The sequence below is a fragment of the Ruegeria sp. YKSF131 genome (genome assembly GCF_059612645.1).
On record NZ_JBXWQZ010000002.1, the window covers coordinates 1 to 56910 of the forward strand.

Genomic DNA, 56910 nt, shown 5'->3' on the forward strand with positions numbered 1-56910 from the left:
CTCAAAGAACTTCAGCAATTGTCTGCGGCGGATCGAACGATTGAAGACAACCGTACCGTCATCAGCGATTCCGTGGACCTGAAAGACGTCTTTACCGAGATCCAATCCTATCGTCGTGACTTCCATGGTGGGGCTCCTTTCCTTGCAGAAGATGTCTTCTGCAGTTTGCCGCAAAGCGCGACGGTTGGCTGCAGACGCCATCCACCCCATCCGCAACTCGGACATAGAGCCTATTTTGCTGAACATCCGGTCTTACGGTGAAAGCAGACATCGAAAAACGTCGACCTGATTTTTTGACTTAAAAGTCTGCTTATGCCGAAAGCGGCCATTCCGGAAAACTACCGGAAGTTCCGCTATGCGGAGATGCCGTTGAAAAACTCGGCTTGAGAGCTTCGCCGACTGCTGATTCACTTCTCCTGAGGCAAGGGAGAGGTGGCGATGTTAGGGCCGAAGCAGGTGGCGCAGGGCGCTTTGTTCTATGACTTCTCAATCGAGGACTTTGTGCCGTCGAACCACCTGTTGCGATGTATTGATCGGTTCGTGGATCTTTCCAGCATCCGCCCGCACCTCGCCCCCTCTTACAGCTCCACCGGGAGACCGTCGGTTGATCCTGAGCCGATGATCCGAATGCTGATCGTCGGTTATGCCTTTGGCATCCGATCCGAGCGGCGGCTGTGCGAGGAGGTGCATCTGAACCTTGCGTACCGCTGGTTCTGTCGCCTCGATCTGACTGACGTCGTCCCCGACCATTCGACCTTCTCGAAGAACCAGCATGGTCGGTTCCGCGAGAGCGGCCTGTTCCGGCATCTGTTCGAGGAGGTGCTGGCACGCTGCATTGCCGAAGGACTTGTCGGAGGCGAGCGCTTCGGGGCGGATGCCTCGCTCATCAAGGCCGACGCCAGCCGCTACACCAAGGTCGACTTCTCGGAATGGTCAGCGACTGATGTGGCCAGCGGGGCCACACGGGAGTATCTCGATACGCTCGATGACGCGGCCTTCGGCGCTGCGACGCCTGTGAAGCCGAAGGCGATCTCGCCCGCCGATCCTGCCGCCCGGCTGACGGGAGCCAATGGCGACAGGCCCTTCTTTGCCTACAGCACCAATTACCTGGTCGATCTGGATCACGCCGTCATTGTGGATGTTCAGGCCTCCGCACCGATCCGGCAGGCCGAGGTCGGCGCCGTGCGGAACATGCTGGTCAGAACGCGGGACCGTTTCAACCTGCACCCGGGCGTCCTGGCAGCGGACACGGCCTACGGCACCGCCGATATGCTCGGCTGGCTCGTCGAAGAGCAAACCATCGAACCGCACATCCCGGTCTTCGACAAATCCGAGCGCAAGGACGGGGCGTTCCCGGCTCGCGACTTCACCTACGATCCCGATGCCGATGTCTATCGATGCCCTGGCGGTCGGCTGCTGAAGCCGTACTGGCGGAACATCTCGAAGGGCCGGCCGGAGTTCGGCAAGGACGGCTTCAAGAAGTACTTCGCCCGGAAGCAGGATTGCGCTGCCTGTGCTTTGAAGCCCCGGTGCACACCCAACCAGGCCACCCGGAAGATCGCCCGATCGAGGCATGAGAATGCGCGACAGCGCGCCCGCGACCTTGCCACGACAGACGCCTATGTCGCGTCAAGCTATGCAAGGAAGAAGGTCGAAATGCTGTTTGCGCACCTAAAACGCATCATTGGTCTCGACCGCCTCCGTCTCAGAGGTCCAAACGGCGCAAAGGACGAGTTCCACCTCGCCGCAACGGTCCAGAACCTCCGCAAACTCGCCAAGCTCAGGGCAACGCCGACGTGAACCTCCGCGCCCAGAACGTTCGACCGTCTTCCCAACGAGAGCAACCGCCCGACTTTTTCAACGGTATCCGGACAACGCAGACGTTTTGGCTCATAGGATAAAAATGCGGCATCCGTCCCGAAGCAGGATTTGTGGTCGTTGACAGACGCCGCAGTGTAGCTTCTTCAAACCGGACACTCATTCAGTTTTCCACATTTGGAACCTTTAGACGGTTTTGCAGGCCAACTCGCGGCTCGACTTCTGCATTTTTGTTGCCCGTCTAATTGCCTGGCCGTGCTTCAGCCGCGAACCTGACATACTGAACCACGTCTTCCCGGTCTTCGGCGACCACAGTATTCTCCGAGAGTGCTATCGAAAGGATGTCCGCCTGGGACCAGACACCTCTTGTCCCAAACTGGCGAGCGACTGCGCCGGAAAGCCCGGGATCGACCCAGATTGCACTTTCAATCGCTTCCGAGACAGAGTCGCCAAGAGAAGAGTCTTGCCTTTGCCCGTGCAGAGCAAGCGCCTCAACCAACAATTCACGCGTGTAGCGCGGAAGCGAAGGGTCCGTGAGGTAACTGGCAGCGATATGTTCGACGGCCTCTGCACCGCGCAATTCCACCAAGGCCGTCGCATAGGCCCCTATATATTGCCCCTGAGACTGCACGCTGTCGTGTAGTCCTTTTTCGACCCAGGGTTCAACGCCAAGATCGCCACTCAGGCCAAGAAGCAATATGCGAATAGGCTTCAGGTCCGTTTCGTTTATGTCTTGAATCCTTTCGGACAACCGCACGACGTCCAACTCGATCTGCAAACTGCGCAGCAGATCATAACTCGCCATGTCCAGTTCCCGCAGCGCCAACCCGTGAATGACCGGGTCCGGATGATTGAGGATGGACGCAAAGTAGGCAAATCGATCAATGTCCTCACCCAACTCCCACGCGCTCAGCCGCGACATCACCGTCCTCAGAATCGGTTCGAAGGCGGTGTCCACGAAAGCGATGCGCTGCCAGGGCCCGTATGCACCGTCACGCGCAAAGAGGACCGTTGCTGAAGGATCCAAAGCAAATCGACGACGCGTAGTACTGTCAACGAGTTGCGGTATTTCCACGTAATCGAGTGTCCCTTCGAGCGCCTCAACGGCCTCGTAACTGAATGGATTTTCGGATTTCGGCCGCGCGAGCACGATGTCGTCGCTGCCCAGCAACCTGTCAACGAACGTTGGCTGAGGTGCGTAGTTGTGAAACCCGCAGGAACTGGCAGATGTCGCAACCATAAAGCCACCCAAGACCGCTGCCGCGAAAATCCTCTTCATTTCCACGCTACTGACCCCTCTGTTCTTGAAGTAGCAGAAGTCCACCTTTCGGTACGGTCCCGACGCACGTTTAGCTTTTCACGGCTCATAGGGTTCGACCGACAGTGCATTCATAACATAGCTTGTCTCGATGTCTGCAACGCCATCAATGTAACTGAGCGACTGTGTGCGACTTTGCGCACGGATTTCTCCGCTTATCCAGACCGGCTTGTATAGCCCGTCCATCTTGAAGCCCTCGTCAAACCGCACGTAGACCATCTGGTTGGCCGGAGGTGGTGGCGTGTGGATGCAGGCACCCACGGTCGGAACGAGCAGAAACTCGACCGCTTTTTCCTGGTCCATTTCCAATGGCAGCATGTACCCCGGCATTCGGATCGTCTTTCCCAGAACGTCGGGATTGGCTTCTGTTGCGGCAAGTCGACGCTGATTCATCACGATCTCTCGCTGCTTGAAGAGCCACTCCGGGTCGAGACCCTGGGCGAGCAGCTGTTCCCTCAGACTGGCGGCCTCTGCTTTGGTCTCCGCATTGGTCTGCTCGGGTTGCAGATGTTCCAACCGGTAAAGTTTGGAAAGGGCCCTGATGTGCTCATAGTCCATGTCGCGGAAAGGATCGTGGTAAGGCCGTTCTTCGGGAAGCAGGTCTTGCCACCCGATCGACATCGGATCCGAAGCAATTCCGTGCTGCGGCAAAAATGCAAATGAGATGACCGCAACCATCCGGGAAAGAGCATGTGTCACTTCGGGTCCTCCTGATCAGAAACGCATCGACAAACCGTCCGCCAGAGTCATGCGATAGACACGAATTGCCGGCATAAGGCTGGCAAGCAAACCAGAGCAGAAAATCAGCATGATGAGAAGAGCCTCACGATATGTGGGCTGAACGAAGCCGACCCTGATCCCGAGGCGTTCTGCAAGAATTGGATCGGCAAGATGGCTCATTGTTAGGAGCGCCAGGTATCCGAATATAGCGCCGGCCGCCAACAAGATGCCGGCTTCCAGCAAGATGAGACCGAAGATCTTTTGCGGAGTGGCGCCGACCGAGCGCAGTATCGCAAACTCGCGCCGACGAACATCGAGCGCGGCAGAGAGCATAACCACCATGCCAATCATTCCTGCGACGGCAACGGCAGTCGCCATCAGCCGTAGCGCCGTTTCGGCGGTGCCCGTCAGGGACCATAGCTGCAACAAAGCGATGTTGGGCAGCACTGCCGTCAGTGCTTCCGCCCGATACTCCGCAAGTTGGCGCTGGACCGAAAGAACCGACGTCTTGTCAGTCAATCCGACGTAGATTGCATTGATCGTTCCAGGCTCGTGCGTATGCGCGTCGTGCTCGTGATCCTCATGCTGCGCGTGCTCCGGGCTCTCACGTTCTTCGTGATCGTCCTCGTGCTCGTGCGCGTCCTGAAAACTGCCGTGTTCGGCGTCGTGGTCCGCCTGGTTGCGCGCGTCCCTGACGTGCGCCGACTGGCGGTTTCCATTCGAGACAGCAGCGTCAGGCGCCGGAGTTTCGAAGGGGTCTGCTGCCTCAGTAGCATCGGTCGCGTGAAGCCTGTCGAACCCTTCGAGCGAGACGAATACCATTCGATCCGTTGCTGTTCCGGTCCGCGCGAGCACACCCGTCACCGTGAAAGGTGCCTCATCGTGCAGATCGAAAGCGACTTCGCCCGAACCATGTGCATTGACGATCCGGCTTCCCGGCGCATAGGCGAATGCTTCGGCAACATCAGCCCCCACAACCGCACCGTCGGGCTCCTCGAACGCATCGCCCATGTCGAAAACCAGTGTTTCACCGCCACTGTGACGAAACCGTTCGAAATAGGCAGCCGATGTACCGATGACCGGGTATCCCCGGTGATTGTCTCCCATCATGATGGGCACAGCCCAGCTGACCTGCGGAAGCGCTTCAACCATTTCGAAGCTCTCCCATCCTATGCCGGTCCCCGTCGAGCCCACACCAAAGACCGTCGCCATCAGGATTTGCACGTCATTTCCGCGCGGTGCGACGATCAGGTCTATGCCGGAGGCGGAATTGGCGAAACCTTCCCGGGCCTCCGTTCTCAGCCGTTCCACGCCAAGGATCAATGCGACGCTCAAGGCGATGCTGAAGACCGTCAATAATGCGACGAACCTTCTGTTCAGGAGGCTCTTCAGGCTCAACTTCATCATCAATTGTCACCACCATTCAAATCGCGAAGATCTTCGGTGCGATCAAAATGACGCGCCAGCGTACGGTCGTGGCTCACAAACAGAAGGCTTGCACCCGCATGGGTACACTCCCGGAGCAACAGGTGGATGAAACCCTCCTTCGCGTCCTCGTCCAACGCCGAGGTGGGTTCGTCCGCAAGCACGACCTCGGGTGATCCGATCAGCGCGCGGGCCGCAGCTACGCGCTGCTGTTGTCCGACGCTGAGCGCACTCGCCGGCCCATGCAGAAGTGCGCCGGCATGCAGTCCCAGTTCAGCAAGCAGCCGTTCCGCGGTTTTGACCGGGTCCGCGCCCGCCTTTTGCCGCCTTGCTTCGGAAAACCGGCAGGGCAAAAGGACATTTTCCACTGGGCTGAGCCAGGGCAACAGATTGAAGACCTGAAAGATGATGCCGAGATGATCCACGCGGAACCTGTCCCGCTTGCCACCAGACAAGGCGCCCACGTCCTGTCCCGCGACCCGGATCGTTTCGCGCGGTATATCAGCCACGCCGGCAATTGCGGCAAGTAACGTCGACTTGCCGCTGCCACTCGGCCCGGAAAGGAACACGCTTTCGCCGGGGGCCAGGTCGAAAACGTTGATATTCAGCACCGGTTCAGTGGTTCCGGGCCAACTGTAGCGTAGTGATTTTATGGCAATGGAAGACATTGGCAGATTGTGTCTCCAGTCCTTGCACTGATGTCCAGTGGACAAATGACCACATCGAAGTCATTCGACTTAACCCGTGGCAAGGTTGGAGTCTGAACCCGTCCGGACACAAAGCGGTGTTGCCTCGAACCAAGAGCGGGTGAACTTCAACGAAAGGTGGATGTCCACTTTCAGTTTCCAGTTCGAATACATTCTCAGATGCGGACAGGGGCACCAATACGACAGAGGCAGCGACTGCTTTGTGTGCCGCCAGCTAGCAAAATGGGCTCGTTGCCGTCATCTGAGTAGAACGGTCAGATAACCGTTTTGCGCTGCAAACCGGTCTTTCGCCGACCGGGGCGCGCCGCTCTGGCCGGTGAGAAGTTGAGATCTAGTCCGGCAGCTTTGCATCGATGATCTGGAGGATGCGGCGGAGTTGCCCGATGTCCTCGTCGATCTGATTGATCAGCCTTGCGTCATCCGCTTCGGCCCGCATGGCTTTCAGATGCCGGAGCTCGTCCGCGAACATCTCACGCCGTTCGACGAACCAGTCGTACTCGGCCTTTTCCTCCTTTGTAGCGGGCCCCACGACGATGGCTGTTCCCTCAATCAAATCGATCTTGACATGGTCGGGGTGAGGCAGCGGGTCCGGCAGGTCGGTGATGCCAAGCTGTTCCCGGCGGCGCAGTTCCTTTTCCCACTCCACCTTGTAGGTGATCGCGGTGTCGAGCCACTGGTCGTGGAGGATCTTGCGGGAGCTTTCCACCTCTGCCAGGAGCTCCGAGAAGAGCCGCTGCGACCGGTGCTGGCCTTTGGCCGCGTTCACAGCCAGAGAGCGCATGACTGCTTGCGCCATGGGGATTGTCACGCTGCGGTGCCCTTCCCGGATCGTGATGTCGCGGTAAGCCTCATCTAGGATGAGGTCCTTCATCCGTTCCTCATGCATGCCCGGACGTTTATTCTTTGATCCCTTCGGCCGACCCTTTGGATTGCCCGACTGGCCCGTTTTGAACCGGGTGTCTTTAGGCGGCTTGCCATAGCCTACGTCGTAGCCGGGACGGGCCACGAGCGCGCGCTTGTTCCTGTCACCGCTCATTCCGCCGCCTCCATCGTCTGGGCTGATACTGGCGGCATCCATCCACAAAGGATCTGCTCCGCCTCGTCCTTGGCGAAGGCTTCCCAGCGGGCGATGATACGATCGCAGTAGATCTCGTCAAACTCGCAGAGACAGGCGCGCCGGCCGGTCTTATCTGCCGCGATCAAGGTCGAACCTGACCCGCCAAAGACATCCAGCACAATGTCGCCGCGTCCCGAGACATCCCGGATCGCGTCTGAGATCATCTGCACCGGCTTGACCGTCGGATGCAGCGCCAGTTCCTCCATGCGCCCTGCCCGCATAGTGTTTACCCCGCGATATTCCCAGACATTGGTCCGGTAACGCCCATGCTGGCCTAACTCGAAGGTGTTGATATGCGGCGCGTCCCCTTTTTTGAACGCGAAGATCAATTCATGGCGAGACCGGTAGAAGGTGCCCATGCCGCCATTATCCTTGGCCCAGACAATCAGGTTCTTGAGATCGTCATAGACACCCTGCCCCGCTTGCAGCATCTCACCCATATGACGCCAGTCCATGCAGATGAAGTGAATCGACCCGTCGACGCTGTGATCGACAAGGTTGCGGAATGCGCGCTGCAGAAAGCGCGTGAACTCCGATACCGACATCTCGCCTGATGCCATGGCAAACTCACGATGCTGCGTCTTTCCGGAGTTGCCAACATGACCGTCGATCGGGACATTGTACGGCGGGTCCGTAAAAACCATCGTGGCGGTCCGGCCGTCCATCAAAGACCTGATGGTCTGTGCATCCAGCGCATCGCCGCAGATCAGCCGGTGCCGGCCGAGCTGCCAGATGTCGCCCGGGCGTACGCGGGCGGGCGCCTCGTCCGGCACCGCTTCATCTGCCGGATCGCCCTCGTCTTCCGGAGCCACGGCATCTATCAGGGTATCGATTTCGGCAATTGAGAAGCCAGTGAGCCCAACGTCAAACTCGAGGTCGTCTGACATCAGCGCCCCAAGTTCCGCCGCCAGCAGGTCCTCGTCCCAGCCCGCGTTCAGCGCCAGCTTGTTGTCCGCCAGCACATAAGCCCGTTTCTCCGCCTCGGTCATATGATCAAAGCGCAGACAGGGTATGTCTTGAATACCCAACAGCTTCGCAGCCTCCACCCGGCCGTGCCCCGCAATAATAGTGCCGCTTTCATCGATCAGCACTGGGTTCGTAAACCCGAACTGCGCGATGCTGTCCGCAATCTGACGCACCTGTTTCTTTGAGTGTGTCCGGGCGTTGCGCGCCCAGGGTTTGAGATCGCAGATCGCGATATGTTCAATGCTTGTCGTGGCCATCCTTGGCTCCTGTACTGCTTACGGGCGGAATCACCCCACCTGCCTTCGCCGTTCGATATATCTTACGATTTGACATCCGTCAACTTCAGGCGCATCCTTCCGTTCGGCAAATCAGACAGGAGGTTTTCATGAACATCGGGGAGAAGCTGTTCAGCCTGCGCCAGAAGAGCGGCGAGTCTTTGCAACAGGTTGCCGACAAAGTCGGCGTGTCCAAAGCGCATGTCTGGGAGCTGGAAAAGGGTCGCAGCAAAAACCCCTCTTTCGAATTAGTGCGCAAATTGGCGGCCCATTACAGTGTCAGCATTGATGTGCTGACGGGCGAGGCGGCGGAACCGAACGAAGGCGACCTTCAGATTGAACGGATACATCGCGGGCTGGACACTTTGACTGATCGCGACAGACAGATCGTCGAGCAGATGATCAAGAATATGCAACAGACATCCTCAGCCACCGACTGAACTGCGTGCAGCTGAACCGTATTGAACTTGCCGACATGCATCACCCTGCCCTGCTTGCGCGGACGGTCCACAAGCTGCTGGACAAACGGGAGGGCGCTGTCCCGGTTGTCGACATTGCAAAGGCACTGGATATTGCAGAGGTGCGGCTCGATCGCTTCGACGGATTCGAAGGCATGCTGCTCACCGACACAGTCCGCAGCACCGGCCGCATTCTCGCCAACACCGCAAAAGGGCGCCGGCGCGCCCGGTTCACGATCGCGCATGAGCTGGGACATTTCCTGATGGAACGGCACGAGCTGTCCGGGGCGATTGGTTTCACCTGCTCTGCTCAGGATATGCGGGAAACGCGGGACGGACGACGACATTTACGCCAGGAGACGCAGGCCAACCAGTTTGCGATCGAACTACTGGCGCCGGATTACCTAGTGGAGCCATTTTACTCAGGCGACCCGGATCTGCGCGACGCGCAACGTCTCAGGGACCATATTGAAGTGAGCCTCGAAGCCTGCGTGCGACGCATGGTGGAGCGGCGTGCCGAAGCACTGGCGGCAGTCTGGTCGTACAACGGAACCGTACGCTATTTCGCAAAGAGCGCAGATTTCCCATTCGTCGCCCTCGGTAAAGGCGACAGGATCCCGCAAACGTCAGCTGCGCATCGCGCGATCGCAAATGCGAGCCCCGGCTTCACGCAGTTTGTCGAGGCGGACCCCCACCCCTGGATGGGTACGTCGAAACTTGAACTCTACGAGCAAACGCGGGTCGCAAACAAAGGCCATGCAGTCACGCTGCTCTGGGCCGAACTGCCAGAAAACGAGGAAGACGGCGGTGGCCCCAAGGAGTTGGGCATGCCGGGCTTCCGTTGAACGCAACGGCCGTATTTGTCACGGGCTTTGGCGCGATCCCTGTTCCGCGCGATCACCTTCCCTGTTCACAAAAACGCGTTCCCTGTTCCTGCACACTAAATTCCCTGTTCCTGCGGAAACAGGGAATTGCTGCGTAAGCCCTTGTTAAACGGCATTAAATCAGAGCAGAAATCGCCAGAATTGGCGTTTCCGAGGCCAAAACCGCAGATTTTCCCTGTAAATTCCCTCTAAACAGGGAAATCCGGGGCAGAGACCGGTTCGCTCAAGACTGAGGCCACCACCATCTTTCCAATGTATTTCGAAGATGGTCAGGACGTGTAGTCCGCACTGCTCTGTAATCTGACAGCTGCGTTATTGCTTTTGGTCTGCCACCATTCTCAGATGCGACAGACCTGATCAGTTTTGCAGATCTTAACCCGGGGCTAACGCGACTGGATCGTGGACGAAGGGTTCCGCGTGGTCTTCGCCACCGCATGTCATGACGTTCAGATCAACACGCCGGTCGATTGCCCACCTATTCCGCAGCCGGGCGCATCTGAGCTATGCGGTTGAACCAACGCACGATTTCGTCCAAGTCCGCAGGCAACTCCTCGGCCGCGCCTTCGGCGAAGGCGTTGAACTTTTCGGCGTTCAGCCCGTTCACGCCGACCAGCACCGGAATTTCCAGCGCCAGCGCTTCGCCGATCACCGGGCGGAACCCCCGCCCATCAGACTCATGTTTACCGAATTTGTTGATAATCAGCAGGTCCGGCGCGTTCGCAAGCGAGGCGGTCACATACCCAACCGCCTGTTCCAGCGCTGCGGGGTCCAGACGGCAGCCGCGGGACTGGGTGCCCAGTGATTGCGAGATACGGATGGTTTCGCCATTAGGCAGCACGCGCACGTCCATATCGCATTTGCTGCTGTCGGCGCATTCCGTGTTTGTTTGCACGACACCGGCCAGTTTCGCGCCGGACGCCAGCAGACGTTCAGCAACAGCACTGAGCAGGCGATCCGTCGCGCCGCGGTCGGTGGTGGTGACATAGGCCAGATGCATCTTGGACCTCTTGTAATTCGATTGTGACGTTTCAAATAGCACGCAAGGCGCTGCCCGACCACTCCCCCAGTCAAGGAAGCGGCGACAGACCAATCACAGGTGCGTGCAGGTGAAGAAGAACCGCATAAGCGGCCAGTGCGGTCAGCCAGACCCAGGGGCGTGGCCAGGGTCGCGGTGAGCGGAGTGAGAACCGCGACGTATTTCGGGACAACCGGACCCATTCAAAGCCCATCTCACGCGATTTACGCCTGTCGATCAGGTCCATGCCCATAACAGAAAATCCGGCAAACAGGCCGAACAGAATCACATGTGACAGGCTTCCATTGGTCAGAAGATGCGCCAAGGACCACAACAGCAGCGCGGCAAGGATCGGGTGGCGGGTGGTGCGCAGAATACCGGGGTGTTCGGGGTCAAAGGACCTGTTGCCCATCCCTCCGAAAGAAAGCGGGTTCTGGATCGCAAGCCCGGTCACAGCCAGCCAGCACACCACGGGCATGATCAGTATCGGCAACCAGCGCAAGACTGCGAACGGCGGAATGACCTCGACATAGGGGGCGTTTGCAGCGGCAACAATCAGCCAGGCCAGCACGGCCAAAGACAGAAGTGAATAGGCCGCGAAATACCCCCGGCGGCCGAGCGTGCCGATCAGCCAGCCCCGCACGGTGGGCCGTACAGGAATTGCATGGCTGAGCAGGAAAACGATGAGTGCTGCAAGAAAAAGGCCCCAACCGGTCATGATATTCTCCAAACGTGTTGGGGTCGGTCTAGACTGGGAGGACAGCGACTTCCTTGCCCGAAATCAAGTTGGGTCACAGGGGCGGACGCACCGTCCCTGCCCTGTATTACAGCCCAAGCGCCGCGCGGCGTTCTTCGGCAAAGCCCTGCACGATGCGGTCTGCGATCAGTGCCAGAATCGCCATCGCGGCCCCGGCAGATATGCCCAATCCTACATCCGCCTGACCCAGCGCCAGATAGATCGACTGGCCCAGACCGGTGGTCCCGATCAGTGCCGCGATGACCAGCATGGCGAAGGCGTAAAGGATGGTCTGGTTCAGCCCCAGAAGGATGGTCGGGGCCGCATAAGGCGCCCGCACATCGCGCATGATCTGCCACTCGGTCGCACCGCTTGAAATTGCGGCCTCCATCATCTCATCCGGTGTATTGACCAGCCCGTGCCGCGTGTAGCGGATCATCGGGACAATCGCATAGGCACAGATCGCCAGAAAGGCCGAGAACTCACCAATCTGGAACACCATCAGCACCGGGATCAGGAACACGAACAGGGGGATCGTCTGCAACATGTCGCAGATCGGGCGAACCACGTTCCACACAGGCTGCCATACCGCGCTGGCAAGACCGATCAGTCCCCCTGCCAAAGCGCAGGTAAACACCGCTGCACCACTAAGATAGAGCGACAGCAGCGCCCTTTCCCACAGGCCCGAGACGAGGATGGTGCAGAGCAGCCCCACGCAGAGCGCGGCCAGACGCCAGCCCCCGGCGACCCAGCCCAGCGCGGCAGCGCCGGTCAGGACAAAGGGCCACGGCAGGTTCGCGATGCCGGTTTCCAGCATTCCGATCAAGATCAGAACGACCAGCCCGCCAGTCAGCCGCCCGCGCCACGCCATCAAAAGCGCAATTCCGGCACCGGCCGCGAACAGGCCATAGCTCATGCTCGACGTCCACTGGAAACCCCATGTGAAGGGCAGCACCGCCTGATCCAACCCGATCCGAAGCGGTAGCAGTACATAGAACAATGAGTTGTTCTTGAGGGCGTCCAGCCACTGGCCGTTGGCCTGCGTGAACGCGGTCAGGCCGCTGTCCACGACCTCGGCCATCGGGTCCAGCAGGGTCAATTCCGCAGGATTTGGCAACCACGCCCAGAAGGCGGCGGTGAAGACAACAGCAAAACCCAGCATCGCCCAGACAACGCGGCTGTCATAGCGTTTACGCTCGGTCGCCAAAGTACCGCTCATCCGGTCGATCACCACGGCAAAGACCACGATAACCAGACCCGCCATCAGCGATTCGCCGAACTGCGCCTTGCGCATGGTCAGCAGAACCTCCCAGCCGATATCGTTGAACCCACCGATGACGGCGGCGATGATAACCATCGACAATGCGGCCATCAGACATTGGTTCACACCGACCATAATCTGAGTGGTGGCGGCAGGGATTTCGACCTGGAACAGCTGCTGGAACCGAGTGCCGCCAGACATGATGGCCGCCTCTTTGATTTCGGGCTCTACCCGTTCCAATCCCAGCATGACATTGCGCGCCATTGGCGGTGCGGCATAGATGGCCGAAGCAATCAGACCAACAACAGGACCAAATCCAAACAGCAGCAGCAGCGGTGTCAGATAGGCAAAGGTTGGCACCGTCTGCATGATGTCCAGCACGGCCTGCACAAAGGATTTCACCTTTGGCACTTCGTTGGCGAGGATGCCGATGCCGCCCCCAATGACCAGCGCCACAGGGACAGACACGGCGACAAGCGCCAGCGTATTCATGCTTTCGGCCCAATAGCCCGAGGCCAAAACAAAGCTGAGGCCCAGAAAGCCAAGTGCGGCCATGGACAAGCCGCCCAGATACCAGCCCAACGCGGTCACGATCCCGATCAGAATGGGCCATGGCGTTTTGCCCAGCACGAAATTCGCCCAGTTCATTGGGTGGGTCATCAGGTCCGAAAACAGCCGCATTGCCGGTTTGATCAGGTTCAGAAACCAGTCCAGAAACGCGCCAACCCATTGGGTTGCAGGCAGTTCCCACGCGGCGGGCCACTTGACCAGCCACGGGGCGATACCCTCGAGCGCAAGGCAAACTGCACCGACGATAACAGTTATCAGGGCGGCCTTCGCACCTGCCGTCAACTGCGCACTGCGCCGTGTCGGGAGGTCGGTTATGGCGGTCATGTCTCGTCCACCTGAAGAGCTGCGGCCAGATCGGACGGATGCACCGTGCCAACGACATTGCCCGCCTCATCCCGCACGGGCACGGGTTCATACAGCTCCATGCAATGCGCAAGGGCTGCGTCCAGCGTCATCGAGGTGGTGAGGCCGGGATCATCCGGGCCACATTCCGCCTCGCTCCGCATGACCGAGGCGACCTTGGCGTGCTGACCTTTGGCGACATCCTTCGAGAATTCGCGCACGTAATCATCCACCGGGCGCAACACGATATCAGTGGGCGTTCCGATCTGAACAATCTTGCCGTCGCGCATGATGGCAATGCGGTCGGCCAGCTTCAGCGCCTCTTGAATGTCATGGGTGATAAAGACGATAGATTTCTTCAGCGTCGCCTGAATGCGAAGGAATTCATCCTGCAACTGGCGGCGGATCAATGGGTCGAGGGCCGAGAACGGTTCATCCAGAAACCAGATATCGGGATTTACGGCGAGGCTGCGGGCAATGCCCACCCGCTGGCGCTGGCCACCTGAAAGCTGGCGCGGAAAGCTGTCTTCGCGCCCTTCCAGACCGACCAGGGAGATCACCTCCTGCGCGCGCGCCAGCCGTTCCTTCTTGCCCACACCCTGCACGCGCAGCGGATAGGCCACGTTTTCAGAAACGGTCATATGCGGGAACAGGCCGAAATGCTGGAACACCATGCCCAGTTTTTTGCGGCGCAACTCGGTCAGGGCCTTCTTCGAGGCTCCGATGACGTTTTCGCCATCCACCCGAATCTCGCCGCCCGTACCGGGCAGCAGCTGCGAGATGCAGCGGATCAGCGTGGATTTGCCCGAGCCCGACAGACCCATGATGACAAAAAGCTCGCCCTCCTGAACCTCGAAATTGGCATCCTGAACAGCGGGGATCAGCCCCTGTTCCCGAAGGGCGGCGGCAGCCTTGTCGGCGTCATTCCCTGACCGAGACAGCGCGTCGGTCAGGGCTTTGTCAGCGCCGGGGCCAAACACCTGCCAGAGATTCCGGCAGGCGATGGCTGGCATGGTCGTGTCCGTCACTTACGCGGGCTCACTGGGTTGCCGCGTCAACAACCGGACGCCACTTGCCTTCGTTTTCGGCCATCCATGCGGCGACAACTTCTTCGACCTTTCCACCGTCAACGTCGATCGCGCCCATCATCGGTTGCTGGTCTTCAACCGCCAGCTGATAGTTGGTCAGGATTTCAAAGGCTGCTGGCCATTTCTCCTCCATACCGCTCCAGCCGGCCTTGAAGATGCGCGAGGGCGAGAAGTCGCAGTCATTGACAGCATTCGGGTTCGGGCCCCAGGCCGGATCACTGAAGCACGCCTCTTCACCGGCGGGCAGTTCGACGAACTGAACGTCATAGGCCGACATCGCCCAATGCGGCTGCCAGAAAGTGATCAGCAGCGGCGATTTGCGTTCGGTCGAGGCGCGCAATTCCGCGATCAGCGCCCCTTCGGACCCTGCTGGTACGGCTTTGAACGGCAATTCCAGACCGGTCATGCGATCGGCGCCCGGAGTACCCCAATCGGCCGGGTAGTCGACCAGACGACCACCGGGCAGAGTTTCCGCCGTCGCAAAGACCTGAGCGCAATCTTTCAGCGCTTCCCATGCGGGCAGGCCCGGGCACAGATCGGCCACATGCGCCGGGTATGCGATGCCTTCCTTGGCATCCAGACCCAGATCACCGATTTCAACCACAGTGCCTTCACCGATTTTCTTGGCGTATTCATCGGAAACGTTGGAAGACCAGATTTCCAGTGTCGCGTCGATGTCGCCATCGGCCAGCGCCTGGAACTGGTTCATCATGCCCGCGGTCACATATTCGACGTTGTACCCGGCAGCCTTGAGCATCTCTCCCGCCACATGCGTGGTGACATGCTGGCCGGTCCATTCGTTGATCGCCAATTTGATCGGTTCATCCACGGCACCCATATCCGCCGCCTGCGCTGCGCCTGCAACGCTCAGAGCCATTAGGCTTACACTTAGTTTTTTCATGGACTTAACTCCCTGTCATATTTGTTTTGCCCATCCCGGCAAGGATTTTCCCGCCGGTCTTTCTGTCTGATGACAATGCCATGCCGCAGCATGCACAAATTTGGCTGGAAAAGAACAGTGATCCGTTTCCAAATTGTGGAAAAGATCTTTCTGCCAGATTGTTCCCCCCTCCCGGCTCCCTTTACGCATCCAACCCGGCTTACCCTTGTTCCATTTCGCTAAGACGGGACGTTGACTGACGAGTCAATCAGAAAACATTTTGCCACCTTTTGTCGAGAACTTCTTTCGAAAATCCGCATTTTTCTGCGAATCCGGTTATTCGTTGGGCTGCCTCAAATCTGGACACGGTCAGATTTTTCATTGCCAAACAAGAACAAAAGATAAACATTTATAGTCGGGCAACATCAAGGTTAGACAGATGCGAACGTTTGACGAAATCTTTGAAATCGCAGCCGCGCGCCACGGCGGTCCAGAAGCACTGGGCGCAAAACTGAGCAAACCGAAAACCCCTGCGGAACTGGCAGCGATGCCCGAGGATCGCTGGCTGTCGGTCATCACGAAATGCATCTTTCAGGCTGGCTTCAACTGGAAAGTCATCGAAAACAAATGGGACGGGTTCGAATCAGCCTTTAACGGGTTCGACGTGGGGCGATGCGCGTTCATGGATGATGAGAAGTTTGACACCCTTTTGCAGGATACGCGCATAGTAAGGAATGGAACCAAGATCGCGGCTGTACGGGATAACGCTGCATTCTTGCTTGAACTGCGTGAGGAAGGCGGCGCGGGTAAAGTGTTAGGCGGCTGGCCATCTGATGACTACGTCAACCTTCTGGCAATGCTGGCAAAACGCGGGGCCCGACTGGGCGGCGCTTCGGCGCAATACGCAATGCGGTTTGCCGGGCGGGACAGTTTCATTCTGTCTCAGGATGTCACCGCCCGGCTGATTGCTGAAGGTGTGATCGACAAGCCTGCCACCTCGAAGAAAGCGATGGAGGCGGTTCAGAACGCCTTTAATACATGGATGGGTCAGTCCGGGCGATCACTTACGGAAATCAGCCGGGTTCTGGCCATGAGTCTGTGAAAACGGTTTGCGGAATACCCGCAGCGGAATAAGATTCAACTTATGGTTCTGCGTGTATTCATTGCTTCACTTTTGTTGCTGGCCGCCTGCGGTCGTGAGTTGACTGAGCAGGAGCGCGATTTTGCGGAAACCATTCAAGGGGAAACCCTGGAACTGGATCACATCCGTCTGGTCGAAGGTGCCCCGGTTACCAACGTGACGTATTTCCGCGAAGAACGCCCGCGACTGGCCTGCCGCGAGCGCATTCTGCCCCCGGTGGACCCCGGGCCGGTGACGGGCAAACCTGCCGCCGTGGCCCTTTTCAACAAAGTCTACTTTGCCCGCGACTGGTATCTGGAGGACTATATGTCGGAATTTCCGGATCAGATGAACCTGCTGGCCGCGATGCTTTTGGCCCATGAGCTGACGCATGTCTGGCAATGGCAGAATCGCCGGACCACGGGTTACCACCCCCTGCGCGCTGCGGCGGAACATGGAGGCCGGAGGGATCCGTATCTGTTCGACCTCGAAACCTCTCCGGATTTTCTGACCTACGGGTTCGAACAGCAGGGCGCGATCGTCGAGGAATACGTGTGCTGTCGCGCATTGGCCCCCCAGGCCAAGCGTACCAAAAGACTGCACGACATGCTGGGCACCCATTTTGATCTGTCGCCCCTGCCGGAACAAGGGCGCGAGCGCCCGGTCCTGATCCCATGGAGCGAAGCCAGGATCGAAGGGATTTGCAGTTAGTTCCGTGCGCGCTGCACGGTTTCCAGATATGCCACCAGATCAACGATCGGCTGGCTGGTCAGGATCGGCTGACCTTCCGGTGTTTTCATGGATGTGTCCTGCCCGTCGAAATAAGGGCCATAGACCGGCATCGGGCTGCCATGGCTGACCAGCGGGTCCCTACCGTCGATGCGGGCGACAACGCGGGCGGTCGGGAACACCCCGCTTTCGCCGGACAATGCGGTCAGATCGGACGGCTGAACAACCAGCACGCTGGCCATCGGCCCCTGCCCGGTTGCGTCAATCCCGTGACAGGTCGCGCAGTAATGCAAATAGAGTTCCTCTCCGGTCGCGGCATCCTGCGCCCAGGCAGCTTGTGCGGCAGCAGCCGAAACCCCGAGAACCAGCATACCGATCGTTGCCTTGAACATCGTATCCTCCTGTCACGATTGACATTTGCAGGGTTGCCCGACAGGCATATGGACGCAATGATCCAGATCAACGAAATAGGTGCAGAGGGTTCGGGCAATGACACAATACGCAGCCATCATGCTGGCCGCCGGATTTGGAATTCCGATACTGGCCGCTCTTAACGCGGCCCTTGGCAAGGTCATCGGATCACCGACAACGGCAGCTGTGGTGCTGTTTGCAATTGCCCTGGCCGCCTCGGTGCTGACCATGCTGTTGTTTCCCGGTTTTGCAGCCTTGTCCAAGGTTGCGCAGGCCCCGAAACACCTGTTGTTCGCTGGCATCCTGATTGCATTTTATGTGTTGTCGATCACCCATGTCGCCCCACATTTCGGCGTTGGAAACGCCGTGTTCTTTGTTCTGTTGGGGCAATTGATCAGTGCGGCGGCAATCGATCACTTCGGCCTGTTCGGCGCGCAGGTGGCACCCCTCACCCTGATGCGGGCGGGTGGTATCGCCGTCATGGCCATCGGTGTTGCGATCACTCAACTGGCCTGAGCACGCCGCCCTCAAGCCGGACCATGCGGTCCATGCGCGCCGCCAGTTCGAGGTTGTGGGTTGCGATCAACGCCGACAATCCCTCGTCCCGCACCAGTGTCATCAGGGCATCGAACACCTGATCCGAAGTATCAGGGTCCAGATTGCCTGTCGGTTCGTCCGCCAGCAAAACACGCGGCGCGTTGGCAAGCGCCCGGCAAAAGGCCACGCGTTGCTGTTCCCCGCCCGACAGCGCCGCAGGGCGGTGACTGGCGCGCGGGGCGACGCCCACACGGTCCAGCAAATCCAATGCCCGTGCCTGAGCAGCTTTTTCGGACGCGCCATTGGCCAGTTGCGGCAATGTGATGTTTTCCAGTGCCGTAAACTCGGGCAGCAGGTGATGGAATTGGTATACGAACCCGATATCCTGCCGACGCAACGCCGTTCTGGTTCGGTCGCCCTTGCCGTTCACATTCTGCCCTCCGATTTCGACGGTTCCGTCGTCAGGCCGATCCAGCAGACCGGCAATGTGCAGAAGCGTCGATTTGCCTGCCCCTGACGGCGCAACCATGGCCACAGCTTCACCTGCGCGCAGTTCGAGGTCGACCCCACGCAGAACCTGCACCTCGCCCGGTGTGCCTTTGAGGTAGGTCTTGGTCAGACCGTTCAGACGCAAGGTGACTTCATTCATAGCGCAGCGCCTCGACCGGGTTCAGCCGCGCCGCGCGGCGGGCGGGGAAATAGGTGACGATGAAAGACAGGCCAAGCGACAGGCACGTCGCCTTGAGCACATCGCTCAGATGCAGTTCGGCCGGCAGAGCGTAGATGCCGCGGATCGACGGATCCCACACGCCACCGCCCATCACGTAGTTCACGAATGAGAAGATCGGATCAATGTAGATTGCAAAGAGGCATCCCAGGATGACCCCCATTGCAGTGCCGATCAGGCCGGTGAACGCACCGCAGATGAAAAAGACACGCAGAACCGATCCTTCGCTCAGGCCGATCGTGCGCAAGATACCGATATCGCGCCCCTTGTTCTTGACCAGCATGATCAGGCCCGAAACGATGTTCATCGCAGCAATCAGAACGAGGATCGACAGGATGATGAACATCACATTATCCTCAACCTCGAGCGCGCGCAGGAAGCCGCCGGATGCGTCCTGCCATGTCCAGATCTGACTGCGCTCGCCCGACGCCTCAAGAATGGGAATCAGGATCGGGCCAAGATCTTCGGGCTTGTCCACCATCACTTCGATCTCATCCGCCACACCTTCACGGTTGAAAAAGCCCTGCGCCTGCGAAAACGGCATGTAGACGCGGGTGCGGTCAATGTCATAGCGACCGGCCGAAAACACATAGACAACGCGATAGGCATTCACGCGCGGCGACGTGCCAAAGGCGGTTTTGACCCCGTTGGGCGAGGTCAGTTTGACCACATCCCCGACAGTGACCCCAATACTGCGGGCCACACCCGATCCAATGGCGATGACATCCTCACCTGTCTGGAAGTCCGACAGGTCCCCCGCCGCCTGGTCCGCCTGCGCGATACCCGGCAGGTCGAACAGATCGTCTGGTCGGATGCCAAACACCTCGACCCCGCTGCTGCTGTCGCGGTTGGTGATCAGCACCTGCCCCTTCACCAGCGGTGCGGCACGTTCAACACCGGGCACCAGCGCAATGCGGTCAGTGCGTTCGTTGTAGTCGGCAATTGTCCGATCCACCCGGCCCTGCGCGTCAAATTCACCCGAGGAATAGACTGTCACATGCGCATTGGCGCCCAGAATGGTGCCGACGAATTCAGACCGAAAACCCGAACGGACGGCCAGCGTTGCAATCAGCGCGAACACGGCAAGCGTGATCCCGATCAGTGAGATCCATGTCATCACGCTGACGCCGCCTTCGGCCCTGCGCGCGCGCAGATATCGCCAGGCGATTTTCCATTCAAAAGGGGCAAAGGGCGGGGGTGTCTTGGCCATGCCTGCTCCGGGTTTTCTTGTTTGCGGCGACCCTTTCGGCATTTCGCCCAATGGTCAAGCCGGTTGTCACCCTGAACCGGTTCCTCAGCCTGAATGAGCCGAATCGTTTCGGGACATGACCAAAATACATGTGCAAAACAGGTGTCTTTCAATTCGGGCGCTACACCATGAGTTGTGAAGCGCATCACAGACAGAAGGTGATTGTTTCAGGTATGACGTTAATCATCGCGCATCGTGAGCCACTGAATCGTAAAGGCAACAATAAGTGCGAAATTTTATTACTCTTTTTGATTATTTTCAGAAACTTTGCCACCCTGACCATGGGGGAACACATTTAAAGAGCGGGGGTCGCTCAATGAATTTACAAATTTCAACCAATGGTGCGGGTGCAATTTCGACCCGTCAGGCTTCAACAGAATTAGATTGTGAAACCGCAGCCTTGCTGCGCGCGGCCATTCGGCCAATCTTTGTCACCGCGGCAAGCTGGGGCAATTTGGCAGACATCCTGAAAGACAAAGGATATCGTCTGGTTTTCCGGCAAGGCCGTTTGTGTATCACGGATCGGGCAACTGATGCGCGGATTTGCGGATTGCGCTTTCTGGATATCGAGTTTCGCGAACTGATCAGCCGCCTTGGCCGTCCGATTGTTGTGGCGACAGGTGACGGAGCCAACGGAGACGTCCTGGCCGAGCGCCCGACGTCGGATCAAAACTGAGAACCGACCGACTGACGCGGTCGGTATTCAGGTAGCTTGGGAAGGGCCGCCAGGTCTGAGCCTCCGGCACCCCATCCAGATCACAGGGTGAGTTTCAACACCACCTCGCAGCAGCAACTGATGGTCGCTTATGCGATCCGCTGGTAAATCTCAGCAACTTTGGTAACGGCCGCCTCGGGGCTCAGTTCCTCGTTTTCGCCAGTGCGGCGACAGGTCAGTTCAACCACACCATTCTTCAGACCACGCGGGCCAACCGTGATGCGCCAGGGCAAACCGATCAGGTCCATCGTGGCGAATTTGCCGCCAGCACGTTCATTGCGGTCGTCATAGAGCGGTTCCAGACCCAAAGCCGTCAGCGCCGTGTAGATCTTGTCACAAGCTGCATCGGCTTCGTCATCGCCCTGCTTGAGGTTGACGATACCGCAATGGAACGGGGTCACGCCCTCGGGCCAGATGATGCCTTTATCGTCATGGCTGGCCTCGATGATGGCTCCTACAAGGCGGCTGACACCGATACCATGGCTGCCCATGTGAACCGGAACCGGTTTGCCATCCGGGCCTTGGACAGTTGCGCCCAAGGGATCGGAGTATTTGGTGCCAAAGTAGAAGATTTGGCCCACCTCAATGCCGCGAGCCACGCGGCGGCGTTCTTCGGGGATCTGGTTGAACAGCGCCTCGTCATGGGTTTCATCAGTGCGGGCGTATTTCGAAGTGAACTCTTCCAGAATGGCCTGACACTGTTCGCGGTTGTCATAATCGATTTCACGATCGCCAAAGGTCAGGTCGGTGACGGCGCTGTCATAGAAAACCTCGGATTCACCGGTATCGGCCAGAACCAGAAACTCATGCGTGTCATCGCCACCGATGGGGCCTGAATCGGCGCGCATCGGAATCGCCTGAAGTCCCATCCGTTCATAAGTGCGCAGATAGCTGACCAGATGGCGGTTATAGGCGTGCAGCGCATCTTCCTTGGTCAGGTCGAAGTTGTATCCGTCCTTCATATAGAACTCGCGCCCCCGCATCACGCCAAAACGCGGGCGGATTTCATCGCGGAACTTCCACTGGATCTGGTAGAGCGTCAGCGGCAGGTCCTTGTAGCTGCTGACGTGGCCGCGGAAAATATCGGTCACCAGTTCTTCGGCTGTGGGCGTGAACAGCATGTCGCGGTCATGACGGTCCTTCATCCGCAGCATCTCTTGACCGTAGTCATCATAGCGCCCGGATTCACGCCACAGATCCGCCGACTGGATTATAGGCATCTGAATCGCGATGTGACCGGCCCGCGCCTGTTCTTCGTGGACGATGTTTTCCAGCTTGCGCAGCACTTTGAAGCCCAGCGGCAACCAGGAATATATCCCGGCAGAGGCCTGCTTGATCATCCCTGCACGCAGCATCAGCCGGTGGCTGACGATCTGAGCCTCGGACGGGGTTTCCTTGAGAACGGGCAGAAAGTAACGGCTCAGGCGCATGGAAGGACCTTCAAAGGTAAGAATTCGACTGAACAGGTGATTATGCCAAAGCCCCGCCGGGGGCAATCGCGCATTGGTGTTGTCCGACCTTGTGGCAGTCGGTTTTTTGATTGACCCTCCAATCGGGACTGACAAGGTAGCGGAAACGCAAATCTCATGAGGCGCTGATGCAAACCATTCAGGAACCCGCACGCCAAATCCCCGTCATTCATCAAACCGATGTTCTGGTCGTCGGTTCCGGCCCCACCGGGTTGGCCGCAGCGCTTGCAGCGGCACGTGCGGGGGCCGAGGTATCTTTGGTTGATCGGTTCGGCTGCATGGGCGGCAATATCACTGCCGTCGGCGTCGAAGGATTTGCCTGGTACCGGCACGAGCAAACCGTCGAGGCAGGTGGCATCGGGATGGAGTTTGAAACCCGCGCCAAGGAGATGGGAGCCGCCGTTCCGGAAAGCCAGTCCCTGAGCTATGAGCTGGACAGCGAAGGCTTCAAACTGGTGGCCGACAAGCTGGTCGAAGAAGCGGGCGTGCATCCGATGTTGCATCGGCAATTCGTGTCCCCGATCCTGGAAGGCGACCGGATCACCGGTGTCATCACAGAATCCAAGGCCGGGCGCGAAGCGATTTTGGCCAAGGTCGTCATCGATGCCACCGGCGACGCGGATGTGGCCCATCGCGCGGGTGCGCCGACCCACAAAACTCCGCGCGAGGACATGATGGCGGCCTCGGTCATGTTTCACCTGGCGGGCGTCGACAAGCGGGCCTTTATGGAAGGTGTAAAAGCTGACCCGCAGACCTACAAGGATTGGGGCGGCGGCGGAGAGTGGAACATTGAGACCTCGGGTAAAGAGGACGACATGTTCTCACCCTTCGTGCACAAACCGTTCCAGCAAGCAATCGATCAGGGGCTGATCCCGCCGCATCTGAACACCATCGCCGGCACCTGGGGCGCGATGCATGACACGGGCGAGCTGACATACATGAACCTCATCCATCTGGCCGAGGTTGACGGCACCGATCCCGACAGCCTGACGCGCGGCGAGATTGAAGGTCGCCGCCAGACCATGCTGGCCATCGAGGCGCTGCGACGGTTCATGCCCGGTTGCGAAAACGCACGTTTGCGGAATTTCGGTATGACCATCGGCATCCGCGACACCCGCAAGATCGACGCGGTCTACAACATGACCGAAAACGATGCCCGCCATCAGGGCCGGTTCGAGGATACGATCGGCATCTATCCCGAGTTCATCGACGGCTATGGCATCCTGATCCTGCCAACTACGGGACGGTACATGCAAATCCCCTATCGGTCGATGCTGCCCAAGGGCATCAAAGGCCTGCTGGTTGCAGGACGGTCGCATGGCGCGGACCGGGTGGCACATGCCGCAACCCGAAACATGGCTTGTTGCGCGGTCATGGGTCAGGGCGCGGGCATCGCCGCTGCGGTCTCACTGAAAAGCAATCAGGAGCTGGACCAGCTGAATCTGGCACCGGTTCGCGCTGAATTGCAACGCCAGGGGGTGAGGATTCACTGATGGACAGTATCCCAACGATTGATATCGCGCCTTTGACTGCCCCGGGAACCGCAGCCTATGACGCGACGGTCCGTGACATCCTTGCGGCCTGTCAGGGGATCGGCTTTTTGTCGATCACCGGGACAGGCGTATCCCGGCAGACCGTGGATCAGGTACGCCAGATCACCCGAGAGATTTTTGCCGTCGATGACGCGCAAAAATGGGATCAGGCCATCACCCGCGCCAACTATCGCGGCTATATACCCATGGGGTTCTTCACACCCAATGATGGCTCGGGCAAGGCCGACAAGTACGAGGGGTACAAACTGCATCACGAGGTCGCAGCAGACGACCCGGTGCGTGAGGATTGCGCGTTATACGGGCCAAACATCTGGCCCGACGGTGTACCCGGTGCGAAAGAGGTCATTCTGGGTTACTGGCGGCAACTGGATCGCGTCACCGATCTGTTGCTGGGCGCGTTAGAGGCGGGACTGGATCTGAAAGCCGACGCGCTGCGCAGTGCATTCCGGGCCCCGATGACCAACATGACCCTGCTGCATTACCCGCCACAGGCCGAGGATGAGGCAGGCTATGGCATCCATCCGCACAAGGATACTGACGCATTGACCATCATTGCCCCCGATCCGGTGGGCGGGCTTGAGGTGCAGACCCGCAGCGGCGGCTGGATCACGCCCGACTGCCCGCCCGGTGGTTTCGTGGTGAATATCGGTGACATGCTGGAGCTGTGGTCGGGCGGGCGGTTGAAATCCACGCCGCATCGGGTTGTGAACCGATCGGGGCGGGAACGGTATTCTTTTCCCTATTTCGCGGTGCCCCGTCACGACATCGTCGTCGCGCCTTTGCTGCCGCCCCTGCCCGGCTTTGACCGTCCGGCGGTTCATTGTGGTCACTGGTCGGCCGAGATTTGGCGCACGAACTGGCCCGATGAGACCGCCACCGAAGACACACCTGAATTGGGAACCTTGCGCGGCTGACCCCTGCAAACCCAAGCGCCATGAACCGCTTGCATCATGGGCTTTGATGCGCCAAGAACACCTGCAAGGGCCTGAACAAGGGGATCGCCATGGCTTTGCCGGTTAAGGATCAGCTGAGATACTGGAGCATCGCCGCTGCGGTTTTCGTGTTGATCCTGTGGGCCCTTGGGGATGTCTTGCTGCCTTTTGTCATCGGCGGGGCCATTGCCTATTTCCTGGATCCGGTCGCTGACCGGCTGGAGCGGTTGAGCCTGTCGCGTATGGCCGCCACGGCAGTCATCACGGTCGTCGGTGTTCTGGGGTTTGTACTGGCAATTCTGATGGTAGTCCCTGCGCTGATCACCCAGTTGCTGGATCTTGTCGATGTACTGCCCGATCTGTTCAAACAGTTGCGCAGTTTCATAGAAAAACAGTTCCCGTCATTGCTTGACCGGGACTCGAGCACGCACGCGATGCTGGTGTCCTTTGGCGAAACGCTGAAATCCAAGACCGGCGACGTTATGCAGACGCTGCTGACCTCGCTGGGCTCCGCGATCAACATCGTTGTTCTGTTGGTCATTGTGCCGGTCGTTGCCGTTTACTTGCTGTTGGACTGGGATCGCATGACCGCCCGCATCGGAGAGCTGCTGCCACGTGACCACGCCCCCATCATCAGGCGGCTGGCCGGAGAGATCGACGCGGTTCTGGCCTCGTTCGTGCGCGGCATGGGAACGGTCTGCTTGATCCTTGGCAGCTATTACGCGGTCGCACTGATGCTTGCTGGCCTGCAATTCGGTCTGATTGTGGGCTTTATCGCGGGCTTGGTCACGTTCATTCCCTATCTGGGCGCCCTTATCGGAGGCTCGCTGGCCATCGGGCTTGCGCTGTTTCAGTTCTGGGGCGACTGGGCTCATATCGGGCTTATCGCGGGTATCTTTGCCATTGGGCAGGTCACCGAGGGCAATTTCCTGACACCCAAGCTGGTCGGCAGCTCTGTCGGGCTGCATCCAGTCTGGTTGCTGCTGGCCCTGTCGGTCTTTGGCGCGCTGTTCGGCTTCGTCGGCATGCTGATCGCTGTCCCGGTCGCCGCGGCATTGGGCGTGTTGGCCCGCTTTGCCACATCGCTATACCTCGACAGCAGATTGTACACTGGTCTTGAAGGTCTGGATCAGGAAACCGAGTAAATGGCCCGACAACTCAGCTTTGATCTGCCCGCCAAAACTGCGCTCGGGCGAGAGGATTTCTTTGTGTCACCGGCCAATGCGCTGGCGGTGGCAATGATCTCGGCCACGTCATGGCCCGGCAACAAGCTGGTACTGAGCGGGCCCTCCGGCGCGGGCAAAACCCATCTGGCCCATGTCTGGGCCGCTGAAACCGGCGGGCGTATCCTTCAGGCCAGAGACCTGCGATATGACGATGTGCCAGACCTGGCGCGTATGCCGATCGCGGTCGAAGACGTGCCTTTGATAGCCGGTGATCTCGAGCAGCAAAAAACGCTGTTCCACCTGCATAACCTTGTTCTGGCCGAGGGGCACCCCTTGCTGATGACCGGCCGTCTTGCACCAAAATTCTGGGAGTTGCCGCTGGCCGACCTGCAAAGCCGGGTCGAAGGTGCCCATCACGTCGCACTGGATCCGCCCGACGACGCATTGCTGGGCGCGGTTCTTGCCAAGCTGTTTGTCGACAGGCAGCTCAACCCCGGCCCCGATGTCATCGCCTATCTTGTCAAGCATATGGACCGGCGGTTTGAAAGCGCAGCCGACGTTGTATCCCAACTGGACCAACTGGCCCTGGCAGAAAAACGCGACATTACACGCGCGCTGGCCATTCGCGTACTGAACACGGCCCCGGATGAGGTCGAGACCAATGATTGACCCGCTGACGTCAATTTCGCATCCTCAAACAGGACAATCTGGAAGGCACATGGATCAGACCGTCGAAACCGATATCCCGGACTGGGGAACAATCGGAAAGCCCCTGTTTGACAAACCGGATGCACGGGCACTAGCCCGCGTCGGGGTTGTCGATGTCGGGTCGAACTCGGTCCGGATGGTCATTTTCGACGGGGCGGCGCGATCACCGGCCTATTTCTACAATGAAAAGGTCATGTGCGAACTGGGGGCGGGCCTGTCCGAAACCGGACGACTGAACCAGCGTGGCCGCGACCGCGCCCTGTCGGCCCTACGACGGTTCCAGCACCTGGCAATGGATCTGGATTTGCCCGGTTTGCATGTTGTGGCCACCGCTGCTGTGCGCGAAGCCTCGGATGGGCCCGAGTTCTGCGATCAGGTGCAGGCTGAAACCGGTTTGCAGGTGGCGATCATTGACGGTGACGAAGAAGCCCGCCTGTCGGCGCAGGGTGTCTTGTTGGGGTGGCCCGGAGCTTATGGACTGATCTGCGATATCGGCGGGTCGTCGATGGAATTGGCCGAAATCGGCGGTGGTCAGGTCGGCCGCCGCGTGACCTCGCCGCTTGGGCCGTTGAAACTGCGTGACATCAAAGGCGGGCGACGTGCGCGAAAAGCGCATATCAAGGAAACGATGGAGGATCTGCGCAATCAGATGGGTCAGCAGCGGGACCGTTTATTTCTGGTCGGCGGCAGCTGGCGTGCCTTTGCGCGGCTGGACATGCTGCGGCGGGGCTATCCGCTGAACGTGCTGCATGAATACCGCATGACCACCAAGCAGGTGCGCGAGACGATCAAATACATCGAAAAACACGATAGCGAAAAGCTGCGTGCTCAGGCGGGCGTGTCCAGCTCGCGCATGGCGCTTATCCCTTATGCGATGGATGTTCTGGCGCGGCTGATCCGCACGTTCAAACCCAAGGATATCGCCATCTCAAGCTATGGTATCCGCGAGGGCTTGTTGTATGAGCAGATGCCGCAGGAAGTGCGCGACCGCGACCCGCTGATCGAAGCCAGCCGGTTCTCGGAAGCAAAGGACGCCCGCCTGCCCGGATTTGGCAGCAATCTCTATGATTTTGTCATCCCGCTGTTCAGATCCGCACCGCCCAGCAGGGTGCGCCTGATCAAAGCGGCCTGCCTGCTGCATGATGTAAGCTGGCGCGCGCATCCCGATTATCGAGCCGAGGTGTGTTTCGACAACGTCACGCGCGCCAATCTTGGTGGCTTGAAGCACTCCGAGCGTGTCTTCATCGGATTGGCACTGCAACACCGCTATCGCAACAAGCGGGAAGGCAACCGGTTCTCTCGGCTTTACGAGTTGCTGGACGAAAATAGCCAGAAACAGGCCGAGATTCTGGGCAAGGCCATGCGCTTTGGCGCGATGCTGTGGATGCACAACGATGCCAATATGGGGCAGCTCAAGTTTTTCCCCAAGAAGCGAGAGCTGGAACTGTATCTGCCCGAAACCGCTGCCCCCCTGTTTAGCGAAGTGGCTGAAGCCCGGCTGAACGCTTTGGCAGCGGCGCTGAAATCTCAGACTCGCGTGATTGTCAAAGGCTGACTCTTGAGCGGGTCAGATATCCGTGGGTCCTTCGGGCACCTCGATATCTTGCTTTTCGGGCTGAGAAGGCTCTTGGGGCGGTTTTCTGCGGATAATGATATCGCCATTGGGCAGGATCTCGGGTGGTTCATAAACACTCCAGTCCTTGACCTCAGCCGCCAGTTCGGCAAGTGCCGGGCCCATCTGCTGCAAGAATGACTGCATTGCCGGGCCAAGCTCTTCCGCCAGACCCAGCAAGTTTTCCAATGCCGGTTCCATTTCCTTGCGCAGACCTTCGAAAAACAGTTCGGCCCCCTGCTCCATCAGGGATTTTTCATTGTCTTCCTGCGCCATCGCAGGCGCGGCAAGGAACATTGAGATCGTACCGATCAGCAAAATGCGTGTCATACCTGACATATAAGGCCCGTGTGGCGGGCTGGAAAGGTCACAGTTCAATATCCAGCGTGACCGGAAAATGATCAGAGGCCGTCAAAAGCGCCTGCCGCAATTCCTGTTCAGTCCAACAGGCGGCATCCTGAAACGGGTGCCAGATACGCCAGGACGGGCGATATGCTTGCAGGTCCGCGGTAATCATTATGTAATCCAGCAAAGCGTCCAGAAATTTGCCTTCCTCAGGACGGGCAAAGCGCGCAGTGGCAGGCACCGGGCCGGGCCGAAACCTGTAGGCTGTGACGGCGTTCGGATCGAACAATCCGGCTTGCAGCAACACCTCGACCGACGAGCGGCCAAAGAGGTGTTCAAACTCATCCAGCCCGGGGCCATCGTTCAGATCGCCCAGCAAAATGACAGGCTGTTTTTGCGCAACATGCCATTCGACGCGCCGTGCAAGCCAGATCGCTTGCGCCAGCTGCTTGCGGCGATTGGCAATCGAGATCCGGATCGCCTCGTCCCGCGATTCGGCACCGTGCGGTGCCTTGGATTTCAGATGTGCCCCGATCAGGCGGATGTTGTGCCCGGCTTGCGTCGTCACCGCCAGTTCCATCGGCGGTTTGGAGAACCGCACGACGTCCTCGGTCGCATCAATATCGAGGTCGATTTTGAACACGCCATCGAACCGGGGGGCTGCCGTATCTGCAATATCTCCCTTGGGGTCATGGCGAACACTCAGCACCGTTCTGTCATAGAGCAATGCCAGTTCCTGATGTGTGTCGTTTGCATAGCCCATCACCGCATCAGACGTGCGCAAGTCGAACGCTTCGGCAAAGGTTTGCAGGGCCCGAACCGTGTTCTGGCGTCTGCCGGTGTTGGGCGCCTCGACGATTACAATCGCATCAGCGTCAATTGCGGTCAGCACCTTGGCAATCGCTTCGACCTGCTGCGCTTTGGTGACGTCGTGCCTGCCAGACCAGCTGTCATCGACGATCAGCCTGTCTTTCTGGTCAAACAGATTGGCGAACCATTCGATATTATAAGTCGCCAGCCGCATCTGATCAGGCCCGCGCGCCGTTGATTTCATCCCAGGCACGATTGATGTCGATCATCTTTTTTTCGGCCAGCCGGATCGCCTCTTCGGGGACACCCCGGGCCATCATGGCGTCGGGGTGCGTTTCCCGAACCAGCTGCCGCCAGACCTTGCGAATATCGGGCAGCGGCATGTCATGCGGAACGCCCAGTACCGTATAAGGATCGTTTGGCGCATCGGGGACAAAACGCGCCCGCAGTGCTTTGAACTGCGCGTCGGTTTGTCCGAAGATCTGGCTGACATCTTCGAGAAATGCGTTTTCGTTCGGATGATAGAAACCGTCCGCCATCGCAATGTGAAAAAGCCCCTCCATCAAGTCACACAGGGTTGTGCTGTCTTCCGAGAACATGCGTGCGATCTTGCGCGCGTAGTCCTGATATCCCGCCACGTCCGTACGGGCCATGTTGAAGACTCGGGCTGCACCTTCCTCATCTTCGCGCGCAATCTGAAACACGTCGCGAAAGGCGGTGACCTCATCACGGGTCACCTGACCGTCTGCCTTGGCCATTTTGGCACCCAGTGCGATGACCGCAATCGTAAAGGCCACGGACCGCTCCGGTGGCGAGCGTAGTTTTTCAAAAACTGCGGTCAGGCTTTCGCCTTGGGCAAGCGCGCTCAGCGCATCGGATATGCGGGTCCAGATCGACATGACCGCACCCTAGCGTCACAATTCGGGACTGTCAGGTGCAACAGGTCATTCAGCACCAAGAATTTTCTGCATCAGCACAAGGTCCAGCCGCTGGCCGAACTTAAAGCCGACTTCGGGCATCACCCCGACTTTCGAATAGCCAAGTGCGGCATGAAACGCCTCAGCCCCCGGATTGGCCGAGGATATGCCCGCGACCAGAACATGAACGCCTTGGGATTGCGCGATTTCCTCCAGCTCTGACATCAACGCACGTCCCACCCCTTTGCCCCACGCATCCGGTGACAGCTGGATCGTATGTTCGCATGTTTGCGCATAACCGGGCCCGGTTCGGAAAGGGCCATATGTGGCAAAGCCGATAACGTGGCTGTCGTGCTCGGCAACCAGATAACCAGGCACGCGTGCCTTGATATCTTCGGCAATCTGGGCGGCGCTGCGCTCGTCCGTCGTGAAAGTGACCAAAGTGTCCCGGATGATCGCATTGGTGATCCGGGCAATGGCTGGTGCATCTGACGCTGTGGCCGGGCGAATGTTCATTCCAGCACCCGAAGCCCATGAGCTGTCTCGATCTCTGCCTGCAAAGCCGCGGGGCCGGTGTCGAACACCACATGATCCAGTTCACCCAGTTGACGGGCCAGTGTCAGGGCGTCGGGGTGATAGACAACCAGGCGTCGCAACCGGCACGCGCTGTCCTGCAACATGTTTGCTGGGTGCAGGTCGCCTTTCCATTCGATAAGGGCGGGAAACAGATTGTCGAACGGCAAGCGCCCCGTTGGCGGAACCGCCATGCGCCATTGCAACGCGCCGCGGGTCAGGTCGATGGGCTGTCCGGTACCATCTGGGAAGATCGACAGCGTGGCCTCGATATCCTCGACCCGGCATATCCAGTTCGTCAAACGCGGGCCGCCCTGAAAATTGTCCAGATCGAACCATCGCGGCCTGCCCGGAGGTTGCGCCTGCGGATCGATGGCAATCGCTTCGAGATAGAGCCCATCCCTGAGACCCAGCAGCCTGTTATGTGTCCCGAATTTTTCGTGTTTCCCACCGGGTTGCAGCGCAACGCCAAGCGCCTGTTCGATATGCGCAGACGCTTCTTCAAGCGTTTCGCCCGCGACGGCCAGATGATCGAGTAACATGCGCACCCTCCTGCGAAAAACGACCGGCCCCGAAGGGATCCGGTCGCATGTTTTCGCCATTGGCGCGGGATCACAAGAGCTTTCGTTGAAAGTCTTGCCTTGGGTCAGGGCCGTGCTTGGCGGATCAGGCGCAGAATGTCCTGAGCGGCCTCGGGAATGTTGGTGCCCGGACCAAAGATGGCTTTAACCCCGTGGTCATATAGGAACTGGTAATCCTGCTGCGGGATCACCCCGCCACAGATCACGATGATATCGTCGGCCCCTGCTTTCTTCAGCTCTTCCACCAGCTGCGGTGCCAGTGTTTTATGCCCCGCCGCCTGCGAGGAAATGCCGACCACATGCACGTCATTGTCCACCGCGTCCTGCGCGGCCTCGGCAGGTGTCTGGAACAGCGGGCCAACGTCCACATCAAAACCGATATCAGCAAAGGCCGTGGCGATAACCTTGGCACCGCGATCATGCCCGTCCTGCCCCATCTTGACCACCAGCAGACGGGGGCGGCGACCCTCGGCCTCGGCAAAGTCCTCGATGGATTTCTGGATCGCGGCAAAGCCTTCGTCGCCCTCATAAGCAGCACCATAGACACCGGCCAAGGTTTTCACCTCGGCGCGGTGGCGGCCGAATTCTTTCTCCATTGCCATGCTGATCTCTCCTACGGATGCACGGGCGCGGGCGGCTTCGACCGCAGCGGCCAGCAGGTTTCCGCCCTCTTGGGCGGTCTTGGTCAGGGCGTCCAGCGCGGCTTGGCACGCGGCTTCATCACGGGTCGCGCGAATGCGTTCCAGCCGCGCCACCTGCGCCTCGCGAACGGCGACGTTGTCGACATCCAGAATGTCGATCGGGTCTTCCTGTTCCTTGCGGTATTTGTTGACGCCGACGATCACTTCGTCGCCCCGGTCAATCATGGCCTGACGGCGGGCTGCGCTTTCCTCGATGCGCAGCTTGGGCATACCCGAGGCAACGGCCTTGGTCATGCCACCCATTTCCTCGACCTCTTGCATCAGGGCCCAGGCTTTTTCGACCAGTTCATTGGTCAGGCTTTCGACATAGTAAGAACCTGCCAGCGGATCGACCACATCAGTCACACCGGTTTCTTCCTGAAGTACAAGCTGCGTGTTTCGCGCGATGCGGGCCGAGAAATCGGTGGGCAGCGCAATTGCCTCGTCCAGAGCATTTGTATGAAGCGACTGGGTGCCACCCAGAACTGCACTCATCGCTTCATAGGCGGTACGGATGACGTTGTTGTAAGGGTCTTGTTCCTGAAGCGAAACGCCGGAAGTTTGGCAATGGGTGCGTAGCATCTTTGAACGTTCGGACTTTGCCCCAAACTCGGTCATTACCCGGTGCCAGAGCGTGCGTGCGGCGCGCAGTTTGGCGATCTCCATGAAGAAATTCATGCCGATGGCGAAGAAGAACGACAAACGGCCCGCGAACTTGTCCACGTCCATTCCGGCCTCAGTCGCGGCACGGACGTATTCGCGCCCATCGGCCAGCGTATAGGCCAGTTCCTGAACAAGGTTCGCCCCGGCCTCTTGCATGTGATAGCCCGAGATCGAGATCGAGTTGAACTTGGGCATCTCATTCGACGTGTATTCGATGATGTCCGAGATGATCTTCATCGACGGTTCAGGCGGGTAGATATAGGTGTTGCGCACCATGAATTCTTTCAGAATGTCGTTCTGAATGGTGCCGGAAAGGACAGACTTGTCGTGACCCTGTTCTTCACCCGCAACGATGAAACTTGCCAGGATCGGAACAACCGCGCCATTCATGGTCATCGAGACCGAGACCTTGTCCAGCGGGATGCCGTCAAACAGGATCTTCATATCCTCGACACTGTCGATCGCAACGCCTGCCTTACCGACATCGCCAACAACGCGCGGGTGATCACTGTCATAGCCGCGATGTGTCGCCAGATCGAAGGCAACCGAAACGCCTTGCTGGCCTGCTGCCAAGTTGCGTCGGTAAAACGCGTTCGACTCCTCGGCGGTTGAGAAACCCGCATATTGGCGGATCGTCCACGGACGCCCGGCATACATCGTGGCCTTGACACCACGGGTAAACGGTCCAAATCCCGGCAAAGACCCCATATGAGGCAGATCGGCGGTGTCTTCCTGGGTGTAAAGCGGTTTGACCGCGATACCTTCCAGCGTTTCCTTGGTCAGGTCGTCCAACGGACGTCCGCGCAGCTCTTTCTCGGCAAGCGCTTTCCAGTCCTTCGTGTCGGTCATTTCGATTTCCTCTCGTCAATACGGATGGCGGTCGCTGAAAGCGTCCGCGCCAAAGTCCTGCACTTGGCCTGTTCATTCAGGTGCAAGCGCGAAAATGTGGTCACCCGGCGCAAATCGCCGGTCGCAATCGCGGGCACAGGGGCTATATTCGAAAGAACAGGAGGCCACATGACACGCACGCTTGCCTTTGTTTTCTCGGCACTAATCCCTCTGGCTGCCCTAGCGGCAGACGGAACCGCGCCGTCTGATGACAGTTTTGTCCGCCCGGTGGGTGAAAGTGAACTCAGCGAGTTCTTGTGGGTCAAACGCCCCATCGTGGTTTTTGCTGACACGCCTGCCGATCCGCGGTTCCAGCAGCAGATCGATATGCTTGTCGCAGAAGAAGCAGCCATGCGCGACCGCGATGTCATCGTGCTAACAGACACGGACCCGTCTGCCCGGTCCCCGATCCGGACCAAACTGCGGCCGCGTGGTTTCCAGATGGTGTTCGTCGACAAGGACGGTGTGGTCAAATTGCGCAAACCCAGCCCGTGGAGCGTGCGTGAGATTGGCAGATCTATCGACAAGACCCCCCTGCGCGAACGCGAGATTCGCGACCGGCGCGAAGGGGGCTGAATGCTTTCGCCACACCTAATGGCCCCGGCGCGATGCGCCGGGAACGTTGGAATGTATATCGAAAGCGCCAACATGGTCACTCGAACTCGATGATCACGTCGTCCACAGCAAGGCTGTCACCGGGGCCTGCATTGACTTTGGCCACCACGCCCCTCTTTTCGGCACGCAGGATGTTTTCCATCTTCATCGCCTCAATCGTGCAAAGCGCCTGACCTTCCTGCACTTCCTGCCCCACTTCGACATCGACCTTCACGACTAGGCCCGGCATTGGGCAGAGCAGCAACTTCGAGGTATCAGGCGGCAGTTTTTCCGGCATCAGTTTGGCCAGTTCCGCCTGCCGTGGGCGGCGCACATGCACTTTCATGTCAGCGCCCCGGTTGCGAACACGGAACCCGCCCGAGACCTTGCCGATTTTCAGAACCAGCGGGCTGCCATCCACGTCCAGAACCGCCAGCTGATCGCCCGGCGTCCAGTCCGAGGCGACACGCAGGGACGGTCCGTCCTCAAACTTGACCGTTGACCCCTCTTTGTCGGCGTTGACCTGCACGGCGAACTCCTGACCCTGCAATGTCACAACCCAGCGCTTGCCTACTTTGCGTTCGTGATTGTCCATCCGCCCCGACACGCGAGTGCGCCGGATTTCGGCGACGCGGTGCATGGCCGCGCAGGAAGCAGCAATCCGGCGCAGATCAGCTTCGGGCAGCGTGACGCCCTCGAACCCGTCTGGGTATTCTTCAGCGATAAAGGCCGTTGTCATGTCACCGCTGACAAACTTTGGGTGATCCATCACTGCCGACAGGAACGGCAGGTTGTGACCGATGCCTTCCACTTCGAAACTGTCCAGCGCCACGCGCATCGCCTCGATAGCTTTTTCGCGGGACGGCGCCCAGGTGCAGAGTTTGGCGATCATCGGGTCGTAATACATGCTGATCTCGCCGCCTTCGTAGACGCCGGTATCGTTGCGCACGGCGGTTTCGCCTTCTGGTGCTTCACCCTGCCATTTGCCGTTGATCAGCAACGGACCAGCCGCGGTTTCCTGCGGCGGGCGATACCGGGTCAGACGACCGATCGACGGCAGGAAGTTGCGATACGGGTCTTCCGCATACAGACGGTTTTCAATCGCCCAGCCGGTCAGGGTCACGTCATCCTGCGTTATCGAAAGCTTTTCACCCGCTGCGACACGGATCATCTGCTCGACCAGATCGACGCCGGTGATCAGTTCCGTAACAGGGTGTTCCACCTGCAGGCGCGTGTTCATTTCGAGGAAGTAGAAGTTCTTGTCTCCGTCCACGATGAACTCGACCGTACCTGCACTTGCGTAGTTCACGGCCTTGGCCAGAGCGACAGCCTGTTCACCCATCGCCTTGCGGGTTTCGGGATCAAGGAAGGGTGACGGCGCCTCTTCCACCACTTTCTGATTCCGGCGCTGGATCGAGCATTCACGCTCACCCAGGTAAATGCCATTTCCGTGACTGTCGCACAGAACCTGAATTTCGATATGGCGCGGCTGAGTTACGAATTTTTCGATGAAGATCCGGTCATCTCCGAACGAGTTTGCGGCTTCGTTCTTGGACGACTGAAAGCCTTCGCGTGCCTCTTCATCGCTCCACGCGATGCGCATGCCCTTACCACCGCCACCGGCGCTGGCCTTGATCATGACCGGATAACCGATTTCGTTCGAGATCTTGACCGCCTCGTCCGCGTCCTCGATCAGCCCCATGTAACCCGGAACCGTCGAAACTCCGGCCTCCTGTGCGATCTTCTTCGAAGTGATCTTGTCGCCCATGCTTTCGATTGCACCAACAGGGGGACCGACAAAGGCGACACCTTCGGCCTCGAGCGCCTCGGCGAACTTCGAATTTTCCGACAGGAAGCCATAGCCGGGATGAACCGCCTGCGCGCCGCTTTTGCGGATGGCATCCATGACCTTGTCGATCACAATGTAGGACTGGTTCGCCGGGGGCGGACCGATATGCACGGCTTGGTCGGCCATCGACACATGCAACGCGTTCTTGTCCGCGTCCGAATAAATGGCAACGGTGCCGATACCCATCTTGCGGGCGGTCTTGATGACCCGGCAGGCGATCTCGCCCCGATTGGCGATCAGGATCTTATTGAACATGAAACGTCCTTTGGCTTGGTGTTCCGGAAACGCAAAACGCCGCCGCAGGGAACGATCCCCACGACGGCGTGATGCGCGATGATGGCTGAGGCGCCAGGCGCCCCGAAAGATTTGCGTTAGTTACAGGTGTTCTGCGTCTTGCAGTACAGCACGTTGCCCGCTGCGCCGACAGCCGCGCCAAACAGCGGGTCGGCATTGAGGACCGCGGCCCCCACAGCCCCGGCACCGCCGCCGAGGATTGCCTGTTCGCCCGTGGTGTCACCGCACGCGGCCAGACCAGCACAGGTCGCCGCAACAAGGATGAGTTTCGAGAATCGCATTGTGTCTGCCCTTTTAGGTTTCTTGGTTCGTTTAGGGCCAGATGCGCGAAATGCGGCTTGTTATTCAATATCAATGGGGTTGCAGGCAGGTTTTGTGCGGGATTTCGCCACTTTTTGGCTGCGCGGCCCACAAAGAAAAACGCGGACAGGTCTATGTGGGGAACACAAGCCTGCCCGCGCAAGGAAGGGGTACGGAATAGTAGGTGCATGTGCGGCGCAGGCAAAGTAGAGCCGCACGGCCCATTCAGATTGCACGGCACAATCCGTTGGGCAAACACAGTATTGTTTCCCAAGGGCAACTCGGCTGGTTTCTGCCCAAGCCGCAACATGGCGCGCAACTTCGTGCCGACAGCATTCATGGGAATTACCAGCGCGATAGACCCGTTCACCGTCACAGTTTCGTGACGAAAGGGGCCGCTTCCGATGTTTTCTGCGACTGCAACATCACGAATCGCCGCTACTGCACAGGCGAAGGAATTCCCTCGCAGCAGTGCGTTAGATGACAGGTTCAAGACGCCGTGATTCAAGAAGCCGAAAAAGGCACATTTTCTTGAGAAATCAGACGGTTCTATTCTCTTTCTCGTGATTTCCAAAGATTTCTGCTGCGTGAAACGGTCCTTGGGCACACTCGCACTCAAAGGAACACCCACATGACTATGACTAGAAAAAAGGCACTCCTGCTCGCTGCCTCTGCGCTCAGTGTGACTGGCACGTTTGCTTTCGCTCAGGACGCCCAGACCCAGGCTGAACTCGACGCTTTGCGCGCACGGATCGAGGCGCTGGAAGCCGGCAAAAGCAGCCCCGCCAACGGAGATTTCCGCATCGGCAACACCGTTCTGGACATTTACGGATACGTGAAGGCCGATTTCTTTTATGACTTCGACTACGATCAGGGGGATACAGCGTTCGTGAATGTTATCGGCGAACCCTCGGCCGCGACCGACGGCACCTTCGGGGCAACCGTTCGCCAATCTCGGATCGGACTGCGTACCACCACCCCAAGCGGGATCGGTGACATTGGCGGACAGCTTGAGCTTGACCTGTTCGGTTCCGGTGGCACGGCTGAATTGCGCATACGCCATGCCAACATCACCATTGGCGACCAGTTCCTGATCGGTCAGTATTGGACAAACTTCCAACCATTGGACACCTACCCGACCACCGTCGAATTCAACGGCCCGGTGGGTATCGCATTCGCCCGTGTCCCGCAGTTGAGATACACTGGGCAGCTTGGCAGCAATGCACAGTTTGCGGTCTCGATCGAAGAGAACGTGAGCGGGTCGAATTCCGATGATCCCGTCCTGACGGCCTCGGCGGAGTATAACGACGGCACATATATTGCCCGTGGAGCCGTTTTGTACGGCAAAGCCAATTCCGGCAATGTCGAAGTGGATCAGACGGGCTTTACGTTGTCGGGCGGCATTCGCCCCTGGCAAGGTGGATTGTTCCAGGTCAACTACGTCACTGGTGAGGCGCTTGGGCCATACCTGATCGGTCTCGGCGATGCCATTGTCGGAGGACAGGCCAACGATGTGGATGGCTATACCGTGGAATTCAGGCAGGACCTCAGCCCGAAGTTGAACGTTGGCATTTCCTATGGTCGCGAGAGTTATGATCTGCCGACCTCGACCGGCACCCTGTCCTTCACCGAGCTGGAAACGATCCATGTCAACGCGTTCTACAAGGCGACAGACAGTCTGACGCTCAGCGCCGAGTATATCTATGGCGAGCGGAACGACGCGCCCACCGGCAGAACCTTTGATGGCAGCCGTGTTCAGCTTGCGGCGCAGTTGAACTTCTGAGACCACACACAAATCCTGCCCGGTTTCGGGCAGGATCTTCCCGAAACCGGCAGTGATTGGCTTATGTACGGCTGCGAATATCACAATCAGTCCATCCCGTCGATGATGTCCGGGAAGGATGCGCGCGCAGCGTCTACGTCGATGACAAGCAAGGCATCATAGCTGGCCGGATCAAAGGGGTCTTCTGCCGGAATGACTTCGCGCCCGAACAGCCAGCTCAAACGCCCGGCATCCAGATTGCCCCGTTCGAACGGCTGGTCACCGAAATGGGTCCAAAGGGCTTCCATGAACGCAATATCAGCGCGCTTGTCCGCAGGTTTACGATCCCGAAACCGCTCCCGCCGCGTTAACGGTGTAACGCCCTTTGGGTTGGCGCGACGAATGGTGAACTGAAAGTCTGTGCCTGAAAGGCGACCGGGAAAACCACGATGCTTCAGCATGAAAGGCCCCCTTGTGTCATACTTGCAGACAAAAGCAATTCGAGCCCGAAAAGGGATGGGGTCATGATGCGCACCTCCAAAGCCGCACAGTTGGTCTGAGATGCTTTGTACTCATGGATTCCTGCGTTCATGGTCAAAGCCCCTCCCAGATACACTGGGACTGCTCCAGCCGGTAGGCCTCAAAAAACTGGGTCGCATCAGGGGCGGCATCACCAAACTCAACCGGGCGATCGGACAAAGAGATCACGACCCGCGCCGGCTGCAATTCATGCTGCGCGACATATGGAACGGCCAGAATCTGGCACAGGTGCTCCATATCCTTCGACGCCACATCATACCCGATCCGCCCCACTGACGCGCCTATTCTGGGCGCGATGAAGCGAAAGCGCAGCCAAAGCTCGCCAGGATTGTTGTCCAGCAGGACATCGCTCAGTTGCACTGGCTGGCCCGACGGCACCGGCAGCAACGTATCGGTGTCCGCAAAAGCTGGATGGCTGAAGGTGAGAGCAATCAGACAAATGGCGCGGCCCCGGACCCACCAGCGGCGAGCTCCTCCTTCCGGGGTCGCGCGCGCAGTACGATTGGTCTGCGCGGTTCTATGTCTGACGGGTCGGATCATTCTACTATTTGCCGGTTTTTGTCAATTCCGCCTCAATTTGAGGGAGTATTAGCCTCGGAGCCGCTGTGACGGTCAAAGATTGAGCGGGGCAGATCACCCCGCCCCCAGAAGGATCACAGCGGGATATTGTCGTGCTTTTTCCACGGGTTTTTCAGTTGTTTGCCGCGCAAGCTGGCAAATGCCCGGGACACACGTCGGCGGGTCGAATGCGGCATGATCACCTCATCGATGAAGCCGCGCTCGGCTGCCACGAAGGGATTTGCAAATCGGTCTTCGTAATCCTTAGTGCGAGACGCAATCTTGTCCGCATTGTCCAGATCGGCGCGATGAATGATCTCGGTCGCCCCTTTGGCCCCCATGACCGCGATTTCGGCGGTGGGCCAGGCATAGTTGAAATCACCGCGCAAATGCTTGGAGGCCATAACGTCATAAGCACCGCCATAAGCCTTTCGGGTAATCACCGTAACCTTCGGAACGGTCGCCTCACCATAAGCAAAGAGCAACTTGGCCCCATGCTTAATGACACCGCCATATTCCTGGCTTGTTCCCGGAAGGAAGCCAGGAACGTCGACCAGTGTCAGGATCGGGATTTCGAAACAGTCACAGAAGCGTACAAAGCGCGCAGCCTTACGTGACGAGTCGATATCCAGACACCCGGCCAGCACCATCGGCTGATTTGCGACGACGCCAACGGTCTGACCTTCCAACCGGATGAACCCGGTAATGATGTTCTTGGCAAAATCTTCCTGAATTTCATAGAAATCGCCTTCATCCGCTACTTTGGCGATGAGTTCCTTCATGTCGTAGGGGGTGTTCGGATTCTCTGGGATAAGAGTGTCCAGCGAAGCCTCGATCCGGCCGGGTTCGTCAAAGAACGGGCGCACGGGCGGCTTTTCGCGGTTGTTGAGGGGCAGGAAGTCCACCAGGCGCCGCACCTCGGCCAAAGCTTCGACGTCGTTTTCGAACGCGCCATCAGCGACCGAGGATTTCTTGGTATGGGTCGAAGCCCCGCCCAGTTCCTCGGCAGTCACCACTTCGTTAGTTACGGTCTTCACCACATCCGGGCCAGTCACGAACATGTAAGAGGTGTCTTTGACCATGAAGATAAAGTCGGTCATCGCCGGGCTATACACTGCACCACCGGCACAGGGGCCCATGATTACACTGATCTGCGGCACCACGCCCGAAGCCATAATGTTGCGCTGGAACACTTCGGCATAACCTGCCAGCGAAGCCACACCTTCCTGAATGCGCGCGCCGCCCGAATCGTTGATGCCAATCACTGGCGCACCGTTCTGCACCGCCATGTCCATAATCTTGCAGATCTTCTGAGCATGGGTTTCTGACAGCGATCCGCCAAAGACGGTAAAATCCTGGCTGAATACATAAACCATGCGCCCGTTGATCGTGCCCCAGCCGGTGACGACACCGTCACCCGCAGGCTTTTGTTTTTCCATCCCGAAATCGGTGCAGCGGTGGCTGACGAACATGTCAAACTCTTCAAAGCTGCCCTCGTCCAGCAGCAGTTCGATCCGTTCACGCGCGGTCAGCTTGCCGCGTGCGTGCTGGGCATCGATCCGTTTCTGCCCACCCCCCAGACGTGCGTTATCACGACGGGCTTCCAATTCGGAAAGAATGTCTTTCATGACGACTATCCCCTTATTAATTTGCCGGGACCCTACCTGCTTGGGCCGCTCATCCAAAGCTATTTTCGGCAAATTTGCAAAATTTCAGCAACAGTAATTTGGATAACTGCAAAACTGCGAATTTTCACGAGTAATTCTGCGAATGACTGGCAATCCGAAAATCCACGGCTATACATGTGAACCATGCAGTTCAGCTCTGACGCGGTCCACCGGACACCACCCACATTGGCGACGCTTGTTTTACTCTCGGGCCTGTCCGCCCTGAGCATGAACCTGTTTCTGCCCAGCCTGCCAAACATGGCCGAGTATTTCGAAACCGATTACAAGGTCATGCAGCTGTCGATTGCGCTTTATCTGCTGATCAATGCCATTCTGCAAATTCTCATAGGTCCAATAGCGGATCAGGCAGGTAGACGACCGGTTTTGCTTTGGGGCCTAGGCCTGTTCCTGATGGCAACCCTGGGATGCATCTTTGCCCCCAATGCTACGGTTTTTCTGGCGTTCAGGATGTGTCAGGCGGTTGTGGTCGTCGGTATGGTTCTCAGCCGCGCTGCGGTGCGGGATATGTACGATCAGGATCAAGCTGCTTCGATGATCGGTTATGTGACGATGGGCATGGCCGTGGTTCCAATGATTGGCCCTGCCATCGGCGGCTTGCTGGAAGTGAGTTTTGGTTGGAAAGCGAATTTCTGGCTGCCCTTTGCCGTAGGTCTGCTGACTTTGGCACTGACCTATTCGGACTTTGGGGAAACATCAGCAAAAAGCGGTAAAACGCTTGTCCAGCAATTCAAGGAATACCCCGAACTTCTAACCTCGCCACGGTTCTGGGGGTACTCACTGGCTTGCGCCTTCTCTTCGGGTTCGTTTTTCGCCTACCTCGGCGGCGCACCGTTCATTGGCACAGAACTGTTCGGCTTGAGCGCGGCACAGGTTGGCATTTATTTTGGCGCACCTGCGGTTGGGTATTTTGTAGGTAACTTTATGAGTGGGCGGTTTTCAGTACGGTTCGGCGTGAACCGCATGGTGCTGTGGGGAAGCCTGTTCAATGCGTTTGGCGTCGCTGTATCGGCATTGCTGTTTTTAGCGGACCGCGGAACCGCACTTAGTTTCTTTGGGTTCATGACATTTGTGGGCGTCGGCAATGGCATGGTCATCCCCAACGCAACCTCGGGCGCGCTATCAGTGCGCCCTCACCTGGCTGCAACCGCCTCGGGCCTGAGTGGCGCCATCATGTTAGGCGGCGGCGCCGGGCTGAGCGCGCTGGCAGGTGCCTTGCTGACGCGTGAAACCGGCGCGATGCCGCTGCTTTGGCTGATGCTGGCAACAGCCGTTCTGGCGATCGTCGCAATTTCAACTGTCGTACGAAGAGAACGGCAATTGGGGCTGTAACCGCTTGCTCCAATTATTTTGCAAAGTTATCCTCGGCAATTGGAAAACTTGCAAAGGCACCCTATGGCCACCCAAAAGCTCTATGCGGGCGCGAAACTGCGCGAAATGCGTACGCGCCTGACTCTGACGCAGCGCGAATTTGCCGCCAAACTGGGCGTTTCACTGCCCTACCTGAACCAGATGGAGAACAACAACCGGCCGATCTCGACCACGGTTGTGCTGGCTCTGGCGCAGGAATTCGGAATGGATGTTACCGAACTCAGCACCGGCGACAGCGAACGTCTTGTTTCAGACATGCGCGAGGCGCTGGCCGATCCTGTTTTTTCGGACATTCAGCCCCCACTGGCCGATCTGCGCCTGACAGCTTCCAACGCCCCGGCTCTGGCGCGGGCGTTTATCGAATTGCATAAAACCTATCGGCAGACACATGAACGCCTTGCCTCGCTGGACGAGGCTTTGGGACGCGAAGATGCGCGCATTCAGGCCAGCCCGTGGGAAGAAGTGCGCGATTTCTTCCACTACTGCGACAACTACATCGACGCCGTGGACAGGGCTGCGGAACTGTTTGCCAACCGCGCCGACGGCCCCGGCGGTATCCGGCAAGCCGCCCTGAGCAGCCTTTCAGAGCGTGGAATTCAGGTGGTTTTTTCAGATACGGGCCCCTTGCGCGTTTATGATGTCGACAGCAAAATTTTGCGCCTGTCCTCCCGTGCTGCGCCGCAGACGCAAGTGTTCCAACTTCTGTTGCAGGTTGCGCTGATCAGTCAGGACCAGTTGCTGGAGGCGACGCTGGATTTCGCCAAATTCCAAAGCGACGAAGCCCGCGCCATCGCCAAGATCGGACTTGCCAACTATTTCGCTGGTGCCTCTCTGATGCCTTATACCGCGTTTTTGACCGCCGCTCAGGAAGAGCGTCACGATCTGGAGCTGCTCAGCAACCGTTTCGGGGCGTCGGTCGAGCAGGTTGCACATCGGCTGTCGACACTACAGCGTCCCGGCGCCAAGGGTATCCCGTTCTTCTTCGTCCGGGTTGATCAGGCCGGTACGATCACCAAGCGGCACTCGGCCACACGCCTGCAATTTGCGCGCTTTGGTGGGGCCTGCCCGCTTTGGAACGTGCATCGGGCCTTTGAAACGCCCGGGCATTTCCTGCGGCAACTGGCGGAAACGCCTGATGGTGTTCGCTATATTTCGCTGGCGCGGGATGTCTCAAAATCTGGGGGCTCGTTTGGCGCACCGGTCAGACGATACGCCATAGCGCTGGGATGCGAGGTCCGTCATGCCCCGGCTCTTGTTTATGCTGATAACCTCGACATCAACAATGCCAGCGCCTACGAGCCTATCGGTATTTCCTGCCGCATCTGCGAGCGGCAAACCTGCCACCAGCGTTCGGTCCCGCCGCTGGAACGCCGTCTGAGCATCGACACCCATATTCGCGGCACCCTGCCCTATGAAGTGACTTGATCTTAGTCTGATTTATTATCCCACCGGTGTAGCGTCTCTGGTCACGACGGGGGCAGAGCCCCCGTCACTATATTTAAGCCTTGGACAGGATCGCCCAAATCTCATCCTTCAGCGCCGCGCGCTTTTTGCGCAGGTCAACCTCAGCCAGTTCTTCCATGGGCTCGACATTGGTTTCGGCGCGGTGAACTTCGCGGTTGACCTCATGATATTCATCGGCCAGCCGCGCAAAATGCGCATCCGTTTGCTTGAGCTGGCTCATCAGTTCAACTTTGTCCGGAAACTCTTCGGCCAGTTCATGCGGGGTGTGAGACATTTCTGTTCGCTCCTTCATATGTCGTTGCAAATCAGTGATAGAAGCGTGACCGGGCTTTCGCTTTGACCGGGATCAACTACCCGCAATAATCCCGCGAGTTTCAATACAACACCACGCGCCATCCTGCCGTGCAGAGGGCAAGTTGTTCTGAAACGTGGCTCAGGCTTATCTGGACAAGAACACTGAACTTTTTGCTAATATACCCCCGGCAAGCGCCGAAAATTTACGCATTCAACCGGGGGCAGTTCAGAAGGATTAACGCTGCGCGGTTGCCCAGCCCGGGTGAATCCACGGGCGGTCATTGGCCTTGGGCAACGGGTCTTTGCCCAGCAGGGAATCCGATACTTTCTCGCCCACCATGATCGAGGGCGCGTTGAGATTGCCGTTGGTGATCTGCGGGAAAATCGAACTGTCCGCGACGCGCAGCCCGTCCACACCGATGACGCGACCCTCGGGATCGACCACCGCACCTTTGTCATCCGCACGCCCCATCCGGCAGGTGCCGCAGGGGTGATAGGCGCTTTCGGCATGTTCCGCGATAAAGGCGTTCAGCTCTTCATCCGTTTGCACAGAGGCACCTGGTTGAATTTCCTTACCGGCGTAAGGTTTGAACGCATCCTGCCCAAAGATTTCACGGGTCAGTCGGATACAGGTGCGGAAATCCTCCCAATCCTCTTCGTGGCTCATGTAGTTGAACTTTATCACCGGTGCGTCTTCAGCCCTGTCCGACCGCAGCGTGACTGCACCCCGCGAGGGCGAGCGCATCGGGCCGACATGCGCCTGGAATCCGTGCCCTTCAGCCGCAGCCTGCCCATCATAGCGGACCGCAATTGGCAGGAAGTGATACTGGATGTCAGGGTATTCCACCCCCGGTTTCGACCGGATAAAGGCTGCGCTCTCGAATTGGTTCGACGCCCCCAGCCCCTTTTTTGTAAACAGCCACTGCGCCCCGATCAGGCCCTTGCTGAACAGGTTCCAGTGTTTGTAAAGCGTAATGGGTTGCAGCGAGGCCTGCTGAATATACAGCTCCAGATGGTCCTGAAGGTTCGCACCCACCCCCGGACGATCTGCAACAACGTCGATCCCATGTTCTGCCAGATGCGCGCCCGGTCCGATACCGGACAGCATCAGCAGCTTGGGCGAGTTGATCGAGGACGCAGCCAGAATGACCTCGCGCCGGGCCTTGATGATCTCTTTCTTGCCGCCACGGATCAATTCCACGCCAGTGGCGCGACCGTTTTCCATGACAACCCGAGACGCAAGTCCCCGCACGATATCGCAATTGTCGCGTTTTAGCGCTGGCTTCAGATATGCATTCGCCGCTGACCAGCGCCGCCCTTTCCAGACGGTCTGCTCCATCGGGCCAAAGCCTTCCTGCTTTTCGCCGTTATAGTCGCCGGTGACCTCGTATCCCGCCTGCTGACCCGCATCGACAAAGGCCTGAAACAGTGGGTTCGCACGTGGGCCGCGCGATACGTGCAACGGGCCGTTGGTTCCGCGCCAGGCCGGATCGCCGCCATGACCACCGTCATGCCATGTCTCCATGCGTTTGTAATAGGGCAGCACATCCGCATAGGACCAGCCGTCGGCCCCCATCTCGGCCCAAGTGTCGAAATCGCGTGCGTGACCGCGTACATAAACCATGCCGTTGATCGACGATGACCCGCCGATCACCTTGCCGCGCGGGCAGGCCAGACGGCGGTTGTTCAGATGCGGTTCGGGCTCGGACTGATATCCCCAGTCATAGCGCGACATGTTCATCGGATAGCTGAGCGCGGCGGGCATCTGGATAAACGGCCCCAAGTCGGTACCACCGTGCTCGATCACCAGAACCGAGGCCCCACCTTCGCTCAGACGATATGCCATTGCGCAGCCTGCGGACCCTGCGCCAACGATGACAAAATCTGCTTCCATATTCACAACTCCCCGCCCGCCGGGAAAAACGCCTCCGGCGGGAGTATTTTCAAAAAGACGAAGAGATTACTCGCCGCGTGGGAACCGGGCGTTTTCCTCGACGATGTTCAGATCCATATGATTGCGCATGTAGCGTTCGGACGCTTTTTGCAACGGCTGATAATCCCATGGGTAATATCCGCCCTGCCGCAGTGCCTCGTACACGACCCAGCGTCGCGCCTGACTGGCGCGGACATCCGCGTCGAAGCGCTCCAAATCCCAGCGGGCCTCGGACTTTGCCCGCAGGGTTTGCAGCGTGCCCGCATGTTCGGGACTGTCTGCCAGATTGGTCAGCTCATGCGGGTCTGCCTCAAGATCAAACAGTTGATCCGGGTCCAGCGCGCATCGATTGTATTTCCACTTGCCATAGCGCAGCGACACCAGCGGCGCGTAAGATGCCTCAGCCGCGTATTCCATGGCCACAGGCGCGGTTCGCGTGCCACCTTGCGCCAATGGCACCAGGTTTTCGCCGTCCGTCCATGGTGCGATTTCGTCCATGTCAACGCCTGCCAGAGCCCCGAGCGTGGGTGTCACGTCGATGGTGGAAACCGGCGTATCGATCCGCCCCGCAGGCAAATCCGGGGACGATATCATCAAAGGTACGCGCGCCGAGCCTTCGTAGAAGTTCATTTTGAACCAGAGGCCACGTTCACCCAGCATGTCACCGTGATCCGAGACGAACAGGATGATCGCCTCTTGCCGTGTCGTTTCCAGCACTTCGAGGATTTCACCGATCTTGTCATCGAGATATGTGATGTTGGCGAAATAGGCACGGCGGGACTTGCGAATGTCTTCCTCGGTGATGTCGAAGCTGCGCCAGTCATTGGCATCGAAGATCCGCTTGGCGTGAGAATCCTGGTTTTCATAGCCGATATCAGCGATTTCGGGCAGCAGGTGCGCGCAATCTTCATAGAGGTCCCAGTATTTGCGACGGGCGACATAGGGATCATGCGGATGGGTGAAGCTGACCGTCACGCACCATGGGCGGTCATCCTTGCCGCGCGCAAGGTCATAGAGTTTGGCCTTTGCGTTATAGGCGACCTCGTCATCATACTCCATCTGGTTGGAAATCTCGGCAACACCCGCGCCGGTCACCGATCCCATGTTGTGATACCACCAGTCGATCCGCTCGCCCGGTTTGCGGTAATCCGGTGTCCAGCCAAAATCGGCCGGGTAGATATCAGTTGTCAGGCGATCCTCAAACCCGTGCATCTGGTCCGGGCCGACAAAGTGCATTTTGCCTGACAGACAGGTGTAATACCCGGCCCTGCGCAAATGGTGTGCGTAAGTTGGGATATCGCTGCGGAACTCAGCCGCGTTGTCGTAGACGCCGGTGCGTGAGGGCAATTGACCGGACATGAAGCTGGCCCGCCCCGGCGCACAAAGCGGCGACGCAGTATAAGCGTTGGCAAAACGGGTCGACCGTTCCGCCAGTTTCTTCAGGTTCGGAGCGTGAAGCCAGTCAGCGGGACCGTCGGGAAAGAGGGTTCCGTTCAGCTGATCCACCATCAGGATCAGAATGTTTGGTTTTGTCATTTTTCAGCCTCGAGCAGAGTATCGAGCACGCGCATTGCGTGGTTCACGGCCAGTTGCGGTTCTTCCGGGGCGCTGAGCGCTGCGCGAATATAGAGCCCATCAATCAAAGCAATCATGTTTTCAGCAGCTTCGACCGGATCCTGCATCCTGGGGCGCAGGGCATGGATCAAATTCGACCTGATGCGCGCCTGATAGATCTGCCACAAACGCAGCGCGTCATTGTTGGTCTGCGCCAACACATAAAAGGTCATCCAGGCGGCAGTCACGTCAGGTGTGAAACACGAAGGGGCAAAACAGGCGTGGATAATCGCCTCTGCCCGGTTGCCCGGTTTGGCCGCTTTCAACTGGGCCCTGGCTTCGTCGCTGAAGTCGGCGAGGATCTGACGCATTGCGGCCAGAAATATCTGATCCTTTCCGCCAAAATAATGGTGTGCCAATGCGCTGGACATGCCTGCGCGTTTGGCAATCTGGCTGACGGTTACATCCAGGGATTTCTTGACACCCAGTTCAGCAATCGTCGCTCGAACAATCGCGTCCTTGCGGATCGGCTCCATTCCAACTTTTGGCATCGCTTTCCCCATACAGGTGTCATGCGACCAAGCTAGGATGTTTTTATTGACTCGTCAATCAATGTAAGCGCAGAGATGTCACTTCATAGCTTCGGCGCAATACTGGGAGGCGTCAAGTCCCGACGGTTCAACATGAACTCGCGCCATGAGATGAAGCTTACAGCGCCCAGTATCAGGGTTCCGCCAGCCACAACCCAAAGGTCAACGCTTTCGTGGAAGATCGCAGCACCCACAAGCGTGGCCCAGATCAACTGCAGGAATGTGACGGGTTGTGTGACGGCCACAGGCGCGGCCTGCAACGCCAATGTCATGAAATAATGCCCTGCGGTCGCAAAGCTGGCCACCAGAAACAGAACCCCGAGTTCTTGCATACTGGGCCGGGTCCAGACGGCAACCGCAAAGGGGATCAAGGCGATGGTTACCCAGATGGACAGGTGCGCCACGACAACCGAAGGCGGCACGTCGCGGACAAGAAGCTTGGCCAGTAAATAGGACCCGCTTAGCATCAGGGCCGTTCCGAGCATGGCAAGGTGACCTTGTGAGACCTCGCGAAACCCGGGGCGCAGGATGACCAGCACGCCCACCAAGGCGACCAGAATGGCGGCGACCCTGCGAAAAGCCAGCTTCTCGCCCAGAAACAGGGCTGCGCCCAAGGTGACATAAACCGGCGTCATGTAGTTCATGGCAGTGACTTCGGCCAAGGGAATTTGTGTCATGGCGAAGAACCAGAGCATGACAGCAATCGCGTGTACGACACCGCGTAAACCGAACAATGTCAGCAGGCGGGGTGTCAGCCGGGTCGCCATGATCGACCGCAAGGCCGGTAACAGAAACACCAATCCCAGCGCATAACGCAGAAATGCGGCCTGGATCGGGTTCATCGTCGTGCCCAGAGATTTGACCAAAGCGGTCATCACAACAAAGGACAGCCCGGCGGTAAACATCCAGAACATACCGGCAAGCGGGCGCGACGAAACGGCTAACGATGTCATGGCTTAGGTTGAACACCGAAACCCTGTCGGGAACAACCCTTCACATGACAACAAGTTTCAGTGCGATACCCAGCATTACGACCCCGATCACTGCGTCCAGCACCTGCCAGGCGCGCTGGCGCGCAAACACCGGAGACAAAACACCAGCGCCGTATCCAAGTGAAAAGAAGAAGACAAAGCTGGAAGTGACTGCCCCAATGGCAAATCCGACCCGGTTATCATACTGTGCCGAGATAGAGCCGATCAGAACCACTGTGTCCAGATAGACATGCGGGTTCAGCCAGGTGAAGGCGAGAGCGGTAAGCATCGCGGTTTTGAGGCTGGTTCGCGGACCGTTGCCCGCTTCCATCACCGCGCCACCCCGCAGGGCAGACCCGAAGCTGCGCAGCCCATACCACGTCAGAAAAGCGGCCCCGCCATATCGCATTACAAGTTCAAACCAGGGAGCTGAATGGGTCAGGGTCCCTAACCCCGTGACACCTGCAACGATCAAAACCGCGTCGGACATTGAGCAGGTCAGGCACAGAAGGAACACATGTTCACGCCGCAGCCCCTGTCGCAGAATAAAGGCGTTCTGTGCCCCGATGGCGAGAATCAGACTGAAACCCAGCGCGAAACCGGCGATTATGGACGTGGGCATGGGATCTCCTACTACTGCAAGACGTTGACTAAGGCCGTCGGTGCGATCTATCAAATTAAAGATGTTATCCCAAGTTAAGCCTGGCTAATGCTGCTTGATCCTCTTCACCTGTCCGCTTTGTCTGCCATTCTGCGCCATGGCAGCTTTGATGCGGCTGCGGCAGAGCTGGCGGTGACACCCTCGGCGATATCCCAGCGGATCAGGGCGCTTGAGGATCGGATTGGAGCCACCCTGATACATCGGGGCACTCCTTGCACCGGAACGCCCGCCGGGCTGCGCATTGCCCGTTACGCGGAAGATGTCGGACTGCTTGAGGCACAGCTGGTTCGAGAACTGACGCTGGAGCAGGAACCAAGGTCCGCCCACGTCCGCATTGCCGTACCGGCAGACAGTCTGGCCACCTGGTTTGTTGATGCGATGGCGCAGGTGCCTGACATGCTTTTCGATCTGGTGATCGACGATCAGGATCATTCCGCAGACTGGCTGCGGCGGGGCGAGGTGAGCGCCGCCGTCACCGTTGGTGGTCAGACAGTGACCGGGTGCGACGCGATCCCATTGGGCGTGTTGCAGTATCTGCCAACAGCCAGCCCGGATTTCATTAACACCTGGTTTCGGGACGAAGTGACCGAGGCAGAGCTGGGCAAGGCACCCTGCCTGGTTTTCAACCAAAAGGACGGGCTGCAAAGGGCCTGGATTGTTCAACACACTGGCAAACGTCTGTCACCCCCGTCTCATTTCCTGCCTTCTTCACAAGGATTTGTGGACGCGGCGATTGCCGGGCTTGGGTGGGGTATGAACCCTGCGGCTCTGGTGCAGGAGGCTTTGAAACAAGGGCTGTTGCGCCCCATCGTACCTGATGCGCCGTTGGATGTCGCGCTGAGCTGGCAGGTTGGGCGTGTTCTCGCGCCCGCACTCAAACCACTGACCCAGGCTGTCAAAAAAGCTTCAGAACGGATTTTGCTTCCGCCTCAAAGCGACTAAACAAACACGACATTTTCGGAGGAACCGATGTTCTCACGTGACGCTCTTAGCTATGACCCCATTCCCCTGCCGGACCGATGCGACATCAGCGATACAGACATGCTGGGCGCGGCGCAGGCATTTTACGAAAAGATGCGTCAGCGTCATACTGTACGGGATTTCAGCCCCCGCCCCGTTGCCCGTGAGGTAATCGAAACCAGCCTGAGCACCGCGGGTACCGCGCCGTCTGGCGCCAATCACCAACCCTGGCATTTTGCAGCCATCTCGGACCCTGCCCTGAAACACCGCATCCGGGAAGAAGCCGAAGAAGAAGAACGCCGGTTCTACGCAGGTGGCGCCGGGGATGAATGGATCAAGGCACTGGAGCCCATCGGCACCAACGCGGTCAAAGAACATCTGACAATCGCCCCCTGGCTGATCGTGGTTTTTGCCCAGCGCTGGGGGCAATTCGAGGATGGAACGCGGTACAAGAACTACTACGTCCCGGAAAGTGTGAACATTGCCACCGGCTTTCTGATTGCCGCGCTGCATCACGCGGGCCTCAGCACCCTGACCCACACCCCAAACCCGATGCGGTTTCTGAACGACGCGCTGGACCGGCCCGCGTCGGAAAAACCAACCATGATTATCGCGGTGGGACACCCGTCAGAAGGAGCGACTGTGCCTGCTGTGGCAAAACTCAAGAAACCCCTGGAAGAGATTTCATCCTTCTTCTGAGGCTTTCGCGACGCTCGCCAAAAACTCAATTCGAGGGCTGTTCCGCCTTTTTCCGTTCTGGTTGCATCATGCGGTAGCAGTTTATACAGGACACCAGACTGGCGACGACGATGAAAGCGACGGCCATCGCGACCTCGTGCATGTGGGCGACAGCGGCAAGGCCCGCAGACAACAACACCGCGGTTAAACGCGCGAACGCCTTGACCGCTGCCGATCCTCGCACCCGCTGCTCTTTGGGTGCCACATCCAGAAAATAGAGCTTACGCGCACTGCTGGTCCCGGTCACAGCAACGGTGACAACGAACAGTGCAATTGCATGCAAGTGAACCTGATGGTCGATGCCCAAATAGTGGAATACCAAAAGAACACTGCCTGTTGCGGCGACCATCAATGTCCCGACCACCATGACCGCACGATGGGATTTCATGTTGATGATTTGCCACAGAGGGCCCGATACTAGATATCCCGAGGCAGAAGAAACGATCATCGCGGTCAAACCCTGTGTCGAGCTGTGATGCGCTTCGGCTGCGATGAGTGCAAAGAACGGAACGGACAGCGACACTGCGACCAAGGGCAGACGCATGATCATATAGCGCCGGAACCACTGGTATTCGAACATGCCCAGAACACCCTTGATATTCGCCTTAATCGAAATGCCCCTTTCGGACTGCTGCGGTGTCGTCGGCGCGACCTCACGCGCGGTTTCTGTTATCGCCAGCATGAACAGACCAGACAGCAGGAAAAATAAAACCGAAACGCCAATCATGACTGAATGGCGCGAAAAGGGTGGATTATCCTTGGTGATCTGATGCACCAGCAACGCAAGGCCAATGGCACATAGCCCCCCGGCACCAAGCTGCAGGTATTGCATGACCATGCGCGAACGCGCCTGAACGTGATCCCCTAACAGATCCGTAAGCATCAAGGTCTGCACTTCGCTGACAAGCCCGATCACAAGAAATACAGACAGGAAAACCACTGCGATCAATGGGACAGCCCCGGTCGCGGCCGCAGCTATTGCCAGAACCAGACAGGCGCCAATGACCGCTTCGGTCAACGCAATTGCATGTTTCTTCCGGCTTCTTGCTGCAACGGGTTGCGCCAGAAAGAAGTCGGCAATCAAGCAACCGACCATCCGCACCGACACCAGTGCCCCTGCTACAAACATCGGCAACTCGAAGGAAACGGCTAAAAACGGTAAAACAACCGACGGGCTGCCGAGTGTCCACGCGACCTGAGACAGGATACTTTGCCCGGCCAGAACGGGCACGTTGCGCTTGGTCTGATCGGAAGTTTCGGATGTCATTCGTACTGTGTCTTCGTGTTTCCTGGATTTCCGCCACTTTCAGCCTAAGCGCATCGACTGTTTCAGCCAATAATTCAATAAGACCATCAAAAAACAAAAAACCCGGCCGTTGCGACCGGGTTTCAATGAGTTGGTATTGGGTCAGCTTAAAGCTGCGCCATGACCTCGTCGGTGGCTTCGAAATTGGTCGTGACACGCTGCACGTCGTCATCGTCTTCCAAAGCATCGACCAGCTTCATCAGCTTTTGCATGTCTTCCAGGCCTAGTTCCGTCGTTGTGGTCGGTTTCCAGACCAGCTTGGTGGATTCTGATTCTCCAAGCGCGGTTTCCAATGCAGAGGAGACATCGTTCAGATCGGTATCGGCGCACCAGATGATGTGACCGTCATCCGAGCTTTCGACGTCTTCCGCGCCCGCTTCGATGGCCGCCTCGAAAATGGAATCTGCATCCCCTGCGGTCACCGGGTAAACAACCTCGCCTTTGCGTTCGAACATGAAACCGACCGAACCGGTCTCGCCCAGGTTGCCGCCATTCTTCGAAAAGGTCGAACGCACGGTCGATGCGGTCCGGTTGCGATTGTCGGTCATGGTTTCGACAATGACCGCAACACCATTGGGCCCATAGCCCTCGTAGCGGATTTCTTCGTAATCGTCGCCTTCACCCGCTTGCGATTTCTTGATCGCGCGGTCGATCACGTCCTTGGGGACCGAGTTCGACTTGGCTTCTTTCACCGCCAGACGCAGGCGCGGGTTCTTGTCGGGATCGGGGTCGCCCATCTTGGCGGCGACAGTGATCTCTTTCGACAGTTTGGAAAACAGTTTGGACCGCGCGGCGTCCTGACGCCCCTTGCGGTGCTGGATGTTGGCCCATTTGGAGTGGCCTGCCATAGTGCGTCCTCGTCATCATGTTTGCGTGTTCGGCGCTCATATAGACGTTTGCGGGGGGCAGGATCAAGAGAGCGGCTTGCGACGACCTCACCGCCTTGTATGGTGATGACATGACGACAGATCAGATCATTCTTTTCGCGCTTTTCATCACTGTCTTCGGAATGCTGCTTTGGGGTCGGTTTCGATACGACCTTGTGGCTTTTGCCGCGCTTATGATCGGTGTCGTGCTGGGTGTTGTGCCGGTGGGTGGCGCCTTTGCGGGCTTTGGCCACCCAGCGACCATTATCGTCGCGCTGGTGCTTGTAGTCTCTGCCGGTTTGGTCAGGTCAGGTGCGGTATTTCTGATCACCCGAACTCTGGTTGATGCGTCACGGGGGCTGGGCGCGCATATCGCCCTGATGGGCGGGATCAGTGCGATTCTGTCGGCCTTCATGAACAATGTCGCGGCGCTTGCCCTGCTGATGCCCGTGGATATTCAGACCGCGCGCAAAGCGGGTCGGCCCCCCGGCCTGTCCCTGATGCCCCTGAGCTTTGCCACCATTCTGGGGGGCATGGTCACCCTGATCGGCACCCCGCCGAATATCATCATCGCTTCGATCCGGCAGGAAACGCTGGGCGAGCCGTTTCACATGTTCGATTTTGCCCCTGTCGGTGGAATAGCAGCGATTGCCGGTCTGGCATTTGTCGCGCTGATCGGATGGCGATTGATCCCCAATCGCGGCGTGCAACAAGAAACATCCGAGGTGCTGGCCGAATACATTGCCGAACTGACGATCCCGCCGGGCTCTGCCCATATCGGTAAACGGGTCAGCGAACTTTATGAAACGGCCGAAAAATCCGACGTGGCTATCATCGGCCTGATCCGGGATGGGAAACGGCGATATGGCCGGTCAACCCATGCCACATTGAACGACGGCGACGCGCTGGTGCTGGAAGCACGCCCCGAAGCACTGGACGAATTCCGTTCTGCGCTGAAACTGGATTTCTCGGACACACGACGGCAGGAGCTGCTGACGGCTGAAGGCGACGGGCTTGAAGTAATCGAAGTGGTCGTTCCCGAAAGCGCGCGCATAGCCGGCCGTACAGCGCAGGGTATCGGGTTGGCCTGGCGCCAAAGTACCGTCCTGATGGGCATCTCGCGTCAGGGTCGTCAGATCACCGAACAGGTTCGCAAGACCGAGGTTCAACCGGGAGACATCCTGCTGCTGCTTTGCCCTCGCGATCGCAGCGCTGATGTGACCGATTGGCTGGGGTGTCTGCCACTGGCCGAACGCGGATTGAACGTGACGGCAAACGACAAGGCTTGGCTGGCCATCGGTCTGTTTGCCGCTGCCGTCTTTGCGGCCAGTGTCGGGTTGATTTACCTTCCCGTCGCATTGGGGCTTGTCGTCATTGCCTATGTGCTGACCAAGGTCATGCCAATCACGGAGATCTATAACCACATCGAATGGCCCGTTGTCGTGCTGCTGGGTTCGATGATCCCACTGGGCAGCGCTTTGGAAACATCCGGCGGCACCGAGCTGATTGCCAATGCGCTGCTCCAGCTGACCGACGGTCTGCCTGCATGGGCGATCCTGACGGTACTGATGGTCGTGACGATGACCTTGTCGGATGTACTGAACAACACCGCCACCGCCATCGTCGCGGCACCGGTGGGCATCCAGATGGCCCAAACGCTCGGGGTGTCGCCCGACCCTTTCCTGATGACCGTTGCCGTTGCGGCTTCGGCTGCGTTCCTGACGCCTATCGGTCACAAGAACAACACGCTGGTTCTGGGCCCCGGCGGCTATCATTTTGGCGACTACTGGCGCATGGGCCTGCCGCTGGAGGCTCTGATCATCGCGGTTTCCGTCCCCGCCATCCTTGTCTTTTGGCCGCTGTGACGGGTAAAGGCTGATCATGAAACGCTTTTTGATCCTGCAACTGCGCCCTGAAACGGATGCCTCCGACGCAGAATATGCTTCGATCCTGAACCGCAGCGGGTTGTCGCCCGAACGCACGCATCGCATCCGTCTGGATTGCGAAGACCTGCCAGAAGGGCTGAAAGTCGCGGACTATGCGGGGGTTATCGTAGGCGGTGGGCCGGGATGCGTCAGTGACGACCCCGCAACCAAATCCGCGACGGATGCGCGGATCGAAGCCGCGATCCTGGGTTTGATGCCGCAGATTACCGCGCTGGATCACCCCTTCATGGGGTGCTGCTATGGCCTTGGTATTCTGGCCGTGCATTTGGATGGAGACGTCAGCAAAGCCCGGTATGGCGAGCCCGTGGGACCGTCCAGGTGCCGCCTGACCCCCGAAGGACAACAAGACCCGTTGACCGCAGAATTGGACGCCACCTTTGATGCGTTTGTTGGCCACAAAGAAGCGGTTCAAGCCTTGCCTGAGGGCTGCGTTCACCTTGTTGCGTCCGACCCCTGCCCGTTTCAGATGATCCGCTGGGGCCGGAACGTATATGCCACTCAGTTCCATCCGGAAGCCGATGCCAAAGACTTTGAACAGCGCATCAACATCTACAGGAACCACGGTTACTTCCCGCCCGAAGACGCGCAGAAACTGATCGACCACTGCCATTCGGCAGAGGTTACGCAGCCCGGCGAAATCCTGCGCCGTTTCGTCCAGCGATACGAGTGACCCAACGGCGCGGTTGCCTGCGCCATTCCGCCTCGCTTA

54 protein-coding genes are annotated in these 56910 nt (G+C 58.4%); 20 read left to right on the plus strand and 34 right to left on the minus strand.

What is annotated here, in order from left to right:
* Nucleotides 1–438: 438 nt before the first annotated feature.
* Nucleotides 439–1800 carry a transposase gene (locus tag AC2FLZ_RS00915; protein WP_496881614.1) on the plus strand — a complete coding sequence of 454 codons (1362 nt, stop codon included), beginning with the start codon at nucleotides 439–441 and terminating at the stop codon, nucleotides 1798–1800.
* A gap of 259 nt (nucleotides 1801–2059) precedes the next feature.
* On the opposite strand, the gene AC2FLZ_RS00920 is transcribed toward AC2FLZ_RS00915, so the two are convergent.
* From AC2FLZ_RS00920 to AC2FLZ_RS00945, 6 genes are all read right to left on the minus strand, one after another.
* Entirely contained in the window at nucleotides 2060–3097 is a 1038-nt protein-coding gene (locus AC2FLZ_RS00920; RefSeq protein WP_496881615.1) for a hypothetical protein, read from the minus strand.
* A gap of 78 nt (nucleotides 3098–3175) precedes the next feature.
* Entirely contained in the window at nucleotides 3176–3835 is a 660-nt protein-coding gene (locus AC2FLZ_RS00925; RefSeq protein WP_496714912.1) for a DUF3299 domain-containing protein, read from the minus strand.
* A gap of 15 nt (nucleotides 3836–3850) precedes the next feature.
* Complete coding sequence (locus AC2FLZ_RS00930) at nucleotides 3851–5263, minus strand: ABC transporter permease (RefSeq protein WP_496714910.1); 1413 nt, start codon at nucleotides 5261–5263, stop codon at nucleotides 3851–3853.
* Nucleotides 5263–5949 (minus strand): ABC transporter ATP-binding protein, encoded by a 687-nt coding sequence (locus AC2FLZ_RS00935; protein ID WP_496714909.1) that lies wholly within the window; start codon nucleotides 5947–5949, stop codon nucleotides 5263–5265. The genes AC2FLZ_RS00930 and AC2FLZ_RS00935 overlap by 1 nt, the downstream gene beginning before the upstream one ends.
* A 370-nt stretch (nucleotides 5950–6319) precedes the next feature.
* Nucleotides 6320–7024 carry a DUF5681 domain-containing protein gene (locus AC2FLZ_RS00940; RefSeq protein WP_496714908.1) on the minus strand — a complete coding sequence of 235 codons (705 nt, stop codon included), beginning with the start codon at nucleotides 7022–7024 and terminating at the stop codon, nucleotides 6320–6322.
* Nucleotides 7021–8328 (minus strand): site-specific DNA-methyltransferase, encoded by a 1308-nt coding sequence (locus AC2FLZ_RS00945; RefSeq protein WP_496881616.1) that lies wholly within the window; start codon nucleotides 8326–8328, stop codon nucleotides 7021–7023. Before AC2FLZ_RS00945 ends, AC2FLZ_RS00940 begins: the two co-directional genes overlap by 4 nt.
* A 128-nt stretch (nucleotides 8329–8456) precedes the next feature.
* Between AC2FLZ_RS00945 and AC2FLZ_RS00950 the strand changes: the two genes are divergently transcribed.
* Entirely contained in the window at nucleotides 8457–8786 is a 330-nt protein-coding gene (locus AC2FLZ_RS00950; protein ID WP_496714905.1) for a helix-turn-helix domain-containing protein, read from the plus strand.
* A 5-nt stretch (nucleotides 8787–8791) separates the two neighbouring features.
* Nucleotides 8792–9649: an ImmA/IrrE family metallo-endopeptidase gene (locus AC2FLZ_RS00955; protein ID WP_496714904.1), complete on the plus strand. Its 858-nt coding sequence runs from the start codon at nucleotides 8792–8794 to the stop codon at nucleotides 9647–9649.
* 514 nt (nucleotides 9650–10163) lie between these two features.
* Here AC2FLZ_RS00955 and AC2FLZ_RS00960 read toward each other — a convergent pair.
* The 5 genes from AC2FLZ_RS00960 to AC2FLZ_RS00980 form a co-directional block, all read right to left on the minus strand.
* Entirely contained in the window at nucleotides 10164–10685 is a 522-nt protein-coding gene (locus AC2FLZ_RS00960; protein WP_480493779.1) for a DUF2478 domain-containing protein, read from the minus strand.
* A gap of 70 nt (nucleotides 10686–10755) precedes the next feature.
* Nucleotides 10756–11421 (minus strand): NnrU family protein, encoded by a 666-nt coding sequence (locus tag AC2FLZ_RS00965; RefSeq protein WP_496881617.1) that lies wholly within the window; start codon nucleotides 11419–11421, stop codon nucleotides 10756–10758.
* 106 nt (nucleotides 11422–11527) lie between these two features.
* Complete coding sequence (locus AC2FLZ_RS00970) at nucleotides 11528–13594, minus strand: ABC transporter permease (protein WP_480554062.1); 2067 nt, start codon at nucleotides 13592–13594, stop codon at nucleotides 11528–11530.
* Nucleotides 13591–14640: a quaternary amine ABC transporter ATP-binding protein gene (locus AC2FLZ_RS00975; protein WP_480475875.1), complete on the minus strand. Its 1050-nt coding sequence runs from the start codon at nucleotides 14638–14640 to the stop codon at nucleotides 13591–13593. Before AC2FLZ_RS00975 ends, AC2FLZ_RS00970 begins: the two co-directional genes overlap by 4 nt.
* 10 nt (nucleotides 14641–14650) lie before the next feature.
* Nucleotides 14651–15601, minus strand: coding sequence for an ABC transporter substrate-binding protein (locus AC2FLZ_RS00980; protein ID WP_209504562.1), 951 nt, complete (start codon nucleotides 15599–15601; stop codon nucleotides 14651–14653).
* Nucleotides 15602–16019: 418 nt separating this feature from the next.
* Here AC2FLZ_RS00980 and AC2FLZ_RS00985 point away from each other — a divergent pair, with 418 nt between their 5' ends.
* Nucleotides 16020–16682, plus strand: a complete 663-nt coding sequence (locus AC2FLZ_RS00985) for a DNA-3-methyladenine glycosylase I (RefSeq protein ID WP_480622233.1) — start codon at nucleotides 16020–16022, stop codon at nucleotides 16680–16682.
* A 42-nt stretch (nucleotides 16683–16724) separates the two neighbouring features.
* Complete coding sequence (locus AC2FLZ_RS00990) at nucleotides 16725–17411, plus strand: hypothetical protein (RefSeq protein ID WP_480554060.1); 687 nt, start codon at nucleotides 16725–16727, stop codon at nucleotides 17409–17411.
* Here AC2FLZ_RS00990 and AC2FLZ_RS00995 read toward each other — a convergent pair.
* Nucleotides 17408–17821, minus strand: a complete 414-nt coding sequence (locus AC2FLZ_RS00995) for a c-type cytochrome (RefSeq protein WP_480475867.1) — start codon at nucleotides 17819–17821, stop codon at nucleotides 17408–17410. The two genes, AC2FLZ_RS00990 and AC2FLZ_RS00995, sit on opposite strands and share 4 nt — an antisense overlap.
* A gap of 97 nt (nucleotides 17822–17918) precedes the next feature.
* Here AC2FLZ_RS00995 and AC2FLZ_RS01000 point away from each other — a divergent pair, with 97 nt between their 5' ends.
* A complete protein-coding gene (locus tag AC2FLZ_RS01000; RefSeq protein ID WP_267366019.1) occupies nucleotides 17919–18356 on the plus strand; it encodes a DMT family transporter in 438 nt (145 codons plus the stop codon).
* Here the strand turns inward: AC2FLZ_RS01000 and AC2FLZ_RS01005 are convergent.
* Both AC2FLZ_RS01005 and AC2FLZ_RS01010 read right to left on the minus strand, forming a co-directional pair.
* Nucleotides 18340–19026: an ABC transporter ATP-binding protein gene (locus AC2FLZ_RS01005; protein WP_480516242.1), complete on the minus strand. Its 687-nt coding sequence runs from the start codon at nucleotides 19024–19026 to the stop codon at nucleotides 18340–18342. The genes AC2FLZ_RS01000 and AC2FLZ_RS01005 overlap by 17 nt on opposite strands.
* A complete protein-coding gene (locus tag AC2FLZ_RS01010) occupies nucleotides 19019–20314 on the minus strand; it encodes a lipoprotein-releasing ABC transporter permease subunit (protein ID WP_480475863.1) in 1296 nt (431 codons plus the stop codon). The genes AC2FLZ_RS01005 and AC2FLZ_RS01010 overlap by 8 nt, the downstream gene beginning before the upstream one ends.
* Nucleotides 20315–20669: 355 nt before the next feature.
* Between AC2FLZ_RS01010 and AC2FLZ_RS01015 the strand changes: the two genes are divergently transcribed.
* A complete protein-coding gene (locus AC2FLZ_RS01015; RefSeq protein WP_480475861.1) occupies nucleotides 20670–21029 on the plus strand; it encodes a hypothetical protein in 360 nt (119 codons plus the stop codon).
* A 128-nt stretch (nucleotides 21030–21157) separates the two neighbouring features.
* Here AC2FLZ_RS01015 and proS read toward each other — a convergent pair whose 3' ends face one another.
* Nucleotides 21158–22498 (minus strand): proline--tRNA ligase, encoded by a 1341-nt coding sequence (proS, locus tag AC2FLZ_RS01020; RefSeq protein WP_480554143.1) that lies wholly within the window; start codon nucleotides 22496–22498, stop codon nucleotides 21158–21160.
* 167 nt (nucleotides 22499–22665) lie between these two features.
* Here proS and AC2FLZ_RS01025 point away from each other — a divergent pair, with 167 nt between their 5' ends.
* From AC2FLZ_RS01025 to AC2FLZ_RS01045, 5 genes are all read left to right on the plus strand, one after another.
* Entirely contained in the window at nucleotides 22666–24030 is a 1365-nt protein-coding gene (locus AC2FLZ_RS01025; protein ID WP_496881618.1) for an FAD-dependent oxidoreductase, read from the plus strand.
* Complete coding sequence (locus AC2FLZ_RS01030) at nucleotides 24030–25004, plus strand: isopenicillin N synthase family dioxygenase (protein WP_496881619.1); 975 nt, start codon at nucleotides 24030–24032, stop codon at nucleotides 25002–25004. Before AC2FLZ_RS01025 ends, AC2FLZ_RS01030 begins: the two co-directional genes overlap by 1 nt.
* 89 nt (nucleotides 25005–25093) lie before the next feature.
* Entirely contained in the window at nucleotides 25094–26167 is a 1074-nt protein-coding gene (locus tag AC2FLZ_RS01035; RefSeq protein ID WP_480554055.1) for an AI-2E family transporter, read from the plus strand.
* Complete coding sequence (locus AC2FLZ_RS01040) at nucleotides 26168–26857, plus strand: HdaA/DnaA family protein (RefSeq protein WP_480516230.1); 690 nt, start codon at nucleotides 26168–26170, stop codon at nucleotides 26855–26857.
* 49 nt (nucleotides 26858–26906) lie between these two features.
* Nucleotides 26907–28451 carry a Ppx/GppA family phosphatase gene (locus AC2FLZ_RS01045; RefSeq protein WP_480554054.1) on the plus strand — a complete coding sequence of 515 codons (1545 nt, stop codon included), beginning with the start codon at nucleotides 26907–26909 and terminating at the stop codon, nucleotides 28449–28451.
* 12 nt (nucleotides 28452–28463) lie between these two features.
* Here the strand turns inward: AC2FLZ_RS01045 and AC2FLZ_RS01050 are convergent, their stop codons facing one another.
* The 6 genes from AC2FLZ_RS01050 to scpA form a co-directional block, all read right to left on the minus strand.
* On the minus strand, nucleotides 28464–28838 hold the full coding sequence (locus tag AC2FLZ_RS01050; RefSeq protein WP_480554053.1) for a hypothetical protein: 375 nt from the start codon (nucleotides 28836–28838) through the stop codon (nucleotides 28464–28466).
* Nucleotides 28839–28875: 37 nt separating this feature from the next.
* Nucleotides 28876–29877: an endonuclease/exonuclease/phosphatase family protein gene (locus tag AC2FLZ_RS01055; RefSeq protein WP_480554142.1), complete on the minus strand. Its 1002-nt coding sequence runs from the start codon at nucleotides 29875–29877 to the stop codon at nucleotides 28876–28878.
* Nucleotides 29878–29881: 4 nt separating this feature from the next.
* A complete protein-coding gene (locus tag AC2FLZ_RS01060; protein WP_209597848.1) occupies nucleotides 29882–30562 on the minus strand; it encodes a molecular chaperone DjiA in 681 nt (226 codons plus the stop codon).
* A gap of 45 nt (nucleotides 30563–30607) precedes the next feature.
* Nucleotides 30608–31096, minus strand: coding sequence for a GNAT family N-acetyltransferase (locus tag AC2FLZ_RS01065; RefSeq protein ID WP_480516224.1), 489 nt, complete (start codon nucleotides 31094–31096; stop codon nucleotides 30608–30610).
* Nucleotides 31093–31695, minus strand: a complete 603-nt coding sequence (locus AC2FLZ_RS01070) for a VOC family protein (protein ID WP_480493769.1) — start codon at nucleotides 31693–31695, stop codon at nucleotides 31093–31095. The genes AC2FLZ_RS01065 and AC2FLZ_RS01070 overlap by 4 nt, the downstream gene beginning before the upstream one ends.
* Nucleotides 31696–31799: 104 nt before the next feature.
* The gene (gene scpA / locus AC2FLZ_RS01075; RefSeq protein ID WP_480554051.1) at nucleotides 31800–33926 is read right to left on the minus strand and encodes a methylmalonyl-CoA mutase; all 2127 of its coding nucleotides are present in this window, start codon (nucleotides 33924–33926) and stop codon (nucleotides 31800–31802) included.
* Nucleotides 33927–34094: 168 nt separating this feature from the next.
* On the opposite strand from scpA, the gene AC2FLZ_RS01080 reads away from it, so the two are divergent.
* Nucleotides 34095–34541 (plus strand): DUF4174 domain-containing protein, encoded by a 447-nt coding sequence (locus AC2FLZ_RS01080; protein WP_480475841.1) that lies wholly within the window; start codon nucleotides 34095–34097, stop codon nucleotides 34539–34541.
* Between the two features lie 76 nt (nucleotides 34542–34617).
* Here the strand turns inward: AC2FLZ_RS01080 and AC2FLZ_RS01085 are convergent, their stop codons facing one another.
* Both AC2FLZ_RS01085 and AC2FLZ_RS01090 read right to left on the minus strand, forming a co-directional pair.
* Complete coding sequence (locus AC2FLZ_RS01085) at nucleotides 34618–36663, minus strand: ATP-binding protein (RefSeq protein WP_496881620.1); 2046 nt, start codon at nucleotides 36661–36663, stop codon at nucleotides 34618–34620.
* A gap of 116 nt (nucleotides 36664–36779) precedes the next feature.
* A complete protein-coding gene (locus AC2FLZ_RS01090) occupies nucleotides 36780–36983 on the minus strand; it encodes a hypothetical protein (RefSeq protein WP_480475837.1) in 204 nt (67 codons plus the stop codon).
* A 650-nt stretch (nucleotides 36984–37633) separates the two neighbouring features.
* On the opposite strand from AC2FLZ_RS01090, the gene AC2FLZ_RS01095 reads away from it, so the two are divergent.
* Nucleotides 37634–38785 (plus strand): DcaP family trimeric outer membrane transporter, encoded by a 1152-nt coding sequence (locus tag AC2FLZ_RS01095; RefSeq protein WP_480493766.1) that lies wholly within the window; start codon nucleotides 37634–37636, stop codon nucleotides 38783–38785.
* 86 nt (nucleotides 38786–38871) lie between these two features.
* Here AC2FLZ_RS01095 and AC2FLZ_RS01100 read toward each other — a convergent pair whose 3' ends face one another.
* From AC2FLZ_RS01100 to AC2FLZ_RS01110, 3 genes are all read right to left on the minus strand, one after another.
* Complete coding sequence (locus AC2FLZ_RS01100) at nucleotides 38872–39225, minus strand: hypothetical protein (protein WP_480475833.1); 354 nt, start codon at nucleotides 39223–39225, stop codon at nucleotides 38872–38874.
* A 133-nt stretch (nucleotides 39226–39358) separates the two neighbouring features.
* Nucleotides 39359–39844 carry a DUF6497 family protein gene (locus tag AC2FLZ_RS01105; RefSeq protein ID WP_480554048.1) on the minus strand — a complete coding sequence of 162 codons (486 nt, stop codon included), beginning with the start codon at nucleotides 39842–39844 and terminating at the stop codon, nucleotides 39359–39361.
* Between the two features lie 113 nt (nucleotides 39845–39957).
* On the minus strand, nucleotides 39958–41490 hold the full coding sequence (locus tag AC2FLZ_RS01110) for an acyl-CoA carboxylase subunit beta (protein ID WP_480554047.1): 1533 nt from the start codon (nucleotides 41488–41490) through the stop codon (nucleotides 39958–39960).
* A gap of 183 nt (nucleotides 41491–41673) precedes the next feature.
* Between AC2FLZ_RS01110 and AC2FLZ_RS01115 the strand changes: the two genes are divergently transcribed.
* Both AC2FLZ_RS01115 and AC2FLZ_RS01120 read left to right on the plus strand, forming a co-directional pair.
* Nucleotides 41674–42879 carry a multidrug effflux MFS transporter gene (locus tag AC2FLZ_RS01115; protein ID WP_480516214.1) on the plus strand — a complete coding sequence of 402 codons (1206 nt, stop codon included), beginning with the start codon at nucleotides 41674–41676 and terminating at the stop codon, nucleotides 42877–42879.
* A 63-nt stretch (nucleotides 42880–42942) separates the two neighbouring features.
* Nucleotides 42943–44343: a helix-turn-helix domain-containing protein gene (locus tag AC2FLZ_RS01120; RefSeq protein ID WP_480554045.1), complete on the plus strand. Its 1401-nt coding sequence runs from the start codon at nucleotides 42943–42945 to the stop codon at nucleotides 44341–44343.
* A gap of 73 nt (nucleotides 44344–44416) precedes the next feature.
* Here AC2FLZ_RS01120 and AC2FLZ_RS01125 read toward each other — a convergent pair whose 3' ends face one another.
* The 6 genes from AC2FLZ_RS01125 to AC2FLZ_RS01150 form a co-directional block, all read right to left on the minus strand.
* A complete protein-coding gene (locus AC2FLZ_RS01125; protein WP_480475823.1) occupies nucleotides 44417–44656 on the minus strand; it encodes an HP1242/YdcH family protein in 240 nt (79 codons plus the stop codon).
* Between the two features lie 255 nt (nucleotides 44657–44911).
* Entirely contained in the window at nucleotides 44912–46570 is a 1659-nt protein-coding gene (betA, locus tag AC2FLZ_RS01130) for a choline dehydrogenase (protein WP_480554044.1), read from the minus strand.
* 66 nt (nucleotides 46571–46636) lie between these two features.
* Complete coding sequence (gene betC / locus AC2FLZ_RS01135; protein WP_480516210.1) at nucleotides 46637–48145, minus strand: choline-sulfatase; 1509 nt, start codon at nucleotides 48143–48145, stop codon at nucleotides 46637–46639.
* A complete protein-coding gene (gene betI / locus AC2FLZ_RS01140) occupies nucleotides 48142–48714 on the minus strand; it encodes a choline-binding transcriptional repressor BetI (protein ID WP_480554043.1) in 573 nt (190 codons plus the stop codon). Before betI ends, betC begins: the two co-directional genes overlap by 4 nt.
* Before the next feature lie 83 nt (nucleotides 48715–48797).
* Nucleotides 48798–49706 carry a DMT family transporter gene (locus tag AC2FLZ_RS01145; protein ID WP_480516206.1) on the minus strand — a complete coding sequence of 303 codons (909 nt, stop codon included), beginning with the start codon at nucleotides 49704–49706 and terminating at the stop codon, nucleotides 48798–48800.
* Between the two features lie 40 nt (nucleotides 49707–49746).
* Nucleotides 49747–50346 (minus strand): LysE/ArgO family amino acid transporter, encoded by a 600-nt coding sequence (locus AC2FLZ_RS01150; protein WP_480554041.1) that lies wholly within the window; start codon nucleotides 50344–50346, stop codon nucleotides 49747–49749.
* A gap of 87 nt (nucleotides 50347–50433) precedes the next feature.
* Here AC2FLZ_RS01150 and AC2FLZ_RS01155 point away from each other — a divergent pair, with 87 nt between their 5' ends.
* Both AC2FLZ_RS01155 and AC2FLZ_RS01160 read left to right on the plus strand, forming a co-directional pair.
* Nucleotides 50434–51327 carry a LysR family transcriptional regulator ArgP gene (locus tag AC2FLZ_RS01155; protein ID WP_480624566.1) on the plus strand — a complete coding sequence of 298 codons (894 nt, stop codon included), beginning with the start codon at nucleotides 50434–50436 and terminating at the stop codon, nucleotides 51325–51327.
* A gap of 27 nt (nucleotides 51328–51354) precedes the next feature.
* Entirely contained in the window at nucleotides 51355–52044 is a 690-nt protein-coding gene (locus tag AC2FLZ_RS01160; RefSeq protein ID WP_480475809.1) for a nitroreductase family protein, read from the plus strand.
* 25 nt (nucleotides 52045–52069) lie between these two features.
* Here the strand turns inward: AC2FLZ_RS01160 and AC2FLZ_RS01165 are convergent, their stop codons facing one another.
* Nucleotides 52070–53350, minus strand: a complete 1281-nt coding sequence (locus AC2FLZ_RS01165; protein WP_496881621.1) for an MFS transporter — start codon at nucleotides 53348–53350, stop codon at nucleotides 52070–52072.
* Nucleotides 53351–53496: 146 nt separating this feature from the next.
* Nucleotides 53497–54237: a YebC/PmpR family DNA-binding transcriptional regulator gene (locus tag AC2FLZ_RS01170; protein WP_480475805.1), complete on the minus strand. Its 741-nt coding sequence runs from the start codon at nucleotides 54235–54237 to the stop codon at nucleotides 53497–53499.
* A 110-nt stretch (nucleotides 54238–54347) separates the two neighbouring features.
* On the opposite strand from AC2FLZ_RS01170, the gene AC2FLZ_RS01175 reads away from it, so the two are divergent.
* A complete protein-coding gene (locus AC2FLZ_RS01175) occupies nucleotides 54348–56120 on the plus strand; it encodes an SLC13 family permease (protein WP_496881622.1) in 1773 nt (590 codons plus the stop codon).
* Between the two features lie 16 nt (nucleotides 56121–56136).
* Entirely contained in the window at nucleotides 56137–56871 is a 735-nt protein-coding gene (locus AC2FLZ_RS01180) for a glutamine amidotransferase (RefSeq protein WP_496813754.1), read from the plus strand.
* Nucleotides 56872–56910 lie beyond the last annotated feature (39 nt).

Coding starts and splice junctions, on each gene's coding strand:
- AC2FLZ_RS01105 (WP_480554048.1), bottom strand. CDS start 39,844: ATGATCCGACCCGTCAGACATAGAACCGCGCAGACCAATCGTACTGCG.
- AC2FLZ_RS01125 (WP_480475823.1), bottom strand. CDS start 44,656: ATGTCTCACACCCCGCATGAACTGGCCGAAGAGTTTCCGGACAAAGTT.
- AC2FLZ_RS01170 (WP_480475805.1), bottom strand. CDS start 54,237: ATGGCAGGCCACTCCAAATGGGCCAACATCCAGCACCGCAAGGGGCGT.
- AC2FLZ_RS01115 (WP_480516214.1), top strand. CDS start 41,674: ATGCAGTTCAGCTCTGACGCGGTCCACCGGACACCACCCACATTGGCG.
- AC2FLZ_RS01060 (WP_209597848.1), bottom strand. CDS start 30,562: ATGTCGATCTGGACCCGCATATCCGATGCGCTGAGCGCGCTTGCCCAA.
- proS (WP_480554143.1), bottom strand. CDS start 22,498: ATGCGCCTGAGCCGTTACTTTCTGCCCGTTCTCAAGGAAACCCCGTCC.
- AC2FLZ_RS01155 (WP_480624566.1), top strand. CDS start 50,434: ATGCTGCTTGATCCTCTTCACCTGTCCGCTTTGTCTGCCATTCTGCGC.
- AC2FLZ_RS01055 (WP_480554142.1), bottom strand. CDS start 29,877: ATGCGGCTGGCGACTTATAATATCGAATGGTTCGCCAATCTGTTTGAC.
- AC2FLZ_RS00930 (WP_496714910.1), bottom strand. CDS start 5,263: ATGATGAAGTTGAGCCTGAAGAGCCTCCTGAACAGAAGGTTCGTCGCA.
- AC2FLZ_RS01005 (WP_480516242.1), bottom strand. CDS start 19,026: ATGAATGAAGTCACCTTGCGTCTGAACGGTCTGACCAAGACCTACCTC.
- AC2FLZ_RS00920 (WP_496881615.1), bottom strand. CDS start 3,097: ATGAAGAGGATTTTCGCGGCAGCGGTCTTGGGTGGCTTTATGGTTGCG.
- AC2FLZ_RS00990 (WP_480554060.1), top strand. CDS start 16,725: ATGGTTCTGCGTGTATTCATTGCTTCACTTTTGTTGCTGGCCGCCTGC.
- AC2FLZ_RS01030 (WP_496881619.1), top strand. CDS start 24,030: ATGGACAGTATCCCAACGATTGATATCGCGCCTTTGACTGCCCCGGGA.
- AC2FLZ_RS00940 (WP_496714908.1), bottom strand. CDS start 7,024: ATGAGCGGTGACAGGAACAAGCGCGCGCTCGTGGCCCGTCCCGGCTAC.
- AC2FLZ_RS01040 (WP_480516230.1), top strand. CDS start 26,168: ATGGCCCGACAACTCAGCTTTGATCTGCCCGCCAAAACTGCGCTCGGG.
- AC2FLZ_RS01080 (WP_480475841.1), top strand. CDS start 34,095: ATGACACGCACGCTTGCCTTTGTTTTCTCGGCACTAATCCCTCTGGCT.
- scpA (WP_480554051.1), bottom strand. CDS start 33,926: ATGACCGACACGAAGGACTGGAAAGCGCTTGCCGAGAAAGAGCTGCGC.
- AC2FLZ_RS00995 (WP_480475867.1), bottom strand. CDS start 17,821: ATGTTCAAGGCAACGATCGGTATGCTGGTTCTCGGGGTTTCGGCTGCT.
- AC2FLZ_RS01120 (WP_480554045.1), top strand. CDS start 42,943: ATGGCCACCCAAAAGCTCTATGCGGGCGCGAAACTGCGCGAAATGCGT.
- AC2FLZ_RS01100 (WP_480475833.1), bottom strand. CDS start 39,225: ATGCTGAAGCATCGTGGTTTTCCCGGTCGCCTTTCAGGCACAGACTTT.
- AC2FLZ_RS01050 (WP_480554053.1), bottom strand. CDS start 28,838: ATGACACGCATTTTGCTGATCGGTACGATCTCAATGTTCCTTGCCGCG.
- AC2FLZ_RS01110 (WP_480554047.1), bottom strand. CDS start 41,490: ATGAAAGACATTCTTTCCGAATTGGAAGCCCGTCGTGATAACGCACGT.
- AC2FLZ_RS01090 (WP_480475837.1), bottom strand. CDS start 36,983: ATGCGATTCTCGAAACTCATCCTTGTTGCGGCGACCTGTGCTGGTCTG.
- AC2FLZ_RS00980 (WP_209504562.1), bottom strand. CDS start 15,601: ATGAAAAAACTAAGTGTAAGCCTAATGGCTCTGAGCGTTGCAGGCGCA.
- AC2FLZ_RS00965 (WP_496881617.1), bottom strand. CDS start 11,421: ATGACCGGTTGGGGCCTTTTTCTTGCAGCACTCATCGTTTTCCTGCTC.
- AC2FLZ_RS01160 (WP_480475809.1), top strand. CDS start 51,355: ATGTTCTCACGTGACGCTCTTAGCTATGACCCCATTCCCCTGCCGGAC.
- betA (WP_480554044.1), bottom strand. CDS start 46,570: ATGGAAGCAGATTTTGTCATCGTTGGCGCAGGGTCCGCAGGCTGCGCA.
- AC2FLZ_RS01045 (WP_480554054.1), top strand. CDS start 26,907: ATGGATCAGACCGTCGAAACCGATATCCCGGACTGGGGAACAATCGGA.
- AC2FLZ_RS01095 (WP_480493766.1), top strand. CDS start 37,634: ATGACTATGACTAGAAAAAAGGCACTCCTGCTCGCTGCCTCTGCGCTC.
- AC2FLZ_RS00985 (WP_480622233.1), top strand. CDS start 16,020: ATGCGAACGTTTGACGAAATCTTTGAAATCGCAGCCGCGCGCCACGGC.
- AC2FLZ_RS01015 (WP_480475861.1), top strand. CDS start 20,670: ATGAATTTACAAATTTCAACCAATGGTGCGGGTGCAATTTCGACCCGT.
- betI (WP_480554043.1), bottom strand. CDS start 48,714: ATGCCAAAAGTTGGAATGGAGCCGATCCGCAAGGACGCGATTGTTCGA.
- AC2FLZ_RS01145 (WP_480516206.1), bottom strand. CDS start 49,706: ATGACATCGTTAGCCGTTTCGTCGCGCCCGCTTGCCGGTATGTTCTGG.
- AC2FLZ_RS00945 (WP_496881616.1), bottom strand. CDS start 8,328: ATGGCCACGACAAGCATTGAACATATCGCGATCTGCGATCTCAAACCC.
- AC2FLZ_RS01000 (WP_267366019.1), top strand. CDS start 17,919: ATGACACAATACGCAGCCATCATGCTGGCCGCCGGATTTGGAATTCCG.
- AC2FLZ_RS00935 (WP_496714909.1), bottom strand. CDS start 5,949: ATGTCTTCCATTGCCATAAAATCACTACGCTACAGTTGGCCCGGAACC.
- AC2FLZ_RS00960 (WP_480493779.1), bottom strand. CDS start 10,685: ATGCATCTGGCCTATGTCACCACCACCGACCGCGGCGCGACGGATCGC.
- AC2FLZ_RS01165 (WP_496881621.1), bottom strand. CDS start 53,350: ATGACATCCGAAACTTCCGATCAGACCAAGCGCAACGTGCCCGTTCTG.
- AC2FLZ_RS01150 (WP_480554041.1), bottom strand. CDS start 50,346: ATGCCCACGTCCATAATCGCCGGTTTCGCGCTGGGTTTCAGTCTGATT.
- AC2FLZ_RS01085 (WP_496881620.1), bottom strand. CDS start 36,663: ATGTTCAATAAGATCCTGATCGCCAATCGGGGCGAGATCGCCTGCCGG.
- AC2FLZ_RS01180 (WP_496813754.1), top strand. CDS start 56,137: ATGAAACGCTTTTTGATCCTGCAACTGCGCCCTGAAACGGATGCCTCC.
- AC2FLZ_RS01065 (WP_480516224.1), bottom strand. CDS start 31,096: ATGAACATTCGCCCGGCCACAGCGTCAGATGCACCAGCCATTGCCCGG.
- AC2FLZ_RS00970 (WP_480554062.1), bottom strand. CDS start 13,594: ATGACCGCCATAACCGACCTCCCGACACGGCGCAGTGCGCAGTTGACG.
- AC2FLZ_RS01025 (WP_496881618.1), top strand. CDS start 22,666: ATGCAAACCATTCAGGAACCCGCACGCCAAATCCCCGTCATTCATCAA.
- AC2FLZ_RS01175 (WP_496881622.1), top strand. CDS start 54,348: ATGACGACAGATCAGATCATTCTTTTCGCGCTTTTCATCACTGTCTTC.
- AC2FLZ_RS01070 (WP_480493769.1), bottom strand. CDS start 31,695: ATGTTACTCGATCATCTGGCCGTCGCGGGCGAAACGCTTGAAGAAGCG.
- betC (WP_480516210.1), bottom strand. CDS start 48,145: ATGACAAAACCAAACATTCTGATCCTGATGGTGGATCAGCTGAACGGA.
- AC2FLZ_RS01035 (WP_480554055.1), top strand. CDS start 25,094: ATGGCTTTGCCGGTTAAGGATCAGCTGAGATACTGGAGCATCGCCGCT.
- AC2FLZ_RS01010 (WP_480475863.1), bottom strand. CDS start 20,314: ATGGCCAAGACACCCCCGCCCTTTGCCCCTTTTGAATGGAAAATCGCC.
- AC2FLZ_RS00950 (WP_496714905.1), top strand. CDS start 8,457: ATGAACATCGGGGAGAAGCTGTTCAGCCTGCGCCAGAAGAGCGGCGAG.
- AC2FLZ_RS00915 (WP_496881614.1), top strand. CDS start 439: ATGTTAGGGCCGAAGCAGGTGGCGCAGGGCGCTTTGTTCTATGACTTC.